Origin of the sequence: Streptomyces ferrugineus (assembly GCF_015160855.1) — a bacterium.
Taxonomy (GTDB): domain Bacteria; phylum Actinomycetota; class Actinomycetes; order Streptomycetales; family Streptomycetaceae; genus Streptomyces; species Streptomyces ferrugineus.
In genome coordinates, this window is the sequence record NZ_CP063373.1 from 3,755,517 (window position 1) to 3,812,818 (window position 57,302).

Below are 57,302 nucleotides of genomic sequence, written 5' to 3' on the forward strand. Positions count from 1 at the left end.
AATGCAGTGCCCCCGCGACCGGCTCCCGGGCCTCGTCATGGACGAACTCCCCGGCCTGCCCGGCATCGTACGGACGCTGACGCTCCCGGTGCTGCGGCACGTACGGACGATCCGCGAGTGGCACGCGGGCCTGCTCACCGAGGCCGAGATCACGGCCCTCGCCGACGGCACGCCCGCGACCGCCGCCCCCGGATCGGCGGACCTGCTGCCCCCGGTCGACGGCGCCGGCGAACTCTCCCGCGCCGACCGCCTGTTGGTGAACGCCCTCGCCGAGGACGGGCGGTGCACCTACGACGAACTGGCCCGGGTCTGCGGGGTCTCCGAGGCCACCGCCCGACGCCGGCTCGGCGCCCTGCGCCGCGGCGGCCGCGTCCGCATCCGCGCCGTCATCGAACCGGCGCTGCTCGGGCTGCCGGTGGAGGCGGTGCTGTGGGTGCGTGCGGTCCCGGCGGCGGTCGACACGGTGACGGCGGCGCTCGCCGGGTCCCCGCACGTGCGGTACGCCAGCTTCGTCACCGGCGAACGCCAGCTGCTGGCCCTGACCGCGTTCCCGGACGAGGCGGCGCTCCACGACTTCGTCACGCGCTCGGCGTGGCTGCGCGAGGCCGTGTCGGTGGACGTGTCGATGGTCCTCGGCTCACTGAAGCGCGGCGGGATGCTCTCTCGATACATCGGATGAGTTGGAACTCCTGATGCCGTAGAGGTCATTGACAGGTCCGTGAGCCCTGCTAGGTTCCGCGATACACCCGATGTATCGATGATCCGTCAGGTCTGGAGGACAAGGATGGCCTCACAGCCGGAGCAACGTTCGAAGGTGGCCCGCCGAGCCTTACTCGGCACCGCGCTCTGCGCAGGGCTGGTGGCCACACTGCTGACGACCGGGCCCGCTCGGGCCGACCACCGCGACGACGCCTGGACGGTGTCCGCCCCCGCGGCGCACGAACCGACGGCGCACATACGCCTGGACGACACCACCGGCACCGTCAGTCTCTCGGTGACCCGGCGCGGCCGTACGGTCATCGAGCCGTCGCCCGTCGGCATCGTCACCGAACAGGCCGACCTCTCCGAGGGGCTGCGCTTCCTGCACCGCAAGGACCGGCTCGTCGACGAGCGTTACCGGGCGAAGTCCGGCAAGCGACTGGACCGCCGGGTCCGCATGAACGAGACCCGGCTCTCCTTCGCCACCCCCACCGGCGCCCGGCTCGACCTCGTCGTCCGCGCCTCCGCCGACGGCGTCGCCTACCGGTACGTGCTGCCCGGAGGGTACGGCGCCGTCCTCGGCGAGACCTCCGCCTTCAACCTGCCGCCGGACGCGAGCGCGTGGCTCGGCGCCTACCGGGTCGACAACGAGGGCCAGTTCGCGCAGTACACCGCCGCCACGGCCCCGACCGGCGAGTACTCGGACCAGGCGCTGTTCGAGACCGACGGCGGCTACACCCTGCTCGCCGAGTCCGACCTCACCGGGGACTACTCCGGCGCCCGGCTCGCCCACGACCAGGGCACCGGCACCTACCGCATCGAGCTCGCCGACGACCGCGTGCAAGCCGACGGACCCCTCGCCACCCCCTGGCGCGCGATGGTCACCGGCGACCTCGCCACCGTCACCCGCTCCACCTTCACCGACGACCTCGCACCCGCCTCCAAGGTCCCCGACGGCTCCTGGATCAAGCCCGGCACCGTGCTGTGGACCTGGCTCGCGGGCGGCAGGGAGGCCGGCCAGAGCCTCGCGGCCCAGAAGGCCTACGTCGACTACGCCGCCGAGCGGAACTGGCCGTACGAGGCGGTCGACGCGGGCTGGTACTTCAAGGCCGGCGAGTGGGACACCACCGACCCCGACTGGCAGACCAACAGCTGGATGCCCGAACTCGTCGACTACGCACGCGCCAAGGGCGTCGGCATCATCGTCTGGATCCACCAGCGCGAACTCGACACGCCCGAGGAGCGCGCCCAGTGGCTGCCCACCCTGGAGCGCTGGGGCGTCAAGGGAGTCAAGATCGACTTCATGGACTCCGAGGCGCAGCCCATGCTCCGGTGGTACGATGCCGTCCTCGCCGAGACCGCCGCCCACCACCTCATGGTCGACTTCCACGGCTCGACCCTCCCCAAGGGCATCCAGCGCACCTGGCCCCACGTCATGACCCTGGAGGGCGTCGCGGGGGAGGAGAAGCGCACCAACACCGCCGCCCACCTGACCACCCTGCCCTTCACCCGCAACGTCATCGGCTCCATGGACTTCACGCCGGGCGCCTTCCAGCGCGTCGGCCTGCGCCCCAACTCCGACGCGGCCGAGGTCGGCCTCACCGTCGCCTACGAGTCGGGCCTCCAGATGTTCGCGGGCACCCCCGAGTCGTACGACCGACGGCCGCTCGCCCGCGCCTACTTCGACCAGGTACCGGCGGCCTGGGACGACACCCGGCTGCTCACCGGCCGACCCGGGCGGGAAGCGGTGCTCGCGCGGCGCGGCGGGGACCGCTGGTTCCTGGGCGGCGTCTACGCCGGTGCGGCGCGCACGGCCGAGGTGCCGCTGACCGTCGGCCCCGGGAGGTGGCTGGTCGAGACGGTCGAGGACGGCGCCGACGGACTCGTGCGGAACCGGCGGGTGCTGCGCGGCGGTGACACGTTCGCCGTGGAGGTCGTCGCCAACGGCGGCTTCGCCGGGATCGCCTGCCGCTGGCGCCCGGGAGTCACGACCTGCCACCGCTGAGCACGATCGTGTTCATGTAGATGAACATTGCTCACGTGGGTGTACAGCGCTGTGCCTGCCATGCGACGCTCGGCCAACTCCGTTCTTCTGTCGACCAGTTGGAGGGACCGGCATGAGTGTTTCCCGGCGAACTGTGCTGGCTACGGCGGCCGGGGCCGCGGCGATGGGTGCCACCGCGGCACCCGCCGCGGCCGCGGACGTGACCGCCGGCCGGCCACCGGTACCGACCCTGCGCACCTTCCGCGCGGCGGCCGACTACGCCGTCGACAAGCTCCGCGCGGTCGCACCGACCGTGACCGCCTTCCCCGTCGGCACGAAGTTCGAGAAGTGGGTCTACTCGCAGAACGGCGACTGGGTCGGCGGCTTCTGGCCGGGCACGCTGTGGATGGCCTGGCTCCACAGCGAGGACGACGCCTTCCGCACCTGGGCCCTGGCGTCCGCGGAGAAGCTGGCCCCCCGCCAGTACGACACCGGCACCCACGACCTGGGCTTCCTCTTCTATCCGTCCTGGGTCACCGCATGGCGCCTCACGGGCGACGCCAAGTGGCGGGCCGGTGCCCTCCGGGCCGCCGACTCGCTGATCCAGCGCTACAACCCGCGTGGGCGCTTCATCAGAGCCTGGGGCGCGCTGAACGACGAGCGCAACGCCGGCCGGGTCATCATCGACACGATGATGAACCTCGACCTGCTGGCCTTCGCGAGCGGCGCGACCGGCGACGAGAAGTACCTGGACATCGCCGTGGAACACACGAAGACCGCCCGGCGGGTCTTCCCGCGCCCCGACGGATCGACCCCGCACGTGTACGACTTCGATCCGGTCAGCGGCGCCGAGATCGGCCCGAACACCGTGCAGGGGTACAGCCCCACGTCCTGCTGGTCGCGCGGACAGGCGTGGGGGCTGTACGGATTCACCACGATGTACCGACGCACCGGCGACCGGGAGTTCCTGGCCACCGCCCGCAGGCTGGCCGACTTCGCGGTGGGGGCGCTGACCCCGGACCACGTCCCGGTATGGGACTACGGCGCCCCGCAGCAGCCGTACGACATCAAGGACGCGTCGGCCGGCGCGATCACGGCGTGCGGTCTGCTCGACCTGGCCGCGGCGACCGGCAGGCCGGCCTATCGCGAGGTGGCGTTGCGGCTGCTCACCGCGCTGGCCGAGACCTGCCTGACCCGGAACTCCACCCGCGCGGACGCGGTCGTGGCCCGCTGCACGCGCAACCGGCCGAGCGAGGACGGGGTCGAGATCTCCCTGCCGTATGCCGACTACTACCTGTTGGAGGGCATCCTGCGGGTGCTGCGGCCGAAGGACGTCGACCGGGCGATCGACCTGTCCACGGTCTGATCGCCCGGGGGAGAGGTCAGCCCGCGATCGAGTCGAGCCGCTCCGCAATCGGTGCAGGGTGAGGAGACAGGTATGGGGGCATGAGCGGTTCATGTGGCTGGCCATCGAGGAGGCGAGGAGGAACCCCAAGTGGCCGTTCGGTGCGGTGCTCGTGAGCACCGCACCGGGGAGGTCCTGGGGAGCGGGGTCAACACCGGTGCGGACAACCCCGTGTGGCACGGCGAGGTGGTCGCCATGAACGACTACGTACGGCGGCAGGGCAACCAGGGCTGGGCCGACACCACCCTCTACACCACGGGTGAGCCCTGCTCGATGTGCATGAGCGCGTTGGCATGGGCGAATGTACGGCGCGTCGTCTGGGCGAGCTCGATCGACGAGATCCGCCGCACCGGGGTCGTCCAGATCGACCTGTCCGCAGGCGAGGTGGCGTCCGCCGCACGGTCCTTCTACTCCCCGGAGCTGCTCCTCGCTGACGATGGTCAGCACCGGGCTGCCCGGCGGTGCGGACATGGTCACCACCAGCTGCGACTGTGCGTCGGTGAGCGGTTGTCCCGCCAGCTCGAAGAGGATCTCGCCCTGTGCCACGTAGCCGCGACCACGGCGCTGCGGCGCGCCGGGGTCGCGGGGCGTCAGGGGGAGGGCAGGGCGGCCTCCCTGGCTGTGACAGCCCACGGGGCGTCAGCAGGCGGAGTCACCGACTTCATGGGCTCGAAGGGGCGGGGTGGGCCAGTGCGTCCGCGGTCTGGGTGAGATGGCGGACCAGCACCTCGGCCGCGGTGTCGGCGTCGCGGGCGAGCGCCGCCTCCTCCAGCCGACGATGCTCCAAGGCCCCGTCCCGGCCGGGGTCGCGGTGCGCCGACCAGCGGCGGGCCAGTTCGCTCGCGGTCCACATCCGGTCGAACGTCTGGAGCAGGACGGGATTGCCGCAGCCCTCCAGCAGCGTGCGGTGGAACACCCGGTGGGCCTCGGACCACGCACCGCTGTAATACTCGCCTTCCTCCGGCACATACGCCGGGGTGCGGGCCAGGCGGTGGTGGGCGGCGCGCACCCGGGCCTCCCAGTCGACGTCCCCGCGCTCGATGGACATCCGCAGTACGACGGGTTCGACGGTCCGGCGGGCCTCCGCGATCTCCTGCCAACGGCGGTCGGAGACGGCCGGGACGGCGAAGCCGCGGTTGGGCAGCCGGTCGGCGAGACCCTCGCCGACCACCCGTACGAGCGCCTCGCGTACGACGGCCAGGCTCACGCCCTGTTCCTTGGCGAGGTCCTGCGGTTTGAGCGGGTCACCGGGGGCGTAGTCACCCCGCAGGATCGCGTCTCGCAGATGTGCGTAGACCTGCTCGGAGAGCATCTGCTTCCCGGCGGGGGCCGAACCATGAGCCGTTCGAGTCATGACCGCAGCATAGACGATCCCTCGAATAATCGATTATCTGTGATACTGTCGATTTACCGCAGCGCACAGCTCTGCCGAGAGGAAACGACGTGATGCACGCCAACGACCCCTTCGCCCGCCTCCCCCGAGCGGCCTCCTTCACCGTCACCAGCACCACCGTCACCGACGGGGCCGCCTGGCCGCCGGAGCAGCGCGCCTCCGGCGTGCCCGGCGGAAAGGACATCTCCCCGCAGCTGTCCTGGAGCGGCGCTCCGGACGGCACCGAGAGCTACGCCGTCACCGTCTACGACCCCGACGCGCCCACCGGCTCCGGGTTCTGGCACTGGGCGGTCGCCGACATCCCCGCCACCGTCACCGAACTGCCCGAGGGCGCCGGCGACGACAGCGGTACGGGCCTGCCCGAAGGCGCCTTCCAGCTGCCCAACGACGCCCGCCTGGCCCGCTACATCGGCGCCGCCCCACCGGCCGGGCACGGCCCGCACCGCTACTTCGTCGTGGTGCACGCCCTCGACGTCGCCTCCATAGGCGTCCCCGCCGACGCCACCCCCGCCGTCCTCGGCTTCACCATGGCCGGCCACACCCTCGGCCGCGCGGTGCTGACCGTCACGGCCGAGACCCCCGCCTGACGGTCCGGCGTGTCCCGACTCATCGACACCACCGAGATGTACCTCCGCACCCTCCTGGAACTCGAGGAGGAAGGCGTGGTCCCCCTGCGCGCCCGTATCGCCGAGCGCCTGCGGCACAGTGGCCCGACGGTCAGCCAGACCGTCGCCCGCATGGAGCGCGACGGCCTGCTGCGCGTCGCCGGCGACCGGCACCTCGAACTGAGCGACGAGGGCCGCCGACTGGCCACGCGTGTCATGCGCAAGCACCGGCTCGCGGAGTGTCTGCTGCTCGACGTGCTCGGGCTGGAGTGGGAGCAGATCCACGCCGAAGCCTGCCGCTGGGAACACGTGATGAGCGAGTCCGTCGAACGCCGTGTCCTGGAACTGCTGCGACACCCGACACACTCGCCGTACGGCAACCCGATCCCGGGCCTGGCGGAGCTCGGTGAGGAAGGTGAGAACACGGCCGCCGATCCGTTCCCCGACGGCACCACGATCAGCCTCAGTGACCTGGAGACCGGGCCGGACGGCGTGAGCGCGGTCGTACGCCGGATCAGGGAGCCGGTGCAGGCCGACGCCCGGCTGATGTACGCCGTGCGGTACGCCGGGGTGCGGCCCGGCGCGGTCGTGTGCGTGACGTCGTCGCCCGGCGGTGTGACGGTCGGCAGCGGCCGGGTGACCGCCGAACTCCCCGCGCCGACCGCCGCGCACGTCTTCGTGACCAAGCCCTGAGCCGGCGGGGCTCCTGCCCGTCGCCGTGCCCGGTGCGGGCCCGAGGTCGGCCCTCGACCGCGAACCGGTCGAGGGCCGTTCCCGTTTGCGGCAATCCGCGGAGGCGGTGCCTTCTCGGACCGGCCCGCTTTTCGGACCGTCCCGCCTTTTCTGACCGTCCCGCCCTTTCGGACCGTCCGCCGGGCTGCGGGGCCGGTCGGTTCACCGGGAGCGTACGACGGCCTCCAGGACTTCGTGGACGGTCTTCGCGGGGTGGCCGATGGCGGCTCCGAGCGCGGGGTCGGTGACGTTGAACTCGCCATTGCGCGATGCGGCGAACATCGTCAGGGCGAACTCCGCAGCCGGCCGCGGCATCCCACCGGCGACCGCTGCGGCTGTCCAGTCGTCGTCCATGACGACTCGGGTGATGGTCCGCCCGGTGATGCGGCTGAGGACTGAACCCCGAAGCCGCGCTTCGTCGCCGTATGGGCGCTGACGTTGTCGCCAGGGTGGGCTCGGCCTGCTGCCGAGCCCACCACGCCGGCTCCATACCGGGGCCGGGCCCGTGTCACGCCGTCAGCGCCGCATTGTCAGCAGCCCCGGACGGTAGGGCAGGAGGCCGTAGTCGACGCCGTCGGAGTTGGGGCTGCGCCCCTGGTAGAGCAACTGCAGATTGCAGGGATCGACGGTCATGGTCTGATCGGGGCCGGTGCGGAGCAGTTCGCCATGACTGATGTCGTTGGTCCAGGTGGCGCCACTGTTGGCCTTGCCGGCGAAGGGATTGCTCTCGGTCGTGGCCTGGGGCGTCCATGAGCCGTTCAGACTGGTGGCCGTGAACGAGCGGAAGTAGCGGTGGCCCTGGGCGCCGATCGCCTCGACGATCATGAGGTAGCGGTTCTGGCCCTGCAGCTTGTAGACCTGCGGGGCTTCGAACAGGTTGTTCCTCGTATCGCTCATGATCACTGTCGAGTTCGAGCCGAAGCTGCCCGGGAAGTTCCCGATCGGCATGCTGGCCCGGTAGATCTTGCCGTTGTCACCGGCGAAGAACAGGTACATGTTCGTCCCGTCACCGATGAGTGCCTGGTCGATGGGTCCTGTTCCGGAGTCGCCGATGCTTCCGGAGAAGAGCACCTGCTCCGATGACCAGCCGTTCGGGTTGGTGGGGTCGCTCGACGTCCGGTAGGAGAAGGCGGTCCTCCCCCACTGGTAGGCGAGCACCCAGATGTTCTTCGGCGCGAAGTAGAAGAGCGTGGGCGCGACGGTGGATGTCGACATCGTGTTCTGGCTGGCCGAGGCCATCTCCGACCAGTTGGTGAACAGGCCGAAGTTCATCGAACCCCAACGCGTCCCCGTGTCGTGCGTCGTCGCGTAGACGAGCTGCCTGCCGTTGTAGGGGGCGACGGTGAAGTCCTTGAGCGAGACCCACCCCGACTTGGGCTGCGCCAGCGCGCCCGTCGATGTCCAGCGGTACGTCGACGGAAGAGCGCACGGACCGGGGTTGTCGGCGCCGACCTTGACGAGCTGCCACTGCTGGTTGGCGCCGCCCCAGTCGTCGTACTGGACGACGTTCGCGTTGTCGGCGGTGGAGGCGCCTTGCACCTCGAGGGCCTTGTTGCTGTGGCGCGAGATGAGCCTCACGTAGCCGTCCGAGCTGTCGGCCAGCCGCCACTGCTGGTTGGTGGCGTTCAGGTCGGCCCACTGGACGATCGAGCCGCCGTTCGCGGTGGACCAGTTGTAGACATCCAGGACCTTGCCCGAGTGCCGGGACTTGATGCGGTAGTAGCCGCCCCCGGAGTCGACGAACTGCCACTGCTGCTGGGCCTGATCGTTCCTGGTCCACTGGGTGATGCGGGCGCCGTCGTTGGTCGCCAGGTTGTAGACGTCCAGGGCCTTGCCGCTGTTGCGGTTGACCAGCACGTACGAGGCGTTGGGGTCTACGGTCGCCGCGCCGGCGGGCTGCGCGCCGAGGAAGGTGGCCACGAGCAGCAAGGGCGCGAGAACAGCGAGTAAGCGTCTCACACGGACCGGGGGCGAATGGCGAAACCGCATCTGAGGGCCTCCTTAAGGGGGCGGGTGAGATGGCCCGAATGAGCCGCGCAGCGGACGGGCCGGGAGAGGCAATCTCGAAAGTTTCGAAGAATTCCCGGATGCTTCGACGCCACAAGCTAGGAATGCGGGGTCCTCCGGTCAAGGCCTGTCACTGATCTGTCTACAAACAGCGCCTCTCCTTCGGGCTGGGCGAGCAGTCGCGCCGACCGGAGCCCCTCCATGGTTCGCGGCTCGGCTCGCCAGTCCAAAGGGCCTCCTTGCAGGAGGGAAGCCGAGCAGGCGGTGTCCGCACGCTCGTCCCGGTCCGGTCTTCCGGTATCCGTCGGTGGCGGCGCCGGGGATCGACTTCCGGCTCGCCGGGCTTCCAGAATGTTTCGAGGGGAAAGCCGAAACTTTTTTTGCGGGCAGTATTGACGATGCATCGTCAACGCCTCAATCATCCCTGTCTGAGGAAACCGGCCTTGGTTCGAGATGTCGAACTGCACCGGCCCTGAGCAATCTGTTCTGCACGGCAGATCCATGCACAGCTGCACGGCAGATCGGCGCACCAGAGCACCCGCGCCACCCCGTTTCGTTCCGGTGAGGTTCGCACCGGCGCATCCTGGCTCTTCGTGCCGTTGGAGAGGCGTGCGACGCCGTGTGGCGGTCCCCCGGTTGAGCCGCGATGGAGTACCGCCATGTCCGCGTCGAAACACCGCCGCAGCCCTCCCGGCCCACCCCGTCCGTCTGCCGAGTGGGAGCGGACTCCGCATTCCTCTGCGCTTCAGTCCTTCCGTGATGTCCACCTTGGAGGCACAGTCATGGGCTCGTATGCCTTTCCCAGAGCCGTTCACCGCCGGAAGATCCGCGGCCTGCTGCTGGCGCTGATCGTCGGCGTCCTCGGTATGGTCCCCGCACTGGTCGCGCCGCCGACCGCACACGCCGCCGAGAGCACGCTCGGCGCCGCGGCGGCGCAGAGCGGCCGCTACTTCGGCACCGCCATCGCCTCGGGCAGGCTGGGTGACTCGGCGTACACGACGATCGCGAACCGTGAGTTCAACTCGGTGACGGCCGAGAACGAGATGAAGATCGACGCCACCGAACCGCAGCGTGGCCAGTTCAACTTCACCGCCGGTGACCGCGTCTACAACTGGGCGGTGCAGAACGGCAAGCAGGTGCGCGGCCACACCCTGGCCTGGCACTCCCAGCAGCCCGGCTGGATGCAGAGCCTCAGCGGCAGCAATCTGCGCCAGGCGATGATCGACCACATCAAGGGCGTGATGGCCCACTACAAGGGCAAGATCGTCCAGTGGGACGTCGTGAACGAGGCCTTCGCCGACGGCAGTTCGGGAGCCCGCCGCGACTCCAACCTGCAACGCACCGGCAACGACTGGATCGAGGTCGCCTTCCGCACCGCGCGCGCCGCCGATCCGGCGGCCAAGCTCTGCTACAACGACTACAACGTCGAAAACTGGACCTGGGCCAAGACCCAGGCCATGTACGCCATGGTCCGGGACTTCAAGCAGCGCGGCGTGCCGATCGACTGCGTCGGCTTCCAGTCGCACTTCAACAGCGGCAGCCCCTACAACCCCAACTTCCGCACCACCCTGCAGAACTTCGCCGCCCTCGGCGTCGACGTGGCCATCACCGAACTCGACATCCAGGGCGCCCCGGCCTCGACCTACGCCGCCGTGACCAACGACTGCCTGGCCGTCCCGCGCTGCCTCGGCATCACCGTCTGGGGTGTGCGTGACTCCGACTCCTGGCGACCGGAGCACACGCCGCTGCTGTTCAACGGTAACGGCAGCAAGAAGCCCGCCTACACCGCCGTCCTCAACGCACTCAACGGCGGCTCCACCACGCCCCCTTCGGATTCCACACCGATCAAGGGCGTCGGTTCGGGCCGCTGCCTGGACGTGCCCGGCGCCAGCACCACCGACGGTACCCAGCTCCAACTGTGGGACTGCAACAACCAGGCCAATCAGCAGTGGACCTACACCGCCGCAGGCGAGCTCAGGGTTTACGGCGACAAGTGCCTGGACGCCGCAGGAACCGCCAACGGCGCCAAGGTCCAGATCTACAGCTGCTGGGGTGGCGACAACCAGAAATGGCGCCTCAACTCCGACGGATCCGTCGTCGGCGTCCAGTCTGGCCGCTGCCTCGACGCCGTCGGCGCCGGAACCGCGAACGGCACCCTGATCCAGCTCTACTCCTGCTCGAACGGCAGCAACCAACGCTGGACCCGGACCTGACCTGCCACGGCGAAAGGGTGAACCGATGAAGACCTACGGTGCGGCTTCCCCCGCCCCTCCCTTACGACATCGCTGGTGGTCCCGGATCGCCGCCGTGGTGGCGGCGACCCTCGCGATCGGCATGCTCGCCGCGGTGAAACCGGTGCCCGCCGCGGCGGCGACGGTGGACACCAACGCCTGGTACGTCCTGGTCAACCGCAACAGCGGCAAGGTCCTTGACGTATCCGGCCCCTCCACCGCCGACGGCGCGCGGATAAACCAGTGGACGCGCCACGACGGAGCCAACCAGCAGTGGCAGTTCGTGGACTCCGGTGGCGGTTTCTACCGCCTCAAGGCCCGGCATTCGGACAAGGTTCTCGACGTGGCCGGCGCCTCGACCGCGGACGGTGCCGCGATCCAGCAGTGGGCCGACCACAACGGGGCCAACCAGCAGTTCCGCCTGGCCGACTCCGACGCGGGCCACGTCCGGCTGATCAACCGCGCCAGCGGCAAGGCGGTGGAGGTGCAGGGCGCCTCCACCGCCGACGGAGGCAACGTCGTCCAGTACACCGACTGGGGCGGCGCCAACCAGCAATGGCAGATGATCAAGCTGTCGTCCGGTGGCGGCGGCGGATGCGGCAGCGCCCCGACTCTGACGAGCGGTACGCACACGATTCAGAGCGGCGGCAAGAGCCGCAGCTTCATCCTCAGGGTTCCCGCCAACTACGACAACAGCCACCCCTACCGGCTGATCTTCGCGTTCCACTGGCGGGGCGGAACCGCCGGCGACGTCGCCTCGGGCGGCACGAGCGGGAACGCCTGGTCCTACTACGGCCAACAGGAGCAGTCGAACAACAGCGCGATCCTCGTCGCCCCCCAGGGCCTCGGCAACGGCTGGGCCAATTCGGGCGGTGAGGACGTCACCTTCGTCGACGACATGATCCGGCGCATCGAGGGCGGCCTCTGTGTCAACCCGGCACAGCGTTTCGCCACGGGATTCAGCTGGGGCGGCGGTATGAGCTACGCACTCGCATGCAGCCGGGCGAACGTCTTCAGGGCCGTCGCGGTCATCTCCGGTGCCCAGATCAGCGGGTGCAGCGGCGGCACCCAGCCCATCGCCTACTTCGGAATCCACGGCATCAGCGACAACGTCCTCAACATCGGGCAAGGACGGTCCCTGCGCGACAAGTTCGTCAGCAACAACGGCTGCACCGCACAGAGCCCGCGCGAGCCCGCGCCGGGCAGCCGAACGCACATCACCACCACCTACTCGGGCTGCCGTGCCGGCTACCCGGTCCAATGGGCCGCGTTCGACGGAGGCCACATACCCGGTCCCGTCGACGGCTCCTCCGGCGAAAGCGGCGTCACCACCTGGACCAAGGCAGAGATCTGGAGGTTCTTCGCACAGTTCCAGTGACACACCCGCACCACTGAGTGGAGCCAGGATGATCCTGGCTCCACTCCGTCGACGTCTGTCCCGGACCGAAGGACGAGGACGGATGCCTCGCCCGCCCTCGTTCAGCGAACCCGCGGCCGTGGCGACCTGCGAGGCCCGGCTTCAGGCTCTAGAAGAAGCCGAGCTTCTTCGGCGAGTACGACACCAGCAGGTTCTTCGTCTGCTGGTAGTGCTCCAGCATCATCTTGTGCGTCTCACGCCCGATGCCCGACCCCTTGTAGCCGCCGAACGCCGCATGCGCCGGATACGCGTGATAGCAGTTCGTCCACACCCGCCCCGCCTGGATGGCGCGACCCGCGCGGTACGCGGTGTTGATGTCCCGCGTCCACACGCCCGCACCGAGGCCGTACAGCGTGTCGTTCGCGATCTTGATGGCGTCGTCGAAGTCGTCGAAGGACGTCACCGAGACGACCGGCCCGAAGATCTCCTCCTGGAAGATCCGCATGCGGTTGTCGCCCTCGAAGACGGTCGGCTGGACGTAGTACCCGCCCTTCAGCTCGCCGTCGTGCTCGATACGCTCGCCACCCGTCAGGATCCGGGCGCCCTCCTGCCGGCCGATGTCCAGGTAGGAGAGGATCTTCTCCAGCTGGTCGTTGGACGCCTGCGCGCCGATCATCGTGTCCGTGTCGAGCGGGTGGCCGGTGCTGATCTGCTCGGTGCGGGCGATCGCCGCCTCGATGAACTCGGCGTAGTGGCCCCGCTGCACCAGCGCCCGGGACGGGCAGGTGCACACCTCGCCCTGGTTGAGCGCGAACATCGTGAAGCCCTCCAGGGCCTTGTCCCGGAAGTCGTCGTTCGCCGCCCACACGTCGTCGAAGAAGATGTTCGGCGACTTGCCGCCGAGCTCGAGGGTGACCGGGGTGATGTTCTCCGAGGCGTACTGCATGATCAGCCGGCCGGTCGTGGTCTCGCCGGTGAACGCCACTTTGGCCACCCTGGGGCTGGACGCCAGCGGCTTGCCCGCCTCCACGCCGAAGCCGTTGACGATGTTGACCACGCCGGGCGGGAGCAGATCGGCGACCAGGCTCAGCCAGTAGTGGATGGACGCCGGGGTCTGCTCGGCCGGCTTGAGCACGACGGCGTTGCCCGCGGCCAGCGCCGGCGCGAGCTTCCACGTCGCCATGAGGATCGGGAAGTTCCACGGGATGATCTGCGCGACCACGCCCAACGGCTCGTGGAAGTGGTATGCCACCGTGTCGTCGTCGACCTCGCCGAGCGAGCCCTCCTGCGACCTGATCACGCCCGCGAAGTAGCGGAAGTGGTCGATGGCCAGCGGAATGTCCGCCGCCAGCGTCTCCCGCACCGGCTTGCCGTTCTCCCAGCTCTCGGCGACGGCCAGCCTCTCCAGGTTCGCCTCCATACGGTCGGCGATCTTCCGCAGGATGTCGGAGCGTTCGGTCACCGACATCCGGCCCCACGCCGGGGCCGCCGCGTGCGCCGCGTCCAGCGCCCGCTCCACGTCCTCCGCCGTGCCCCGCGCGATCTCGGTGAACGGCTGCCCGTTCACCGGCGTCGGGTTCTCGAAGTACTGCCCCCGGATCGGCGGCACGTACTCCCCGCCGATGAAGTGGTCGTAGCGCGCCTGGTAGGAGACGATCGCACCCTCGGTGCCGGGCGCCGCGTAACGGGTCATACTGCTCTGCCTCCCGAAGAAGCGCTGCCCGCCGTTGGGCAGCTCTCGGCGCGAGGCTAGGAACCGCGAGGTTGCAAGTACGTTGCGCGGGGCCGGCGGGTGGCGCCGGTTGTTCGATCAGCGCGCCGGGCGGCGCTCCCGGGCGAGCGGCGCGGTGAGCTCGGACTCCAGCGCGGCCAGCCGCGACCGCACGCTCGCCGTCGGACGCACCGCGGCGAGCGCCCGCCATACGTCGAGATCGTCCTCGCCCCACGGCGCGTGCGCCCAGTCGGCCAGCAGGTCGGGATCACGACGGGCGATCAACGCCGTACGGAGCCCGTCGGCGAGCAGACGCCTGAGCCGTACGACCGCCGGGGCCTGGGATCCTGGCAGCAGCGGGCCCGCGTATGCCGTGGCCGCTGCCGTGACCGCACCCGTCTCCAGACGCCGCTCGACGACCGCCACGTCCGACTCGACCGGCACCGTGAGCCGGTAGGGCCGCGAGCCGAGCAGGCCGGGGCCCAGTATCCGGCGCAGGCGCGCCAGTTCGGCTCGCAGTGTCACGGGCGTCACCGACTCGTCCTCGTACAGTGCGCACAGCAGCTCGTCGCCGGTCAGTCCCTCCGGGTGGCGGGCGAGCAGCACCAGGATCTCGCTGTGCCGACGGCTGAGCCGGACCCGGCTGCCGCCGATGAGCAGCTGCGCCTCGTCGCGGCCCAGCGCGGACAGCTCGGGTGCGTCGGTGGCGGGCGTCCGCGGTCTGAGCAGCGCCAGGTGGGACTCCGCGGCACGCGCGACCGCCTGCACGAACCCCAGGCTGTGCGGATGCGCGAGCCCGTCACCACCGGTGATGTCCACCGCCCCGAGCACCCGCCCGGTCCGCGGATCGTGCACCGGCGCCGCCGCACAGGTCCAGGGCTGCACCCGGCGGATGAAGTGCTCGGCCGCGAACACCTGCACCGGCCGGTCCACGGTGACCGCCGTACCCGGCGCGTTCGTCCCGACCGAGGTCTCCGCCCACCGCGCACCCGGCACGAAGTTCATCAGCCCCGCCCTGCGCCGGGTCGTCGGATGACCCTCGACCCACAGCAGCCTGCCGTGCGCGTCGCACACCGCGAGCAGATGCTCGCCGTCCGAGGCGAACGTGCCCAGCAACTCCCGGAACAGCGGCATCACCCGCGCCAGCGGATGCTCCGCGCGATAGGCGCCGAGGTCACCGTCCACCAGCTCCACGCTCGCCGTCCCGTCCGGACCGACACCGGCCCGCGCGGAACGCCGCCACGAGTCGGCCACCACGGAACGCACCGGCGTCGGCACCGTGCCCACCTCGGTGAACGTCTCATGCGCACGACGCAGCACCCGTACGCGCTCGGCGGGGTCGGCCCCCGGTTCCAGAGCCACCCACGGATCGGTCAACTCGGCCTCCCCGGTAGCGATGCGGCTGGGGACATCGTCACTCCGGGTACGCGTGCGGACAACCTCTTCGACGGGGCGGACCCGAGCGGTGGACGCACCGGCACGGATGTGCGAGCCCTCAGCTTGGTGTTTAACCTCGGCCGTTCACCTGACCCGCTGATCTTGGTTCGTTCCAGGGACAACAGGGCGGCCGTTCTTCACGCTTCGAGGTGTCGAGCAACGTCGCGTGAAGGAACGGCCGCTGGTGAAGAGTCTCGCCGCTGAACAGTCCGCTGACGCCGCGGTGGGCGTCCTGTCCCACTTTCGTGTCGAGTTCTACGACTGCCTCTACACCCGGGCGGATGCGCTCTTCGAGCTCACCGACGCGGTGCTGTGCTCGGACGGCCCGGTGACGTCGCTGGTCGAGTTGACGCTCACCGCCGAGCACCGGCGCGGGCACGGAGCGATGTACGACGCGGTCAACCACGGCTGGCTGGAACCGCGCCGCCTGCGCAGGCTGCTGGCCGCCACGCCGCTGCCACGCGCCGCCGACGGGCGGATCGTGCTCGCGGTGGACGTGAGCAACTGGCTGCGACCCGACGCCCCCACCAGCCCGGAGTTGCTGTTCTGCCACGTCTACGGGCGGGGCCGCAGCGCGGATCAGTTCATCCCCGGCTGGCCCTACTCCTTCGTCGCCGCCCTGGAGACGGGACGCACGTCATGGACGGCCGTGCTGGACGCGATCCGGCTGGGGTCGTGCGACGATGCCACCGCGGTGACCGCCGCCCAGCTGCGCGAGGTGGTCACCCGGCTGGTGCACGCCGGGCAGTGGCAGCCGGGCGACGCAGACATCCTCGTCGTGATGGACACCGGCTACGACGTCACCCGCCTCGCCTACGTCCTGGCCGACCTGCCCGTCGAACTGGTCGGCCGCCTACGCTCGGACCGCGTCATGCTCCGGGACGCCGGCCCACGCCGCTCCTCCCCGCGTGGCGGGCAGCCCCGCAAGCACGGCGGCGTCCTCACCTTCTCCAAGCCGGAGACCTGGCACACCCCCGACCAAGCCACGACCTGCGACACCACCCGCTACGGCACGGCCGAAGCCCTCGCCTGGGACCGGATGCACCCCCGATTGCAGGCCCGCGGCCCCTGGCTCGACCACTGCGGCGAACTCCCTCTGATCCACGGCACGTTGATCCGGCTGAAGGTCGAGCACCTACCTGGTGACCGCGACCCCAAGCCGGTATGGATGTGGTCCTCGCGCACCGGCATGACCGGCCAGGACGTCGACCTGCGCTGGCAGGCGTTCCTCCGCAGATTCGATCTTGAACATACCTTCCGGCTGTTCAAGCAGACCCTGGGCTGGACCGTCCCCAAGGTCCGCGATCCGCACACGGCCGACCTGTGGACCTGGCTGATCATCGCCGCCCACACCCAACTCCGCCTCGCCCGGCCCCTCGCCGAGGACCTCCGCCGCCCCTGGGAACGGCCCTCCGAGCCGCGCCGGCTCACCCCCGCCCGAGTCCGCCGAGGGTTCCGCCACCTCCGCGTGAAGACCGCCCGTCCCGCCGACGTGCCCAGACCCTCCAAGCCCGGACCCGGACGCCCACCCGGCTCGAAGAACCGCAGGCCAGCCCCACGTCACGAGCCTGGGAAGACCGTGAAACGAATCGAAACCCTCACCGAACACGTCCGCCTGAAACAGCAGCGAGGTTAATGATCAAGCTCAGACGGCGTTGACCAGTCGTATGTAGCGCGTCCAGTCCCAGTGCGGGCCGGGATCGGTGTGGTCGGTGCCCGGCACCTCGTGGTGTCCGATGATGTGTGCCCGGTCCTTCGGTATGCCGTGCCTGGCGCAGATCGCCGCCGTGAGCCGGGCCGACGTCTCGTACATGACGTCGGTGAAGTAGCCGGGCCGGTCCACCCAGCCCTCGTGCTCGATGCCGATACTGCGCAGGTTGTGGTCCCAGTCCCCGGCGTGCCAGGCGATGTCCGCCTCGGGAACACACTGGGAGGTGTGTCCGTCCGCCGACCGGACGACGTAGTGCGCGGACACCTTCTTCCTGGGGTTCTCGAAGACGAACAGGGTGTTGAGGTAGGTGGTCTGTGTGACGTGGATGATCACTCGGTCCACGGCGTGGGACGCAGGGCGGTTCGCCTCCGTGTAGTTGGCGGGGTTCGCCGGCCGCCACTCGGCGAGTGGGTGGTCCGGACCCGGAATGTGGGCTCCGGCCCGCCGCTCGGGGAGCAGGGCGTACGGGACGGCGGCGAGAGCCGTGCCCTGGAGGATCCGCCGTCGGCTGAGATGGGGTCTTGCGCGTTCCAAAGGGAGGATCGCCTTTCGGTGTTGAGTCTGTGCCGAGGCCAGTCGTGGCCCTTGTGACCTTTGAGGCCCTTGAGGTCAGCGCAGCGTCGCCGCCGTCTCTCGCAGCCGCGCATGCACTCCGCGGTGCGTCTCGCGCACCGGCAGCCACTGTTTGCGGATCTTGGCCACGCACGTGTAGTTGGTGTCGCACACGTTGGCCAGCGGCGACTCCACGGCCTGGGTCGCGAACTGGTACGCGTCCAGCTCACTGAACCCGTAGTCGCGCACCAGCCACTGCACCAGGTCGAGCTGGGATATCCGGAACGCGTCCTCCAGCGGCCGCGCCGAGCCCGTCGAGACGATGTGCGTGTCCGACTCGATGCGCGGCCAGGGCGTGGCGAGCCCCTTGAGCAGCTCGACGATCACCACGGTGTTCATCGCACACTCGACGGCGACCCCGCACGTCTCTCCCTCACCTTGCCGGGCGTGCCCGTCGCCGAGGCTGAGCAGCGCGCCCTCGACGTTCACCCCGAGATAGCAGGTGACGCCGGCCCGCATCTCGGGTGTGTCCATGTTCCCGCCGTGCGCGTCGGGCACCAGGGCCGAACGCACCTCCAGATTGGCGGGAGCCACCCCGACAGTGCCGTGCATCGGGTCCATGGGCAACTCGGCCTCGATGTCACTGTCGTGGGCCCGGAACAGCGCCGTCCGCCGCGCCCGGTCGAGCTGCCAGATCCATACGGTCTCCGGCAGCGGCGGCTGCAGCGTGGCCGTGGTGTGCGTCGAGGTGAGCGCGCCGAACAGCGGGACCGTGGTCGACGCGGCCCAGTCCCGGGCCGGTTCGATCGACACGAAGTGCACGGCGACCGTGTCACCCGGCTCGGCGCCCTCGATGTGGAAGGGCCCCGTCTGAGGGTTGAGGTAGGGGAACTCGCACACCTCGGACACCAGGTCCTTCTCCGAGCGCACCCGCCCCGCGAAGCAGTCCTCCGTGTACAGGTCGAGGACCGTGCCGGGCGCGACGCGCGCCACGGGCGGTGCGCCGCCGAACGTCCAGGCGTACTCGCCGGGTTCGGGTCGCACGGTGAGGATGTGGGGGTCGCTCATCGCCGCACAGCTCCGTTCTGCGGAAGGTCGGTGGGGGAGGGCTCGTCGAAGCGGACGCGGGCGGTCTCGGCTATTCGCTCGGGGTGGCGCGGCCGCATCAGCACGACCGGCACCACGACCCCGGCCGCCATCCACACTCCGACCACTGATCCCGCGTACGACACGGGCGCGGTCAGCTCGGAGACGGAGTCGAAGACGGGCGGTCCCGCCGCCGTCAGCAGCGCGGGCACGAACGCGACGATGCCCAGGACCAACAGGAGCAGATGCCGCACCGGCTTGAGCGCGTCGCGCCGGCGGCGCGGGAAGCAGCCGGCACGGGCGAGGTCCACCACGATGTTTCCCCCCGACATGTGAATCCCCCTCAAGCGCGCCGACGCGCCCCGCGTCCCCGTGACACGACGGCTGCGCCTCGCGTGAATCACGGTACGGCGCTGGCGGGTTGGGCAGAAGAGTGCCCAGGGATTCCGTGGACAGCCGCGGGATTGTGGATAACTCGCTCACCCACACGGATGAACTCGGCCTGGAATCAGGCCCGTTCCGCCACCGCCGCCGGATCGTCCAGCACCGCTCGCACCACGGAGTGCGCGGCCCCCAGCAGCGGCCCCTCGGGGCCCAGCCGAGACACGGACACCGGACAGGCGGGTCCGGCGGTGCGCTGGTCCAGCTCGGCCTCCAGCGACGGCAGCAGCCACGGCGCGAGCCCGGCCAGCGCACCCCCCAGCACCACGCTCTCGGGGTCCAGCAGATTGACCGCGCCCGTCAGCGCGATGCCCAGTGCCGTTCCCGCGTCGCGCAGGGCACGCCGTACGTCCTCGTCGCCCTCGGCGGCCCGCCCGGCGAGCAGCCCGACACGATCCTCGCCGGGCTCCAGCCCGGCCGCCCGCAGCACCGCGTCCTCTCCGGCGTACTGCTCCAGACACCCGCGCCCCCCGCACGGGCACTGCGGACCGTCCGGCCGGACGGGCACGTGCCCCAACTCGCCCGCGAAACCGCGCGTTCCGCGCAGCAGCCCGCCGTCCACCACGACCGCCGCACCGATGCCGATCTCCGCCGACACATGCAGGAAGTCACGCGGAGTGCCGTCGCCGAGCCAGAGTTCGGCGAGCGCGCCGAAATCGGCCTCGTTGCCCACGGTCAGTGGGAGGTCCGCGGGGAGCAGTTCGCCCAGGTCCGCGTCGCGCCAGTCGAGGTTCGGGGCGCGTACGACCGTACGGGCGTCGCGCGCCACCAGGCCCGGCACCGCGATCGCGAGGCCCGCGGGCCACAGTCCCTCGCGCTCGGCCTCGGCGACGACCTGGCGCACCAGCTCGTGGAGTTCCTCGATCACCGGTTTGGGCGCCCGGCCCCGGTTCGCGCCGTGCCGGACGGCCCGGGACCGCACTTCGCCGCGCAGGTCGACCGCGCAGACGGCGAGATGGTCGACGCCGACCTCCGCGCCTATCCCGGCCGGGCCGTGCCCGCTGACGGCGAGCGCCGACCCGGGACGGCCCACCCGGCCGGGCCGCTCCGGACCCAGTTCCTCCAGCAGTCCCGAGCGGATCAGCTCGTCGACCAGGGTGGACACCGCCGCACGCGTCAGCCCGATACGGGAGGCGACGGCGGCACGGGAGAGCGGACCCTCGGCGCTCACGGTGTGCATCACCCGGGCGAGATTGCGGCGCCGCATGCCCTGCTGGGTGTTGGGCAGTGCGCGCCCGGCGCCGGTCGGGTGGGCCTCGTGCAGCGGTGCGGTCATGCCTGAAGTCAGTCCTCAGTGCGCCTCGGGGCCCCGCTCCAGCAGCGGGGCCGCGTCGGAGAGTACCCCGCTGATCCTGGCCAGCGTCTCCTCGTCCCGCTCCACGGCGTCGAGCACCGGCCCGCGCGTGGTGTTCCAGCGCCGGGCGACCGCGGCCGGGTCCTCGCCGGTCAGCAGGCCCGCCGCCTGGGCCGCGGCGCCGAGCGCGACCAGTTCCCTGGCCTCCGGGACCTGCACCGGACGCCCCGACAGCCGTCGTACGGTCTGCTGCCAGGCCGTGCCCCGGGCGCCGCCGCCGATCAGCAGCAGCGGGGCCGAGCGGTCCGCGTCGTCGTCCAGGACGAGGTCCAGGGCGCCGAGCAGGGCGTGGACGGCGCCGTCGTAGGCGGCCTGCAGGAGCTGACCGGCGGTCGTGTCGTGGCGCAGGCCGTGCAGGAGCCCGGAGGCGTTCGGCAGGTTCGGCGTGCGTTCGCCGTCCAGGTACGGCAGCAGCGTGAGGCCCGTGGTGGGTTCCACGGCCTCGCGGTCGAGGCCCAGCAGGCTCGCGAGGCGGTCGACGGCGAGTGTGCAGTTCAGGGTGCAGGCCAGCGGCAGCCAGTCGCCATGCGCGTCGGCGAACCCGGCGACCGTGCCGGTCGGGTCGGCGGGGCGCCGCGTCGACACGGCGTACACCGTGCCCGACGTGCCGAGGCTCAGCACGGGCGCGCCGGGGCGCAGGCCGAGGCCCAGTGCGGCGGCGGCGTTGTCGCCGGTGCCGGGCGCGACGAGGGTGCCCTTGGAGAACGGCAGGTCGTGGCTGTCGCGCACGGTGCCCGCCACTTCACCGGGCCGGACCACACGGGGCAGCATCGCCGGGTCGAGCCCCACGCGCGCGAGGATCTCCTCGTCGTACGACTCCGTCCCCGACGCCCACCAGCCCGTGCCGGAGGCGTCGCCGCGGTCGGTGGTGCCCTGCCCGGTGAGGCGTTCGGTGAGGTAGTCGTGGGGGAGGCGCACGGCCTTGGTGGTCCGGACGGACTCCGGTTCGTTCTCGGCGAGCCAGGCCCACTTCGTGACCGTGAAGGAGGCGGCCGGTACCGAGCCCGTCCGCTCGGCCCAGAACTTCGCGCCGCCCAGTTCCTCGGTCAGCCGGCGGGCCTGCGGCGCCGAGCGCACGTCGTTCCACAGCAGTGCCGGCCGCACCGGTTCACCCCGGTCGTCCAGCGTGACCAGGCCGTGCTGCTGTCCGCCGATCGACACCGCGGCGGCCTCGTGCGCGGCGTCGCCGCACTGGCTCAGTGCCTCGCACAGGGCGTCCCACCACTGGCGTGGGTCGCTCTCGCGGCCGGCCCCGGAGGACACGGTGTGCGCCGCCTGGCCGCTCGCGACGACCTGCCCGGTCGACGCGTCGACGACCAACGCCTTCGTGGACTGGGTGGACGTGTCCACGCCCACGACGAGCGGACCCTCGGCTGCTGACATCGGGCTCTCCCTCATTTGCGGCTCTTGCGGCTCTTGCGGCTCTGCGCGACGAAGACATCAGGGTGACAAGGACATCGGGAACTAAGGACTTCGGGTGACAAAGACATCTTGTCTCTTCCCAGAGGTGCGAGCGCATACTAATTTGTAAACCGCCATGACGAAATAGTCGTACGCAGCAAGGAGCCGCGGCATGAGCTACCAGCCCACCCCCGATGACAGGTTCACCTTCGGCCTGTGGACCGTCGGCTGGCAGGGACGGGACCCGTTCGGCGACGCCACCCGCCGGGCCCTCGACCCGGTCGAGACGGTGCAGCGCCTGGCCGAGCTCGGCGCCCACGGCGTCACCTTCCACGACGACGACCTGATCCCCTTCGGGTCCTCCGACACCGAGCGCGAGGCGCACATCAAGCGCTTCCGCGAGGCTCTCGACGCGACCGGCATGACCGTGCCGATGGCCACCACCAACCTCTTCACGCACCCCGTCTTCAAGGACGGCGCCTTCACCGCCAACGACCGCGACGTGCGCCGCTACGCCCTGCGCAAGACGATCCGCAACATCGATCTCGCGGTCGAGCTGGGCGCCAGGACGTACGTCGCCTGGGGCGGCCGTGAGGGTGCCGAGTCCGGCGCCGCCAAGGACGTGCGTGCCGCCCTGGACCGCATGAAGGAGGCCTTCGACCTCCTGGGCGAGTACGTCATCTCCCAGGGCTACGACCTGCGCTTCGCGATCGAGCCCAAGCCGAACGAGCCGCGCGGCGACATCCTGCTGCCCACCGTGGGGCACGCGCTGGCGTTCATCGAGCGCCTGGAGCGCCCCGAGCTGTACGGCGTCAACCCCGAGGTCGGCCACGAGCAGATGGCCGGTCTGAACTTCCCGCACGGCATCGCGCAGGCGCTGTGGGCGGGCAAGCTCTTCCACATCGACCTCAACGGCCAGTCCGGCATCAAGTACGACCAGGACCTGCGCTTCGGCGCCGGCGACCTGCGTGCCGCCTTCTGGCTGGTCGACCTCCTGGAGAGCGCCGGCTACAGCGGCCCGCGCCACTTCGACTTCAAGCCGCCGCGGACCGAGGACCTCGACGGCGTGTGGGCGTCGGCCGCGGGCTGCATGCGCAACTACCTCATCCTGAAGGAGCGTTCGGCCGCCTTCCGCGCGGACCCCGAGGTCCAGGAGGCACTGCGCGCCTCCCGCCTGGACGAGCTGGCGCAGTCGACGGCGGCGGACGGCCTCAAGGCGCTGCTCGCGGACCGCACCGCCTTCGAGGAGTTCGACGTCGAGGCGGCCGCCGCGCGCGGGATGGCCTTCGAGCGCCTCGACCAGCTGGCGATGGACCACCTGCTGGGCGCCCGGGGCTGAGGCCCCGCGCGTGTGCCGGACCGTGTGTCACCGCTGGTCGAGAGGCCTGGTCGCGCACGGCCCGGCCTGGTGATCGATCTGTGCACGGAATGTTCCGGAATCGTGCGATCCCTGGCATGGACCGGTATTAAGTCCCGAGTGAGGGTCGCGTCCCGGCCCGTCCATGGCGAGTCTTGACGGTATGGCCATGCCGCCCGTACCGCCTCAGCCGCCAGGACCGCCGGGTGACACGCCGCCTCCGGGCGGTGGCTTCGGACCGCCTCCCGAAGGCTACGGTCCCCCGCCGGGAAGCAGCGGCCCGCCCACATACGGTGGCGGGCCGCCGCAGGAGCCGTTCGGCGGCGGAGGCGGACCGGGGCGGCGGCGGAATCCACTGGTCGTCCTGCTCGCCGTGATCGTGGCCGTCGGAGCCGTCGTGGCTGTGGTGCTGATGGCCTCGGGGAGCGGCGATGACTCACCGGAGCCGGCGCGGAGCACGAGCAGCTCGCCCGAGCCCTCCTTGAGCATCCCCACCGAACTCCCCAGCAGGCTGCCGAGCGAACTGCCCACATCGCTGCCGTCCGGGTTCCCGACCGAGCTGCCCAGTGAGCTGCCCAGCGGCCTGGAGTCGCTGCTCCCGTCCCTGGCGGACCAGTTGCCGTAGAACAGGCGTCAGATGCCGCGCGGCAGCCGCACGTAGATCACCGACGTCTCGACACCGCTGTCGACCAGCCGACCCCGGGCGTCGAACGCGTCCGCGCCGTCCGTCATCCCGAAGTCGTTGTCGTTGATGAGAGCCAGCGTGTCGTGGTCCACGCGCGCGATGCCCTCGATCTTCCCGGGCACCCCGGCGACCGTGCCCAGATCGACGACGAGCCGCTTGGGCAGCACCGGCACTCCCGAGGCCGCCGGGTCGTCGAGCTGTTCCAGCGACGGGGACGTCGCGTCGTCGTCCCAGCGGCTGCCCAGGATGTTCGCCGACCGGTCCAGCCGCACCAGCTGCAGCCGTGCGGCCTTGTCGGTGCGCTCCTCGACCAGCAGCCGGTTCCCGCCCACGGCCACGACCGACGAGATCTTCAGCTCGGAGGTGTCGCCCTCGCTCGGGTCCACCACGTTCACCGGGTCGAAGCGGTACGCGTACTCCGCGGTGATCGCCTTCTTCTTCGGCGAGAAGCGCAGCAGCCGCGTGGTGCGCGACGCCTCCCCGGCATCCGCGTCGGGCAGCGACAGCGGGCTCTGCACGGCCATCACCAGGTCGCCGCCGGGCAACTGGGCCAGCCCCTCGAAACCGCGGTTGGTCTTCCGGTGCAACAGGACCGAGGGCAGCGCCTCCACCACGCGGTAGTCCGTACCGGTCAGGCCGAGCCCCTCGGGCACATAGCGCGTGAGGACCTTCCCGCGCGCGGAGGCGTGCACCAGGGAGGGCCCGTACTCGTCGACCAGCCAGAAACTCCCGTCGGCGGCCCGCACGATGCCCTCGGTGTCCAGCCCGTTCGGGTCGTACGTCAAAGGAGTCCGCGCGTCATAGGTGTACGGCGCCTCGTCGCGCCCCTCCTGGTTCGGCAGCCCGGTGACGGCCTTCCCGGAGGCGGTGGTGATCGGGATCGCGTCCAGCACCTTCACGGCGCTGCCCGTCACCCGGATCTTCACGATCGCCGGATCGAAGCCCGGCACGGGGAACGTGCGGCGCTTCTTGCCGTCCACCTTGATCTGGCCGTTGGGGCCGCGGTCGGTGACCGTCCAGAACTCGCCCCTGCGGCCCGCCGGGTAGAGGTCGCTGCCTATGCCGCCCAGGTCCACGCCCCGGTCGTCGGCGACGCTGCCGGGCAGCAGCGCGTTGCTGAAGGCGGCGAGCGGGATGTCGTCGAGGGTGGCCGTACGCACGACGTGCGCCTCGTCGGCATGCCCGCCCCCGGCGCCGGCGGCGGGCCCGGCGGCCGCGAGCGCCGCGATCACGGCGAGGGGTACGCCCCCGGCGACGAGGCGGTGGGTGCGGCGCCGGCCTGTGGCGTGCGGGGACATTCGGGCCTCCTGAGGACCAAGTTCACTGACAGCGGCCAGATTTGGAGCCCGCACGGAACGTCCGACGACGCAGGGGTGAACGCCGGACGACGAGCGCTCGGCGAGCCGACGACACCATCAGCCGATCCGGTTACTCCCGCACGGTGCTTCGAGGAGCGCTGCCAGTCGCCGTCCCCGGGCCCCTACCGCTCCTCCTCCTCGGTCGCCGACCGCGCCGAGGCCAGCGCCGTCGCCGGATCCCGCGCGGGACCTCCCGCCGGCACCCAGCGGCCCCGCTCCTCGCGATACGGCCACCAGCGCCCGTCGCGCCCCAGGCGCAGTTGGCCCGGCGCGCCGACGACCGTCCACCGATTGCCCCGCGCCCGCAGCGTCGGCCGTTTGTCCTCGTCCCAGGCGGACTCCAGGGCGGCACGCGCGCGTGCGAGCGCTTCGCCCTCGACGGTCCACTCCTCGTCGAGCACGGCCAGCGCGGCGACGCCCCCCAGGTGCCAAGCGCGTACGGCCGTCTCCAGCCCTTCGTGGCCGCGGCCCGAACCGTCGGCCAGTCGCTCGGCCACGTCGGCGGGTGGGGAGCCGGCCGCGAGGCGCACCATGTCCTGGCTCGGCGTCAACCCGGCTTCGGCGACCTGCTGTTCCGGGCCCGCCCGCAGCGCGTCCGAGAGCAGGCGGTGTGCTTCCGCGGCGGTCCGGGCGGCCAGGAACTCCAGCGCGGCGGGTTCGACGCCGGGCGCGGGCGGCGTCTCGGTGTCCAGGGACGGCGGTACCCCCGGCTCGGCGGGCACCTCGGGCAGTGCGGGCAGCGGCGGCAGGATGTCGCCGGTCGCATACGCCTCGGCGGCATCCACGCCCTCGGGCTCGGCCGGTTCGCACGGCGCGGGTCGGTCGGAGGTGGGTGCGGCGCTGCGGGCCTGGAGGTCGTTCAGGAGGCCGCGTTCACCGCGCCCGCGCATCAGCAGCAGAACGAACGGGTCCTGGTCCAGCAGCCGTGCCACCTGGTAGCAGAGGGCCGCCGTGTGCCCGCAGTGGTCCCAGGCGTCGCAGCCGCACTCCGGTTCCAGATCGCCCATGCCCGGCAGCAGTTCGATGCCCCTGGCGGCCGCGTCCTCCACCAGGTGCGGCGGCATCTCGCGGTCCAGCAACGCGGCGACGTGCCCGGCGTGCTCCACGGCCATGTCCAGGAAGCGGTCCCACTGGTCCTCGGTCAGCTCCTCCAGCAGCACATCGGCCCGGTGCGCCGTACGGTCGCGGCCCTGCACCACGGCGGTGATGCGCCCAGGGCGCACCGACACGGCACCGACCGCTCCCGCGCGCGCGAGCCTGCGGCCGACCTTGAGCTGCTCCGAGTCCAGCGCCGTCTCCTCCAGCGCCTTCAGCCAGGCCTGGCCCCACCACGTCTGTGCGAATCCTCGCCCGCGCGCGGGCGGCAGCGCGGCGAACGTGCGCTCCTGGTCACCGTCGTAGCGCGTCATCGCGTTCCCCCTCGCAGTTCCACCAGATCGGCCAGCTCCGCGTCCGTCAGCTCCGTGAGGGCCGCCTCGCCCGCGCCGAGCACCGCGTCGGCGAGTTCCCGCTTGCGGCCGAGCATGTCGGCGATACGGTCCTCGATCGTGCCCTCGGCGATCAGCCGGTGCACCTGCACGGGCCGGGTCTGACCGATGCGGTACGCGCGGTCGGTGGCCTGGGCCTCGACGGCGGGGTTCCACCAGCGGTCGTAGTGCACGACGTGCTCCGCGCGGGTGAGGTTCAGGCCGGTGCCGGCGGCCTTCAACGACAGCAGGAAGACGGGCACTTCACCGTCCTGGAAGCGCCCGACCAGGGCGTCGCGCTCGGCGATGGGCGTGCCGCCGTGCAGAAACTGCGAGGGCACTCCGCGAGCCGCCAGGTGCTCCTCGATGAGGCGTCCCATCTGCACGTACTGCGTGAAGACCAGAACGCTCGCTCCCTCGGAGAGGATGGTGTCGAGCAGTTCGTCCAGCAGTTCCAGCTTCCCCGAGCGTCCGGCGATCCTCGGTCGCTCCTCCTTGAGGAACTGCGCGGGGTGGTTGCAGATCTGCTTCAGGCCCGTCAGGAGCTTCACGATCAGGCCGCGGCGCGCCATGCTGTCTGCTTCGGAGATCTCCGCCAGCGTCTCGCGGACCACGGCCTCGTACAGGCCCGTCTGTTCCGCGGTGAGGGACACGGCCCGGTCGGTCTCCGTCTTCGGCGGGAGCTCCGGCGCGATCCCCGGATCGGACTTGCGCCGGCGCAGCAGGAACGGGCGTACCAGCCGGGCGAGCCGCTCCGCTGCCGCCGGGTCCTGGCCGCCCTCGACGGCCTGGGCATAACGCGCGCGGAAGGTGCCCAGGCGGCCCAGCAGGCCCGGGGTCGTCCAGTCGAGGATCGCCCACAGTTCCGACAGGTTGTTCTCGACCGGGGTGCCCGTGAGCGCCACACGCGCGCGTGCGCCGATGGACCGCAGCGCCCGCGCGGTCGCGGAGTACGGGTTCTTCACATGCTGGGCCTCGTCCGCCACCACCATGCCCCACGGCACGTCGGCGAGCCGGCGCGCGTCCAGGCGCATCGTGCCGTACGTGGTGAGCACGAACTCGCCGTCCGCCACGGAGCCGAGGTCGCGCCGCGACCCGTGGAAGCGGCGCACGCGCGTGCCGGGCGCGAACTTCTCGATCTCGCGCTGCCAGTTGCCCATCAGGGACGTCGGACAGACCACCAGCGTCGGACCGGCGGACGAGGCGTCGGCCTGCCGGTGAAGGTGCAGCGCGATCAGCGTGATCGTCTTGCCGAGGCCCATGTCGTCGGCCAGACAGCAGCCCAGGCCCAGGGACGTCATGCGCGCCAGCCAACTCAGGCCACGCCGCTGGTAGTCCCGCAGCGTGGCCGCGAGGGCGGCCGGCTGGCCGACCGGCTCCTGTCCCTCGGGGTCCGCCAGGCGCTCGCGCAGCGCCGCCAGCCAGCCCGTGGGCCGGACCTCGACCCGGCGGCCGTCCACTTCGGTGGAGCCCGTCAGCGCGGCGCCGAGCGCGTCGATGGGCGTGACCTTGTGGTCCTGCTGCGCGCGGGCGCGGCGCATCTCCTGGGGGTCGACGAGGACCCACTGGCCACGCAGCCGCACCACGGGGCGGTTCGCCTCCGCCAGACGGTCCAGCTCCTCGCGCGTGAGCCGCTGGTCGCCCAGCGCGAACCACCAGTTGAAGGCGAGCAGCGCGTCGGCGGAGAGGAACGACGGCGTGTCCGACGAGACCTTGCCGCGCGCGGGCTCGTCGTCCGGCGGACCGATGACCGCGCGGGCCGTCAGTTCGCGGGCGAGCTCCTTGGGCCAGTGCACGTCGACGCCGGCTGCGGCGAGGTGCCGGGCGCCCTCTCCCAGGAGGTCGGTCACCTCCTCGTCGGCGAGGTCCACGGAGTCCGGAACGGCCGCCGACAGCAGCGGTGCGAGCGCAGCCCAGGCCCGGGTCGCGCGGCGCAGCGCCAGCAGGGCGTCCATCCGCGCGCGGGGGCCGAAGGCATCGGATCCCGCCCACACGTCGGCGGCATCGGCGACCAGCGCCGGATCACTCACGCTGTGCACCTGGAGCACCGCGCGGAACGACGGCGCCGCATCGTCGTCCTGCGTCGCCTCCGCGAGGCCGCTGACCTCGAGGCGCAGGGAGAGCCGCACGCCCGCGTCGTGGCCGGCGGCGACATCGGCGGCCCACGGGCGCAGGGCGGGTACGTGCTGCGGCTCCTGTGCCGCGTAGAGCGGCCCGCCCGTCACCAGCGCCGCCGCGGGGGAGCGGGGAAGGGCGTCGGCGACGGCATCCAGGAAGGCCCGCAGCAGTCCCTCCTGGTCCGCCAGCCTCGGCGGTGCCACGCCGCTCAGTGGCACGGCGTGCGCTTCGGGCGGCATCGCGGCGGCCAGGGCGCGGACGCGTTCGACGTCCTCAGGTCGCAGGGGGCCGACGCGCCAGGAGTCGTGGTCGCCCGTGGAGAGGCCGGGCAACAGCAGTCCTCGGGCCACGCATTGCAGGGCCAGCACGGCGGCCGTGCCCCAGAAGACGCCCGCCCGGGGTGCCCGCGCGGACGTACGCGCACGCGTGAGCACGGGCAGGGCGGCCCGCACCGGCAGCAGAACGGCCGGCACGCTCGCCGACTGGAGACCTTCGTCGCCGGGCAGGACGAGCTCGAGTTCCTCGACGGACCCGGACGCGACGAGTGGCACGGCGCCGCCGTCGGCTCGCCAGAAGGCGATCCGGCCGGTGCGCGCCGGATCACCGGGTACGAAGACGGCGCTGCAGCCGGCCAGTTCGGAGATCTCGGACGGTGTTGCCTCGGAAAGCCTCGGCACGACGCTGCAACACTCCTCAAATTTGACTACTCGGTTTCGAGTGGTCGAGGGTACAACACTCGGTGGACCATCCTGCATGGCGGAGCTGTGATCTGGGTCACTTTGGATCGGTATGGGTATCTCCCCTGTGCGGAGCCCGGTGCGTCGACCGATCGCCGATCGGGCGTCGGCGGTCCACGGGGCTCCGCGACCAGTAGGGGCCGCACCTCAGGGTCGTCTCAGGGTCGCGGCTCGGAACTGCCGGGAGCGCGGACCCGTTTTCAGGACAGAGAGCGGCAGTGGCCGCGAAGGAGGCGACGGACATGTCGAAGAACGCGAAGATCGCCGCGGGAGGTGTGGCGGCCGGTCTCATCTTGCTGATCTGGCTGCCGTGGTGGGCCGCGCTCCTGATAGTCCTGGGAGTCCCGGCCGCCGCATACCTCACGCTCGACCCGTCACAGCGGCGCAGGCTGCGTCGTGCCACGCGCAAGGAGCTCGGCCGCTGATCATCACCCTGCCGCGGGTGCGGCAGGGGTGGACAGCGAGCAGGAGTTGAGCACGTCACCGCTCGCGGGCCGGCCGACGGTGTGGTCCGCGGGCGGTCGGGTGCCCTGCTCCACCCATGAGACCAGCGCGTCGAACGCCGACCGGTAGCAGGGCAGGATCGGCCGGAGCCGGTCCGGATGGGTGTCGTACAGCCCGTCGACATGAGTGCCGCCGGCGATCGTGAAGTAGCGGTGCAGAGGGCCCCGTCCCCTCGCGTGGATCATGCGCGCGTACACATCCGAGTCGGCCGCCTTCGGCAGCAGCGCGTCCAGATCACCGTGCAGTGTGATCAGTGGTTTGCCGATGCGGCCGGTCAGGGCGACACGGGCCACGGCGTGACGGACGGACGCGGGACGCGACGCGTAGTCGTACGTGGCATCGGACGCGCACGGCGCCAGGATCTGCTCCGGCGTGGTTCCGGCGGAGGGGCCGGGGCAGCCGGGGTCGTACGCCGGGTCGAACTCGGCGCGGTAGATCTTCTGGGTCACTCCCCAGTAGGCCTGCTCGTGATACGGCCACAGAAACTCGGAGCCGCGCGCGAAGCCGACCGCGTACAGGTCCTCGTCCCGGGCGGAGCCGAGCATGCGTGCCACTGCCGTGGGCAAGGAGGTGAGGAGGTTCGGGCCGTCCGTGGTCCACAAGGCGCCTTCCCAGTCGACGCCGCCGTCGTACAGCTCGGGATGGTTCTCGAGGTGCCAGCGCGTCAGATACCCGCCGTTGGAGATGCCGGTCATGTAGGTACGACGGGGAGTGTGGCCGTAGCGCAGGGCCGCCGCCCTACGGGCGGCCCGCGTGAGCTGAGTGGTCCGTGCGTTCCATTCGGCGACCGCGTCGCCGGGTCGTCTGCCGTCGCGGTAGAAGTCGGCGCCGCTGTTGCCCTTGTCGGTCGCCGCGTAGGCGTAGCCCAGCGCTAGCACCTGGTCGGAGATCGCCTTGTCCGTCGCGTACTGCTTGCGTGTGCCCGGCGCTCCGGTGACGACCAGTCCGCCGTTCCAGCGGTCCGGCAGCCGGATCACGAACTGCGCGTCGTGACGCCAGCCGTGTGTGGCGTTGAACCGGGAGGAGTCAGGGAAGTAGCCGTCGATCTGAATACCGGGGACCCCGGCCGGTGTCCGGGTGCCTCGTGCGGTCAGCCCGGCCTGGTCGGCCATGTCGGTGTGGGGTGTTCCGGCGAGTCCTGTCGTGGTCAGGTCCGCCAGGCAGGCGCTCTGCTGGATGGCCGCGCCCGGTACCCGTACATGATTTTGGCGCGCGCAGTGCCGCTCGTCGACTGCCGTGGCCATTGCGGCAGCAGGGCCGCCGAGGGTGGCTGCCAGCAGGGTCGCGGCGAGGAACGGAACGGTTCGGGACAGGCGCATGAGGGCCTCCGGGCACAGGGGAGACGGGGCATGAGGGAACGCAAACGCGAAGGCTGCCTCATGGTGCGGGCCCGGTTTGGCGCCATCCATGGGTTGGGCCCACATGGAACGCCGCCGTGAGATGGGGTCTCGGGACAGGCGTGCTGGAGGAGGCCGGGAGTGTCTTCACGGTGAGCGCGGCCTCAGAGCCTTACTGGAGGTGTGCGGGACGCGGCGAGGTGCGCGCCCGTACGCACCCGGCAGCGCAGCCACGCCGGGTGCCGACCCGTCTCCTGCGGGCGCGCCGCGCGGAAGCCCCGCGCCCCGAGCGCGGGCTCAGATCGGGCGTACGGCCATCTTGTCGAGCGCTTCGAGCAGGCCGGGCAGCTCCGGTCCGCGGCCCACCGGCAGGACCTCGCCGGGTTCGTCGTCAAGGAGCACGAACGCGATGTCGTCGGTCCTGGCGACGAGCGACCAGCCGGGGCCGTCCGCACGAAGGGTCCGGGCGTCGCCCGGGGCGAAGGAGGACCGGACGCGGCCGAGCGGCGGCGGGGAGTCGACGTACGCGCGTGCCTCGGCGAGGACCCGCAGGATGCCGCTGTGGCTGCCCCGGGGCTCGGCCTCCTCACTGGAGTCGGCGTTCCCGGCCTTCCGGCCCTCGCTCTCCCCGCCGTCACCGGCCTCGTTCTCGGCGCCCTCCGTGTCCTCGGCGGCATCCGACCCACCGCCCGGTCTCAGGGACGTGGCGTCGTTGATCTGCTCACGCCAGATCGCCCATTGCAGCGCGATCTCGTCGGCCCCCAGGCGCCGTTGGGCCGGGCCCCACACGCTCGTGTCGGGCGGGGCCAGCGGCGGGCCGTCGGCGGCCTCGGGGGCGGGGTCGTGCGGCGGGGGCACATTGGGGGCGGAGACGGCGACCGCCAGGGGCCAGCCGGGCAGCGCGGCCACGACCGTACGTTCGTCGGGTGACAGGTCGTACTCCATGCCGCAGTCCCAGGACGCGATGGCGACGGCGACCAGGGAGACGTCGTCGATGACGACCGTCCATCGGGCGCCGTCGCCGTCCTGGCCGAGCACCAGGCCGTACCCGTCCGCCAGTGGCGCGAGGCCCAGCGTCGCGCAGGCCTCCGGATAGTCGTCGCCCAGCACGCTCGGGAACTGCGCCGGCGTCAGCAGCACCGCCGTGAGCACGTAGAGCGCATCGTCCGCGGCGGCGACGGCCTCCTCGTCCGTCCCGGCCATCCCAGCCTCCCCATCGGTTCGTCCATCGGCGCGCACCCTAGTGCGACCGGAAGCCGCTTGTCACGACTCCCAGACACACCCGAGCTGCAGTTTTCCGGCCGGACGGGGCGAATCGACCGTGATTTTGCCAACCCTGTCAGGACGCCGGCAGTCCGAGGAGGGACCGAGCCACGGTCTGCGGTGATTCGCCCCGCTCCCGGGCGAGCGCGATGACGGCGCGGCACGCCAGCTCGTTCACCCCGAACGACAGGGCTTCCGGGGAGACCCAGCCGGCGGCCTCGTCGAGCTGCTCCTGGTCGTCCTCCGCGCAGGCCGACACATACACGGCGGCGGCCTCGAACAGATTGTGCGTGCGCCCGTCCTCACCGGCCTCCGGCCGCGTGCGAAAGGCCTGCAGGAATCTCGCACACGACTTGCGCACCCTGCCCCACATGCTGATCACCATCCCCCTCTGCGGTGCTACTGGTTGATCGTTCATGTCCTGCTCACAACGTAGAGTTGGAGCCCTGGCGACAGAAGGGGGACGACGCGGTGAAGGCCTCTCGACGGCTTGAACGACTCCCCGTGGGCGGCCGCTTTGACGCCTCCTGAGCGCCCCCTGCGCCCCCGCCGCGCGCGGTCAGCCGCCGAGTGATGCGATGCTCGACAACCCCGACGCCTTCACCACGATCGTCGCCGGACAGGGGTGAGCCGTCAGGACTCCCGTACGGCCAGCGCCAGGAAGCGGTCGTCCTCGTCGACGTACGACGTCATGCGCCAGCCGGAACCGGCCAGCAGCGGCCGGAGGTTGGGCTCGGCCCGTAGATCGTCGGGTGTGATCCGGCGGCCCTGGCGCGCCGCGAGTGCCGCTCTGCCGATCGGGTGGAACAGCGCCAGCGTGCCGCCGGGACGCACCACGCGGGCCAACTCCCGCAGGTTCGCGGCCGGATGGGGCAGGTGCGCGACGAGGCCGGCCGCGAACACGGCGTCCAGCGACTCCGACCGCAACGGCAGCGCGGCCACGTCGGCGAGCAGCAACCGCCCGTCCGCGTCCCGCCCGGCCCGTACGGCGGCCTCCAGCATGGCCGGGGTCAGATCGGCCCCCAGGACCACTCCCGAGGGCCCCACGGCGGCACGCAGCGGCGGCAGGGCGCGCCCCGTGCCGCAGCCCGCGTCCAGCACACGAGCCCCCTCCCGCAGTCCGAGCTCGCCGACCGCGGCCGCGAAGGCGGGCCCGTCGTCGGGAAACCTGCTGTCCCAGTCGGCGGCGCGGGCGGTGAAGAAGTCCTGCACATGTGTGTGGTCGTCGCTCATGCTCCGCATGATCCCTCACCGGCAAGGATGACGCCGCTGTGCACACGTTCGAGCGTGACGTGGTCGTTCCGGTGCATCACCACGTCATATTGCAACAGCTTTCGAAATGCGCCCCCATCACGCGCCCCTGCCCCGGCTAGCGTCCCGGGGCCATGGGACACCTGGACCACGCCGCCCTCGGCTGGCTGACCCCCGTGCTGTCGTACGCGATGGCCTGCACCGGCGCCGCGCTCGGCCTGCGCTGCACCGTGCGCGCCCTCGGCGCCACCGGCCGGTCGCGCCGCAACTGGCTCATCACCGCCGCCTCGGCGATCGGCACCGGCATCTGGACCATGCACTTCGTGGCCATGCTGGGCTTCAGCGTCGGCGGCACCGACATCCGCTACGACGTGCCGCTCACCATCCTGAGCCTCCTCGTCGCCATGACCGTCGTGTGCGCCGGCGTCTTCGCCGTCGGATACGGCCGCGACCGGACCCGCGCGCTCTTCCTCGGCGGGCTCACCACCGGGCTCGGCGTCGCGAGCATGCACTACTTGGGCATGGCCGCCGTACGACTCCACGGCGACGTCAGCTACGACCCCCTGCTCGTCGGACTCTCCGTGGTGATCGCCGTCGTCGCGGCGACGGCGGCCCTGTGGGCTGCGCTCAACATCAAGTCGCCCGTAGCCGTCACCATCGCCTCGCTGATCATGGGCGCGGCGGTCAGCAGCATGCACTACACCGGCATGTTCGCGGTCGGCGTGCGCGTCACGCCCTCCGGCGAGGTCCTGCCCGGTGCCACGGCGATGCAGTTCATCTTCCCCCTCGCCGTCGGCCTCGGGTCCTACCTCTTCCTGACCTCCGCCTTCGTCGCGCTGTCACCCACGACAGGCGAGCGCGAGGCGTCCGCTTCGGCCCAGCGGTCGGTCGAGAGCGTCGTCGGCTAGCGGTGGGACCGGACCGTACAGGCCCGGCAGCACACCTCGAACCACTTCCGAGCGAGGAGGCCATGCGCACACCCCGTAGGACCACCGCAGCCGGCGCCCGGACGCCGTCATCGCCGCCGGTGCGCGGCCGTCGCGCCCACGCCGGACCACCGGCCGACGAAGGTCCGGACGAGCCCCTGGTCGGGGTGCCGGACGATCCACCCGCGCGCGTGGAGCGCTGGCGCATACGGCCGCGCACCGTCCGCGCCAAGATCATCTGCCTGCTGATGGTGCCCGTCGTCTCACTGCTGGCCCTGTGGGCCTACGCGACGGTCACCACCGCACAGGACGTCTCCAGGCTGCGCCAGTTGCAGCACGTCGACTCGGAGATCAGGGCGCCCGTCGCCGACGCCGTGACCGCCCTCCAGGCCGAACGCACGGCCGCCGTGCGCTACGCGACCGACCCGTCCGCCGGACGGAGCGACGACTTGGAGAAGCGCGCGGAGGACACGGACAAGGCCGTGGCACGGCTGCGCCTCGGCGACCGCAACACGGTCGCCGACGGAGGGCAGCTCCCCGCCGGAGTGGCCGGGCGACTCGAGGCCTTCGTCGACGGCGCAGAGCGGCTGGCCGCCGTACGCGGTGCCGTCCTCGACCGGCGCTCGGGCTGGGACGAGGCGTACGGGCAGTACACGAGGACCATCGCGACCGCCTTCTCCGTGGGTGGCGCGCTCACCGGCATCCAGGACGCCGAACTGGGCTCCGACGCGCGCGTACTGCTCGAATTCGCCCGCGCGGGCGAGGCGTTGGCCCAGGAGGACGTGGTGCTGGACAGCGCACGCCTGACCGGACGCCTCGACGGAGAGCGGCTGCGGCTGTTCACCGGCGCCGTCGACACCCGCCGTACGCTCACCGAGTCCGCCGTGGCCGACCTGCGCGGCCCCGAACGCACGGCCTGGCGGCGCCTCGCCGACGGCGGCGACTACGCGTCCGTCACGGCCGTGGAGGACAAGGTCCTCGCCACCACACCGGGCCCAGGCGCGATCGACGCGGCGCCGGAAGACACCTGGAGCAGGGCACACGCACGCGTGCAGGGCGGGATGCGGGCCATCGAGCAGGACGCCGGGCGCGATGTCGCGGATCGCGCCGACCCCTTCGCCCGCGGTCTGCTCACCCCGGCCGGCGCCGCCGTTCTGCTCGGCCTCGTCGCCGTCGCCGCCTCGCTCGTGATCTCCGTGCGCATCGGCCGCGGCCTCGTCGTGGAGCTGGTGAGCCTGCGCAACAGCGCCCTCGAGATCGCCCGGCGCAAACTCCCCGAGGCCATGCGCAAGCTGCGCGCCGGTGAGGAGATCGACATCCGGGCCGAGGCACCGCCGGGACCGCCCGCCGAGGACGAGACCGGCCAGGTCGGCGAGGCGCTGGGAACCGTCCATCGCGCCGCCCTCAGGGCCGCCGTGGAGCGCGCCGAGCTCGCCAGCGGCATCTCCGGTGTCTTCGTCAACCTCGCCCGCCGCAGCCAGGTGCTCGTGCACCGCCAACTGAGCCTGCTGGACAGCATGGAACGGCGCTCCGACGACCCGAACGAACTGAGCGACCTGTTCCGGCTCGACCACCTGACCACCCGTATGCGACGCCACGCCGAGAGCCTGATCATCCTCTCCGGGGCGGCACCCGGGCGGGCCTGGCGGATGCCGGTCTCCCTGACCGACGTGGTTCGCGCCGCCGTATCGGAAGTGGAGGACTACGCGCGCGTGGAGGTACGCCAGCTCCCCGACGCCTCCGTCATGGGCGCGGCCGTCGCCGACATCACGCACCTTCTCGCCGAGATCGTCGAGAACGCCGCCCAGTTCTCGCCTCCGCACACGCGCGTGCGCATCACCGGTGAGCCGGTCGGCAACGGCTACGCCGTCGAGGTCGAGGACCGCGGCCTCGGCATGGGCAAGGAGGCACTGACGGAGGCCAACCGGCGCATCGAACAGTCCGAGGCACTCGACCTGTTCGACAGCGACCGTCTCGGCCTCTTCGTGGTCAGCAGGCTCGCGTCCCGGCACGGCATCAAGGTCCACCTGCGCACCTCGCCCTACGGCGGCACCACCGCGGTCGTCCTGCTGCCCACCGCCCTGCTGCACAGCGCCTCGGCGGAACGTTCCCCCGGCACGCAGGCGGACGCCCGACGGCCCTCGGAACGCGACCACGCGCGCGTGCCCGCCATCGACCGGCACCAAGAGCCCGTCCAAGCGGTCGCCGACCGACCCGCACTGGTGGCTCCGGCACCGGCCGAGACCCCGACCGCGAACCACACCCCACCCTCCGGAGTCACCACCTTGCGACTGCACCGCCCACCGGACGACTCCGCGGCCTCCGACGACCTCCCGCGCCGCGTACGGCAGGCGAGCCTCGCCCCCCAACTGCGCGAAGGGCGCCTCGACGAAGAAGCGGACACGACCGCCTCCCACGACGACGACCAGCGCACCCCCGAACTCGTCAGGGACCGCATGGCGGCCTATCGCGACGGCTGGGCGCGGGGCGGCGGCAGGCAGCCCGGCCGCGGCGCCGGCCCCGAACCCACACCGCGCGGCGACAGCAGCGAAGGAGACCTCGCATGATCCAGGACCCGAGCATGAGAGCCGCCGCGGGGGTCCCCCCGCTCGAGCAAGGCCGAGAGTGGGGGAGGTCCGGCGAACTGGACTGGCTGCTGGACGACTTGGTGCTGCGCGTACGAGAGGTGCGGCACGCCGTGGTGCTGTCCAACGACGGACTCGCCGTGGGCGCGTCCACCGACCTCCGCCGGGAGGACGCCGAGCACCTCGCCGCGGTCGCCTCCGGCTTCCACAGCCTGGCCAAGGGCGCGGGTCGGCACTTCGGCGCCGGCGGGGTCCGCCAGACCATGGTCGAGATGGACGACGCCTTCCTGTTCGTCGCGGCCGCCGGCGACGGCTCCTGCCTCGCCGTCCTCAGCGCCGTGACCGCCGACATCGGGCTGGTGGCGTACGAGATGGCACGGCTGGTCAAACGCGTCGGCGAGCACCTCTACACGCCCCCGCGCGCCGCCGCGCGGCCACCCGCCTCGCGATGAGCCGGAAGGGCGGTCCGCGCACATGACCGACGACACGACCGGCACCCCGCACGAGCCGGGCAGCCAGTGGTACGACAGCGAAGCCGGGCCTCTGGTCCGCCCGTACGCCATGACGGGCGGACGCACCCAACCCGGACCCAGCGGCGTGCACTTCGACCTGATCGCCCTTGTCACACTGGCCACCACGGCGCGCGGCAGCGACGACGACACCGCGCTCGGGCCGGAACACCGCGCACTGATCGAACTGTGCCGACCGGAGACACAGTCGGTCGCCGAACTCGCCGCAGGCGCCGATCTGCCCGTGGGGGTCGTCAGGGTGCTCCTCGGCGACCTCCTGGAACTGGGGCGCGTCACCGTCAGCCGCCCCGTACCGCCCGCGCAGCTTCCCGACGAGCGGATCCTGCGCGAGGTGATCGAGGGATTGCGAGCGCTGTAGATGAGACACCGAACAGGAACGAGGCGGTCGCATCGAGCCAAAAGCGGTCCAACCCCACGAAGGGCGGCCGCAGTTGTCATGATGCTGACCTCGCACAGCGACCTCGAACGATGCCGGTACTCCCGAGAGAAGTGATCGATGGTCTCCGAGCACACCGACGCCCCCGACGGCGAGACGGCCGCCCTGGCGTTGAAAATTCTGGTCGCCGGCGGATTCGGCGTGGGCAAGACCACCCTGGTGGGCGCGGTCAGCGAGATCAGGCCGCTGCGCACCGAGGAACTGCTCAGCGAGGCCGGTCAGCTGGTGGACGACATCGACGGTGTGGACCAGAAGGTCACCACGACCGTCGCCATGGACTTCGGGCGCATCACCATCCGGTCCGGCCTGTCCCTGTACCTCTTCGGCACCCCGGGCCAGGACCGCTTCTGGTTCCTGTGGGACGAGCTGTCACAGGGCGCCCTGGGCGCCGTGGTCCTCGCGGACACCCGGCGCCTGGAGGACTGCTTCCCAGCCGTGGACTACTTCGAGCACCGGCACATCCCGTTCGTCGTGGCCGTCAACTGCTTCGCGGGCGCCCGGGCCTACGGCGCCCAAGACGTCTCACGCGCCCTCGACCTGGACCAGGGGACACCGGTCGTGCTCTGCGACGCCAGGGACCGCGACTCGGGCAAGGAGGTGCTGATCCGGCTCGTCGAGTACGCCGGGCGGATGCACACCGCCCGGCTGCTCAACTCCGTCGGCTGACCGGTGCCTGCCGTGCCGACCGTCCGTTCGTGCCCTCGTCAGTCGGCCACGTCCCGCTCCGCGAGTACCTTGTCGATCGTGACGCGGACGAGGAGTTCGCCCGGGACACCGTTGCGGGCCTCGAACTCCTGCGCGCGCTCCTCACCCATGTACCGTGCCCCGATACGGCCTGCCCAGTGCCTCAGCTCCTCGAGATCGTCCGAGACCCGGGCGCGGCCCTGGACGACCACGAAGGCGTACGGCGGCCGGTCGTCGTCCACGCACAGCGCCACGCGGCCGTCACGGACCAGATTGCGGCCCTTCACACTCGAACCGCCGGTGTTGAACACCACCTCGTCGCCGTCGAGCACGAACCAGATCGGGGTCACATGCGGACTTCCGTCGGCTCGCACGGTCGACAGCTTTGCGGTGCGCGTGCCGTGCGAGACGAACGCCCGCCATTCCTCATCGGTCATCTTCTTCGCCATGCCCACCATCCTCCTTGCCCGAGGGCCGGATCGTCGGGAAGGGTTGGCGAAGAGATCCTCCGGTGCAGGGGGAGACATCTACACGGGGAGACCGGAACATGGCGCAGAACCAGGGGCTTGACTGGCTACTGGACGATCTGACGGAGCGCGTCGATCATGTGCGACACGCGCTGGTGCTGTCCAACGACGGTCTGGTGACCGGCGCGAGTACGGGACTGCGGCGCGAGGACGCCGAGCACCTCGCCGCCGTCTCGTCCGGACTGCACAGCCTGGCCAAGGGCTCGGGACGGCACTTCGGCGCGGGCAGAGTACGCCAGACGATGATCGAGTTCGACGACGCCGTGCTGTTCGTCACCGCGGCGGGCACCGGAAGCTGTCTGTGCGTGCTCAGCGGCGCGGACGCCGACATCGGCCAGATCGCCTACGAGATGACGCTGCTCGTCAACCGGGTCGGCGAGCACCTCGACGTGGACGCCCGACAGCCCGAACGGAAACCGCTCACAGACGTCTGACCTGCTGATTCGTCGCCCCCCGCAGAGTTATCCACAGGCCCGCCACGAGATCCGGCAGACCGGCTACGGTTTTTGTCACGGCGAACGCACGGAGCGTGAGCCACTGACTCCACGGGGGAGACCGACCATGTCCGGCGACATCATCACGACCACGCACCACCTTGCCTGCACGCCGAGCCGCGCGGCCCGGGAACTGGGTTTGAAGCGAGGGGAATTGGACCTCGCCGTCCACCTCGGAATCATCCGGACCGTGCCCGACGAGGGCGGCGGAGGCCGACGCGTCCCACGGTCCGAGATCGAGCGGGTGAGTTCGGGCGACGGCTTTCCCGAATCGCTGCGGGACCGTGTGAAGGTCGTGGGCACGAGCGAGGGCGCGGACGTCATGGACGTGCCCGCCGGCAGGTTCACACGGCTCGCCCGGCTGGGCCTGGTGGTGCCGGTGACGTTCTATCTGAACCGCTATCGAGCCGTAGTCTGGCTGTATCTGGCCGAGGAGTTGAAGCGGTTCGCCGCCGACGAGCACAACGCCCCACCGCTGAACGACCGCCGGATGCCCGAAGGGCTGCGCGGCATGCTCGACACGGGCATGGACCTGCGCCCACGCAACTGGCGCGGACGCCACCGGGGATTCCTGCTGCGCCTGGCCGACGACCCGTGGGAGTGCGCCGGTGCGCTGGCCGCCTTTCTCGATCCCGTCCAGATCGCGGAGCTCGTCCCCGATCCGTATGAGCGCTCCCATCTGAACCGCTTCCGGCCGGGCCCACCCACGTCCGGCGCACCGGGCTCGCCCTTCGCGCTGATCGCCGAGCGGATCATGACGGCGGACGACCCGGACGAGATCAGCCTGCTGCGGGCCGACCTGACGGCGGTTCTGCAGGACGCGCGCAGGATGCGGCCCGCGCCGCGGCCCACGGCCCAGCGGGTCCCGGCGCCGGAGCATCCGGGGCTCCCCGGCTCGCTGCGGCCCGAGGAGCCGGAACGGCCGCGCGGCTGGCTGCGGCGGCTGCGGCGCGGGACTCCGCGGGCTACAGCGCCCTGAACAGTCCCTCCTGGACGACGGACACCAGCAGGCGTCCCTCCAGGTCGTAGATCCGCCCACGGGCGAGGCCCCGCCCGCCGGTCGCGATCGGCGACTCCTGGTCGTACAGGAACCACTCGTCCGCGCGGAAAGGCCGGTGGAACCACATCGCGTGGTCCAGCGACGCGATGTCGAAACTCCGCGGGCCCCACAGCGGTTCGACGGGGATGCGGACCGCGTCCAGGAGGGTCATGTCGCTGGCGTAGGTCAGCGCGCAGGTGTGCACGACCGGATCGTCGCCCAGCGGCCCGACCGCGCGCATCCACACCGCGCTGCGCGGCTCGGCGTCCTCGACGTCCTCCTCGGTCCAGCGCAGCCGGTCGACATAGCGGATGTCGAAGGGCTGCCGCCGGGCCATCCGCTCCAACTGCTCCGGCAGCGTGCCCAGATGCTCCCGGATCTCGTCGGTGACCGTCGGCAGCGACTCCGGGTCCGGGACCTTGCGGGCCGGCGGCAGCTGGTGGTCGAAGCTCCCCTGTTCAGGCTTGTGGAAGGAGGCGGTGAGATTGAAGATCGTGCGGCCCTGCTGCACGGCGGTGACCCGGCGGGTCGTGAACGACCTGCCGTCCCGCACCCGTTCGACCTGGTACACGATCGGCACGCCCGGCCGCCCCGGGCGCAGGAAGTACGCGTGCAGCGAGTGCACGGGCCGGTCGCCGTCCGTGGTGCGCGCGGCGGCGACCAGCGCCTGGCCCGCCACCTGGCCGCCGAAGACCCGTTGCAGGGACTCCTGCGGGCTGCGGCCACGGAATATGTTGACCTCGATCTGCTCCAGGTCGAGCAGGTCGACGAGTCTCTCGGCCGGATTGGTCGTCATGGGTGGGATTCTCCTGTGCTCACAACTGGCCTACGTCGGTGACGCGGACCACGGCGCGGCCCTCCGTGTCGGAGGCGTCGAGGTCGATCTCCGCGCTGATGCCCCAGTCGTGGTCGCCGCCCGGGTCGTCGAAGATCTGGCGGACCCGCCACAGGCGGTTCGCCGGCTCCTCCTCGATCACCAGGAGCTTGGGTCCACGGGCGTCCGGTCCGGTGCCGAGATCCTCGTACTCGTCCCAGTACTTGTCCATTGCCTCGCCCCAGGCGTCGGCGTCCCAGCCGGCGTCGGCGTCCAACTCGCCCAGCTCCTCGACCTGGTCGAGCGCGGCGAGCTCGACGCGGCGGAACATGGCGTTGCGGACGAGGACGCGGAAGGCGCGCGCGTTGGAGGTGACCGGCTTGACCTCGTCGGCCTTCTCCTGGGCCTCCTCGGCGGTCATCTCCTCCGGGTTGGCGAGCTGCTCCCACTCGTCGAGCAGGCTGGAGTCGACCTGACGCACCATCTCGCCGAGCCACTCGATCAGGTCCTGCAGATCCTCGGACTTGAGGTCGTCCGGGATGTTGTGGTCGAGGGTCTTGAAGGCGCTCGCGAGGTAGCGCAGCACGATGCCCTCGGTGCGGGCCAGCTCGTAAAAGGACACCAACTCCGTGAAGGACAGCGCCCGTTCGTACATGTCCCGGATGACGGACTTCGGCGACAGCGGATGGTCACCGACCCACGGGTGGCTCTTGCGGTACGTGTTGTACGCGTGGAAGAGCAGTTCCTCCAGGGGCTTGGGGTAGGTGATGTCCTGGAGGCGCTCCATGCGCTCCTCGTACTCGACACCGTCGGCCTTCATCGCGGCGACGGCCTCGCCCTTCGCCTTGTTCAGCTGGGCGACGAGGATCTGCCGCGGGTCGTCCAGGGTGGACTCGACGACGGACACCATGTCCAGGGCGTAGGACGGCGACTCCGGGTCCAGCAGCTCGAACGCGGCCAGCGCGAAGGTGGACAGCGGCTGGTTGAGCGCGAAGTCCTGCTGGAGGTCGACCGTGAGGCGGACGATACGACCCGTGGCGTCCGGCTCGTCGAGCCTCTCGACGATGCCGCCGTCCAGCAGCGACCGGTAGATCGCGATCGCACGCCGGATGTGCCGCAGCTGCTGCTTGCGCGGCTCGTGGTTGTCCTCCAGCAGATGCCGCATCGCCTCGAAGGCGTTGCCCGGCCGGGCGATCACCGACAGCAGCATGGTGTGCGTCACCCGGAAACGGGACGTCAGCGGCTCCGGTTCGGAGGCGATGAGCTTCTCGAAGGTGTTCTCCGTCCAGGCGACGAAGCCCTCGGGTGCCTTTTTGCGGACGACCTTGCGGCGCTTCTTCGGGTCGTCACCCGCCTTCGCGAGCGCCTTCTCGTTCTCGATGACGTGCTCGGGCGCCTGGGCCACGACGAAGCCCGCCGTGTCGAAGCCCGCCCGCCCGGCACGCCCGGCGATCTGGTGGAACTCACGGGCGCGCAGCGTGCGGACTCGGCTGCCGTCGTACTTGGTCAGGGCCGTGAACAGCACCGTGCGGATGGGGACGTTGACCCCCACGCCGAGCGTGTCCGTGCCGCAGATGACCTTCAGCAGACCCGCCTGCGCCAGCTTCTCCACCAGCCGCCGGTACTTCGGCAGCATCCCGGCGTGGTGCACACCGATGCCGTGCCGCACGTAACGGGACAGGTTGCGGCCGAACTTGGTGGTGAAGCGGAAGTTGCCGATCAGCTCGGCGATCTGGTCCTTCTCCTCGCGCGAGCACATGTTGATGCTCATCAGCGCCTGCGCCCGCTCCACGGCCTGCGCCTGCGTGAAGTGCACGATGTAGACCGGCGCCTGCTTGGTCTCCAGCAGCTCGGTCAGGGTCTCGGTGAGCGGGGTGAGCTTGTACTCGTAGGACAGCGGCACGGGACGGGTGGCCGAGCGCACCACCGACGTCGGGCGGCCGGTGCGGCGGGTGAGGTCCTTCTCGAACATCGAGACGTCGCCGAGGGTGGCCGACATCAGGATGAACTGCGCCTGCGGCAGCTCCAGGATCGGGATCTGCCAGGCCCAGCCCCGGTCCGCCTCTGCGTAGAAGTGGAACTCGTCCATGACGACCTGACCCACATCCGCGTCCTTGCCGTCGCGCAGCGCGATCGACGCCAGCACCTCCGCGGTGCAGCAGATGACCGGGGCGTCGGCGTTGACGGACGCGTCGCCGGTGAGCATGCCGACGTTCTCGGTGCCGAAGATCTTGCACAGTTCGAAGAACTTCTCCGAGACCAGTGCCTTGATCGGAGCGGTGTAGAAGGTGACCTCGTCCCGGGCCAGCGCGGCGAAGTGGGCGCCCGCGGCGATCATGCTCTTGCCGGAGCCGGTGGGCGTCGACACGATCACGTTCGCGCCGGAGACCACCTCGATCAGCGCCTCCTCCTGGTGGGGGTAGAGGGTGAGCCCGCGCTCCTCGGCCCACGACTCGAAGGCTTCGTAGAGGGCGTCGGGGTCGGCGGTCGGCGGCAGCTGATCGATGAGGGTCACCCACCCATCTTGCCTGTCCTCCTCCCGCATCGGGGAATCGGCTGCGGATGCGAAGATCGCGAACGCTACGCTGTGTCGCCGACGACAAGTCAGCGATCCCGGTCAACTGGACAGCGGCACACGAGGAATGGGGCGGGCAACGGCGATGATGGGACCAGCACACTCTCTGTCGGGCGCAGCCGCCTGGCTCGGCGTCGGAGCGGCGGCGGCCGCCGCCGGGCACGGAATGCCCTGGCCGGTCCTCCTCGTCGGCGCGCTGATCTGCGCCGGGGCGGCCCTCGCCCCGGACCTCGACCACAAGGCGGCCACGATCTCCCGGGCCTTCGGACCGCTGTCGCGCTGGCTGTGCGAGATCGTCGACAAGCTGTCGTACGCCGTCTACAAGGCGACGAAGAAGCAGGGCGATCCGCGTCGCTCCGGTGGGCACCGCACGCTCACGCACACCTGGCTGTGGGCTGTGCTGATCGGCGGGGGCACCTCGGTGCTGGCGATCACCGGCGGCCGTTGGGCGGTCCTGGCGATCCTCTTCGTTCACATGGTGCTGGCCATCGAGGGCCTGCTGTGGCGGGCGGCCCGGGGCTCCAGCAGCGACGTCCTGGTCTGGCTGCTGGCGGCGACCAGCGCGTGGATCCTCGCGGGTGTGCTGGACAAGCCGGGCAACGGTGCGGACTGGCTGTTCACGGCCCCGGGCCAGGAGTACCTGTGGCTGGGCCTGCCGATCGTGCTGGGTGCGCTGGTGCACGACATCGGGGACGCCCTGACCGTCTCCGGCTGCCCGATCCTGTGGCCGATCCCGGTGGGACGCAAGCGCTGGTACCCGGTGGGCCCGCCCAAGGCCATGCGGTTCCGGGCGGGCAGCTGGGTCGAGCTCAAGGTGCTGATGCCGGTGTTCATGGTGCTCGGCGGGGTGGGCTGCGCGGCGGCGCTCAACGTGATCTGAGCGGTGAGGAGTCTGCAGGGCACGGCACCGGCGGGCCCCCTGCGGGACCGAGCGGCCGCACGCCACGGACCTCCGGCGTACTCACTCGCGTCCTCGCCGGATCAGCTTCCTTCTCCGGATCCGGCGCCGTACCGCCGTTCGAAGGCGGCGACGCGGCCCTCGGAGTCCACCGTTCGCGCCTTGCCGGTGTAGAAGGGATGGCTCTCCGAGGAGATCTCGACGTCCACGACCGGGTAGGTCTCGCCGTCGTCCCACTCGATGGTCTGGTCGCTGGCCGCCGTGGACCGCGTCAGGAAGGCGTAGCCTGCGGCGCGGTCACGGAAGACGACCGGGTGGTAGTCGGGGTGCTTGTCCTGCTGCATGCGAACTCCTCGAGTGGCGGCATCGGCGTGGCCGACGGCCTGGGGCCGAATGGTGGCGCCGACAGCGTGGGGACCGCCGTCGCGGGGGCGTCGGCCGCGTGGGGCGCGGGACGGAGACTGCCGGCGTCGGTCGCACGGGGGCCACGGGCGTCAACCGTAGAGGGCGTCCTCGTCCACGATGTGCATCGCGGCCTCCTCGGCGGACGCCGCCGCGCCGTCGATGCCCACATCCGTCGCGACGAGCGCGCTCTCCTCGTCCTCGTGGGCGCCTTCGTCGGGGGCCACGAGACGACCGGAGCGCATGGCGCCGACCTCGTTGTCGAGGAGTTCGCCGTCGGTGCCGTCGGCGTCTCCGAGGCCGTCGCTGTCGGGCGCGGCGAGGTCCGGAAGCTCCTCGGCGAGTCGCTGGTCGAGAGTCTCGCCCTGGTGGCGCTCGGCCGCCGTGACACCGGTGTGCTCGACCGCCCAGGGGCGCTCCGGAGGGGACCAGCCCCGGTCAAGGGGGTCGTCGACGCCGTCGTTCTCGAGGGTGTCCTCCGCGTCCAGCAGCCCCGTGTCCTCACGTTGGTCGGATGCGTCGGGCTGGTAGACGTCGTCACCCCATCCGTCGGCGCTGTTCACGGGTACCTCCAGGTGGTGCGGACGGGCCCGAACCCACCGCGCTCGGCGGCGGGCCGTCGCGGCGCGGGGCACAGGCCGCACCCGGCGCGAACCGCGAGGTTCCCGGGTGCTCCCCGAACCGGTGCCGCTATCCAGCCTTCCACCCCTTTTCGCCCCGGCGCAACGCCACGGGGCGAAGGCGGGGGCTTCGGACCTCCCGAGCCGGGATCCACGCGCTCGCGTCGGCCGGGCCGGCCGGGCCCACTCCGGCCCGCCGACCGCCCCGACCGCTCCCGGCCGGCCCCGGACCCCGGCCACGCGGCGAGCCGCGTTCCCGGTCGCCGCCCTCCGAGTCCCGGCGCCCCACAGACCCACACTCCGGGCCTCTGCCGACCGGGGCACCCGCCCGAGACCACCCACACCACCGGCCCAGGCCAACCGTGCGTCGCCCCCGGGCCGTGCGCCGCCCCCGGGCCGTGCGCCGCCCCCAGGCCGAGCGCCCAGTCCCATACGACGCCGACCTCCAACCCGGCCGACCACGCCCCTCGCCCAACGGGCCGACCGCCGAGGCTCCGGCCACCCAGGCCACACCCTCACCCGACCAGGGCCAGGCCCGTCGATTCACCAAGCCAGCCCGTGCCCGGCGCCAGTCCCGGTGATCCACTGAGGCCGACCTGGCCTGGTGATCCCGTGAGCCCGACCAGTCCCGGTGATCCACTGAGCCCGACCTGGCCTGGTGATCCCGTAAGCCCGACCAGTCCCGGTGATCCACTGAGCCCGACCTGGCCCGGTGCTCCCGTGAGCCCGACCACTCCCGCCGACCCACGAAGCCCGACCAGGCGGCCCGAGGCCAAGCCCTGCCCCTCACTGAGCCGAGCCAACCCCGGAGTCGAGCCCCGCCCTTCGCCGAGCCAAGCTGGCCCTGGAGTCGAGCCCCGCCTCTCGCCGAGCCGAGCCGGCCCTAGTCGAGCCCGCCCTTCGTCGAGCCGAGCCGGCCCTGGAGTCGAGCCCGTCCCTCACCAAGCCGAGCCAACCCCGGAGTCAAGCCCCGCCACCTCACCGAGCCGAGCCAAACCCGGCGTCACACCGGTCCCTCACCGAGCCGCGTCAACCCCGGAGCCAAGCTCCGCCCTCTCACCGAGCCGAGCCAAACCCCGGCGTCACGCCGGTCCCTCACCGAGCCCGATCACCCCCACCCCTCGCGCCAACCCCCACTCACCCATGCCAGGACCGCCACAACGCCGCATAAGCTCCATCCGCCCTGACCAGCTCCTCATGGCTGCCCAGTTCGCTGATCCGGCCGTTCTCCACGACCGCGATGACGTCCGCGTCGTGGGCGGTGTGGAGGCGGTGGGCGATGGCCACGACGGTGCGGCCGTCGAGGACGCGGGCCAGGGAGCGTTCCAGGTGGCGCGCGGCGCGCGGGTCGAGGAGGGACGTCGCCTCGTCCAGGACCAGCGTGTGCGGGTCGGCCAGCACCAGGCGGGCCAGGGCGATCTGCTGGGCCTGGGCCGGGGTGAGCGCGAAGCCGCCCGAGCCGACCTCGGTGTCGAGGCCGTCGTCGAGCGCCCGGGCCCAGTCGTCCGCGTCGACCGCGCCCAGCGCCGCCCACAGCTCGGCGTCGGTCGCGTCCGTGCGGGCCAGCAGCAGGTTGTCGCGCAGGGAGCCCACGAAGACGTGGTGCTCCTGGTTGACCAGGGCCACATGGGAGCGGACCCGCTCGGCGGTCATCCGGGACAGTTCGGCGCCGCCGAGGGTGATCCGGCCGTCCCGGGGCGCGTAGATGCCGGCCAGCAGCCTGCCCAGGGTCGACTTTCCGGCGCCCGAGGGGCCGACCAGGGCCAGTCGGGTGCCGGGCGCGACCTCCAGGGAGATCTTGCGCAGCACGTCCACGCCCTCCAGGTAGCCGAAGTGCACCTTGTCGGCGTGCACGTCACGGCCGTCGGGCGCGAGCCGGGCGTCGCCGGCGTCCGGCTCGATGTCCCGGACGCCGACGAGCCGGGCCAGCGACACCTGGGCCACCTGGAGCTCGTCGTACCAGCGCAGGATCAGCCCGACCGGGTCGACCAGCATCTGCGCGATCAGCGCGCCGGTGGTCAGCTGACCGACGCCGATCCAGCCCTGCAGAACGAACACACCGCCGACCATGAGGACCGAGCCGAGGATCATCACATGGGTGACGTTGATGAACGGGAAGAGCACCGACCGCAGCCAGAGCGTGTAGCGCTCCCAGGCCGTCCACTCCTTGATCCGCCGGTCCGACAGTTCGACACGGCGCTCACCGAGGCGGTGGGCCTCGACGGTGTGCCCGGCGTCCACGGTCTCGGCGAGAGCGGCGGCCACGGCGGCGTACCCGGCGGCCTCCGAGCGGTACGCGGACGGCGCCCGCTTGAAGTACCAGCGGCAGCCGATCACCAGCAGCGGCACGGTGATCAGCACGGCGGCGGCCAGCGGCGGCGCGGTGACGACCAGCCCGCCGAGCAGCAGGATCACCCACACCACGCCGATCGCGAGCTGGGGCACCGCCTCGCGCATGGCGTTGGCCAGCCGGTCGATGTCCGTCGTGATCCGGGACAGCAGATCGCCGGTCCCGGCCCGTTCCAGCACACCGGGCGGCAGCCCGACCGACCGGACGAGGAAGTCCTCGCGCAGATCGGCCAGCATCCGTTCGCCGAGCATCGCCCCGCGCAGCCGCACCTGCCGTACGAACACGGCCTGGACGGCGAGCGCGACGGCGAAGAGTCCGACCGTGAGTTCCAGATGGAGGTCGCGTTCGGCGACGCCGTCGGACACGCGTTCCACCAGTCCGCCCAGCAGCCACGGGCCCGCCATCGAGGCCACCACAGCGACCGTGTTGACGGTGATGAGGAGCAGGAAGGCGCGGCGGTGCCGGCGGAACAGCTCGACCACGTAGGCGCGCACGGTCGCGGGGGCGCCGACCGGCAGGGTGTTCGCCGTCGTCGGTGCCGCCGGGTCGTACTCCGGTGGCGCAAGGCCGATCATGCCGACTCCTCGATCTCTTCCAGTTCCTTCAGTACGTCCTTGAGGGACGACCCCGCGCCGTGTCTGTCCTTGAGTGCCGACCCCGCGCCGTGTCCGTCCTCGAAAGCGGGCCGCGCGCCATGGCCGTCCTCGCCGCCGGGCCCCGCATCCAGAGCGATGCTCCGGGCCGCCGTCTCCTCGTCGGTCTCGCGGGTCACCACGGCCCGGTACCGCGGCTCGGCGTGCACCAGCTCGCGGTGCACGCCCACCGCCGCGACCTCGCCCTCGTGGACGAGGACCACCCGGTCGGCGCGGTCCAGGAGCAGGGGAGACGAGGTGAACACCACGGTCGTGCGCCCCGACCGCAGGTGTCGCACGCCCTGCGCGATGCGCGCCTCCGTGTGCGAGTCGACGGCCGAGGTCGGCTCGTCCAGGACGAGCACCTCGGGGTCCGTGATCAGCGACCGGGCGAGCGCGAGGCGCTGGCGCTGGCCGCCGGACAGGGACCGGCCGCGCTCGGTGATCCGGGCGTCCATCGGGTCCTCGGCGCCGAGCGAGCCCTGGACCAGCGCCGCCAGGACGTCCTCGCACTGCGCGGCCGCCAGCGCCTCCCGCGCGTCCACGTCGCCCGACCTGGGCACGTCGAACAGGTCGCGCAGCGTGCCGGAGAGCAGCACCGGGTCCTTGTCCTGCACCAGCACGGCCGTACGGGCGCGGTCGAGGGGCAGCTCGTCCAGGGGGACGCCGCCGAGGAGCACCGAGGTGCCCTCCTCGGAGGGGTGTCCGCCGAGCCGTTCGGCCAGGCGGCCCGCCGCGTCCGGGTCGCCGCACACCACCGCGGTGAGCCGGCCGGTGGGGGCGAGCAGGCCGGTGGCCGGGTCGTACAGATCCCCGGACGGCAGCTCGGCCCCGTCGAGCGACCCGCCCGTGTCGGTGGCCCGCTCCAGGGACAGCACACGCGCGGCGCGCCGCGCCGAGGGCCGGGAGAAGGAGTAGGCCATGGCGATCTCTTCGAAGTGCCGCAGCGGGTAGGTGAGAATCATGATCGAGCTGTAGACGGCGACCAGTTCGCCGACGCCGACCCGGCCCTCGCGGGCCAGGTGGACGCCGTACCAGACCACCGCGATCAGCAGCAGCCCCGGCATCAGGACCTGGATGGCGGAGATCAGGGACCACATCCGGGCGCTGCGCACGGCCGCGTGGCGGACCTCCTGGGAGGCGCTGCGGTAGCGGTCTAGGAAGAGTTCCTCGCCGCCGATGCCGCGCAGCACGCGCAGGCCGGCGACCGTGTCGGAGGCCAGCTCGGTGGCGCGGCCCGCCTTCTCGCGCTGGAAGTCGGCGCGCCGGGTCGCGCGCGGCAGCAGCGGCAGCACGGCGACCGCCAGTACCGGAAGGCCCACGGCGACGACCACTCCGAGTGCCGGCTGGTAGACGACCAGGCCGACGCAGACCGCCACGACGGTGAGGGCCGCCGCGGTGAAGCGCGACCAGGCCTCGACGAACCAGCCGATCTTCTCGACGTCACCGGTGGAGACGGCCACGACCTCACCGGCCGCGACCCGGCGGGTCAGCGCCGAGCCCAGTTGGGCGGTCTTGCGGGCCAGCACCTGCTGGACGCGGGCGGCGGCCGTGATCCAGTTGGTGACGGCGGCGCGGTGCAGGAAGGTGTCGCCGATGGCGTTTCCGGCGGAGCACAGCAGGAGCAGTCCGCCCGCGAGGGCGAGTCGGGTGCCGGAGCGGTCGACGACGGCCTGCACGGCGACGCCGACACAGAACGGCAGCGCGGAGACGGACAGGAAGTGCACCAGGCCCCAGGCCAGGGCCTTGAGCTGGCCGCCCAGTTGGTTCCTGAAGAGCCACCACAGGAATCGGGGACCTGAGCGTGCGTCCGGCACACCCGGGTCGGGATACGGAAGGTCTCGAATCTGCATGACGTCCCAGTGGCTCGTGTAAGTGGGGGGAGGGATCGGGGGTTGGCCGACGGTCGATGCGCGGAGCGCGGGCAGCGCTCGGCGGCAGCAAACCGTGACAGGTTCGCGTCGCAGCGTGGCCGGGCGCAAACGGTTTTCCGGGGCGAGGCACAGTTTTGGCCCCTGCCCGGACGCATGGTGACCACCGGTCAGGCCCGGCCTTCGAGCACGGTGCGAGCATGGAACGATGCGGATCGGTGGAGCTTGGCGTGCGTTGGCCGTGACGGCGGCCCTTGGTTCCCTGCTGACGACCCTGAGCGCGTGCGGCGGCGCGCAGCGCGGAGCGGGCGACTCGGGCGTGGGCAAGCCCGCCCCCACGCGCTCGGCCGCCCCCACGCGCTCGGCCGCCCCCGTCGATCGGACCCGCATCCCGGACGTCGGCGAGAGGTGGCAGCGACGCATCCCCGCCGACTCCCGCCAGGTAGTGGCGGTCTACGGCGCCGGAAAGGACTCCCCGGACTCCACCGTCGTGCTCTACACCAGGCACGGCTCCACCTGGGACCCCGCGCGCAGCTGGCCCGCGCACAACGGCAGGAAGGGCTGGACCACCGACCACCGCGAGGGCGACAACCGCAGCCCCGTCGGCGTGTTCACGCTCAGCGACGCGGGCGGCGTACTGAAGGACCCCGGTACCAGGCTGCCGTACACGAGGTCGGCCGCCTTCGCCGCGCCGCGCTGGTGGGCGAAGTCGTACTGGCACGACTTCGACTACGTCATCGCCATCGACTACAACCGCGTCAAGGGCACCCCGCCCAACGACCCCACCCGCCCCCGGGGCGAGCACGAGGGCGGCGGTATCTGGCTGCACATGGACCACGGCAGCGGCACGTCGGCCTGTGTGAGCGTGTCCGAATCGGCCATGGAGTACCTGCTGCGCACGCTCGACCCGGGTCGGCACCCCGTGGTGGTGATGGGGGACAGGGCCGACCTGAAAGGCTCGCACTGACGGGGGCGTCATTGCGGCGGACGCCCGACTCCCCGTAGAACACCGCCCATGAAGAGACGGATCGTCATGTCCATGTTCGCCGGAGCGACCCTCCTGGCGACCTCACTCCTCGGGGCTTCCCCCGCCCAATCGGCCGGTGTGCCAGTCCAATCGCCCGGTGCGCCCGCGCAGTTGGCCGACGAAGGCGTCCGATCGGCCGAAGTCCCCGCCGAGTTCGGCACCGACTGGCACGACCCCATCACCGCCGCCCCACCCCTGACCAAGCCCTCCGGCAAGTCCTGCCAAGTCACCGTCGCCGAGGCCCAGTTCCGCGACTTCACCCCGTACCGGGGCACCTACACACCGCCCGAAGGCTGCGGCGACCGCTGGAGCAAGGTCGTGCTGCGGATGGACGGCAAGGTCAAGGGGCGCCAGTACGACCGGCTCGGCTATCTGCACATCGGCGGGGTCGAGGTCTTCCGTACATCGACTCCGGAGCCGTCCCCCGACGGCATCGAGTGGTCGGTGGAGAAGGACGTCACGCGCTACGGCGACACCCTCCGCCGCGACCAGGACGTCGAGATGCTCATCGGGAACGTCGTCAACGACACCTACACCGGCATCATCGACGTCAAGGTCACGCTGACGTTCTACGCGGGCCGACCCGCCACCACCCCCGACCGCGTCCTCACCCTCCAGGACGGCACGCTCACCACCCCGCGCAACAGCGAACGCATCGTCGCCGAGGTGTACGCCACCGGCTCCGGCGGCGGCTGCGAGGAGTTCTGGTACCTGTCCGCGCCCGACCCGGCGCCCTACTCCTGCAAGGCCGCCGACGGCCCCTACCGCGAGGTGCAGATCAAGGTGGACGGCCGACTGGCCGGAATCGCCGCACCGTTCCCGCACGTGTGGACCGGCGGCTGGTCCAACCCCTTCCTCTGGTACGTCACTCCGGGGCCGCGCGCCTTCGACGTCAAGCCGATCGAGTACGACCTGACGCCGTTCGCCGGCCTCCTCAACGACGGCCGCCCGCACCGCGTCGAGGTCTCCGTCGTCGGCGTCCCCGAGGGGCAGAGCGGCTGGAGCGCGCCCGTGAACGTCCTCGTCTGGCAGGACGCGAAGAGCGCGCACGTCACCGGCGGGCTCACCGAGCACCGGGTCGGCGACCTCGCCAACGCCTCGACCTACACGCCCGGTTCGGAGCATCGCGTGGACACCGAGGGAGGTCACCGGCTGACCGTCGCCGGGTACGTCGACACCTCGCACGGCCGGGTGACGACCACCGTGCGCCGGTCCCTCGCGAACGGCTCCGCGCACCGCTGGACCGACGGCGAGAACCTGGACGCCCTCGACGCCCGGTGGACGGACGACCAGTCGGTGACCGTCGACGGACGTGGACCGGCCCGGACGACGCGCACGCAGCGGACGTACACGATGGACGGCTCCATCGCCATCGGGGCGGGCGACCGGCTGCGCACGGTGCTGACCCTCGGTGACCGTGCCTCGGTCGTCACGACCGAGGGCGGGCGGCGGACCGCGTGGTCGTGGCTCGACGACACCGTCGAGGGCGATGCCGCCTGGACGTTGAACGTCCCGCGCGACCAGCGGCACGCGGTCGGCACGACGAGCGAGCGCTACCGGTCGTACGGCTCGGGCGGTTGCTATGACCGCTCCCTGACCAGCGTCCAAGGGGTGCTCACCGAGGACCGCGACCGCTGCTGAGACGTCATGTGTGCGATGCGTCACGCGGGGCGTGATTTACACGGATGCAACACGGAGGCCTTGTGCGGGACCAACATCACCCGCAGAGTGATCGACACGGAATGCGCTTTCCGTATCGCAGAAGTCCCCCGTCGCTCCCATGGCTTCTGTGTGCCGCCGTCCCCAAGGAGTGCCCCGTGCCGCCGTCCGTACCGTCCCTGCCGCGACGCGTCGCACGCATGCTGCGTACCTCTCTGTTCACACAGGTCGCCTGCGCGATCGTGCTCGGAATCGTCGTCGGGAAGCTGTGGCCCGACTTCGCCGCGGATCTGCAGCCGCTCGGCGACGGTTTCATCCGGCTCATCAAGACGATCATCTCGCCGCTCGTGTTCTGCGTGGTCGTCGTCGGCATCGCCAAGGCCGGTGACCTGAAGGCGTTCGGACGGATCGGGCTGAAGGCCCTGATCTGGTTCGAGGTCGCCAGCACGCTCGCGCTGGTCATCGGGCTCCTCGCCGCCAACGTGGTGCAGCCGGGGTCCGGGATGAACGTCGCCCCGTCCTCGCTCGACGCCTCCGCGGTCGACGAGAAGACGGGCGGCGGGCATCTGCCCTCGACGACCCAGTTCGTGCTCGACACCATTCCCACCTCCTTCATAGGCTCCTTCGCCGAGAACTCCCTGTTGCAGGTGCTCGTGCTGGCCTGTCTGGTGGGTGCCGCGCTGCTGCATCTCGGGCACACGAAGGTGCCGCAGGTGCTGCCCGCCATCGAGCAGGCGCAGGAGGTCATCTTCGCGATCGTCGGCTTCGTCATGCGGCTGGCGCCGCTCGCGGTGTTCGGCGCGATGGCCGTCCTGATCGGCAACTACGGCCTCGGTGTGATCGAGACGTACGGCAAGCTGATCATCCTGTGCTACGCCGCCGCCGCGCTGTTCATCGCGCTGCTGGCGATCGCCCTGCGGGTCGTCACCGGGCTCAGCCTGTGGAAGTTCCTGCGGTACATCCGCGAGGAGATGCTGCTGGCGCTCGGCACCGCGTCCACCGAGTCGGTCCTGCCCCGGGTGATGCAGAAGCTGCGCAAGGCCGGCGCCCGTGACGACGCCGTGGGTCTGGTGCTGCCGACGGGCTACTCCTTCAACCTCGACGGCGCCTCGCTCTACCTGTCCATCGGCACGCTGTTCATCGCCCAGGCCGTGGGCGTGGACCTCAGCCTCGGCCAGCAGATCACCGTGATCCTGGTGCTGATGCTGACCAGCAAAGGCATGGCGGGCATCCCCGGCTCGGCGTTCCTCGCCCTGTCCGCGACCGCGTCCTCGCTGGGCGCCATTCCGGCCGGAGCCGTCGCCCTGCTGCTCGGCGTGGACCGCATCATGGACTCGATGCGCGTCGTCACCAACCTGCTCGGCAACTGCGTCGCCGTCTTCGCGGTCTCCCGCTGGGAGGGCGCGCTGGACAGGGAACGGGCGAAGAAGGTCCTGGACGGCGAGATCGTGGTCGACCTGGAGGAGGACGAGGAGGATGAGGCGCCGGGGACGCCGGACCTCGAGAAGGAGCCCGAGAACAAGGCCGAGAGCAAGCCCGAGAACAAGCCCGAGAACAAGGCCGAGAACAAGGCCGAGAACAAGGCCGAGAACAAGGCCGAGAACAAGGCCGAGAACAAGGCCGAGAACAAGCCCGATACGCCCGACGTCGCGGAGCCCGTCACCGCGTCGACCGGTACGGCCAAGGAGACGGCCGCCGAGGCCGGTTGACCTTCATTCGGCGACACAGACCGCGGCCACCGCTCCAGCACCCCGGAGCGGTGGCCGCGGCCTATCCCGTTCAGCACCCCCGCGCGGCGGCCGCGGCCTTTCCCGTTCAGCACCCCCGCGCGGCGGCCCCGTCGATCAGTGTGTCCAGCAGTTCGCCCAGCACCGCCCGCTGATCGTCCGTCAGCGGCGCCAGGATCTCCGCCGCGGCCGACCGTCGCGCACCGTGCAGTTCCCGCAGGGCCCCCCGGCCGTCGCCGGTGATCTCGATCCGGATCACCCGCCGGTTCGTCGGATCGGGCACCCGCCGCACCTTCCCGCTCGCCTCCAGCCCGTCGACCAGCGTCGTCACCGCGCGCGGGACCACCTCCAGGCGCTCGGCGAGATCGGCCATCCGGGGCGGTGAGTCATAGTGCGCGAGCGTGCGCAGCAGGCGGGACTGGGCCGGGGTGATGCCCAGGCCGCACTCCTGGAGGTGACGTTTCTGGATCCGGTGCACCCGGCGGGTGAAGCGCAGCAGCTGCTCGGCGAGCGGGCCGTCGGGATCGGAGGTGGTCATGCGGGAACAATATCAGGATCAGATTCATTGTGAGCATAGGTAACAATGAGCTAAGCTCCGTCAGTCCGTATCAGCACACCTCCGTAGGAGCCCATGCATCCCGACCACGAACCCGCCTGGACACCATCCGCCGCGCAGCAGGGACAGCCGCGGCAGGTGCGTCGCATCCTCGGACTCTTCCGTCCCTACCGCGGACGCCTGGCCGTCGTCGGCCTCCTCGTCGGCGCCTCGTCGCTGGTCGGCGTCGCCACGCCGTTCCTGCTCAAGGCGATCCTCGACGTCGCGATCCCCGAGGGCCGCACCGGCCTGCTCAGCCTGCTCGCGCTCGGCATGATCCTCAGCGCTGTCCTGACCAGTGTCTTCGGCGTGCTCCAGACCCTGATCTCCACGACGGTCGGCCAGCGCGTCATGCACGACCTGCGCACCGCGGTCTACGGCCGCCTCCAGCGCATGTCGCTCGCCTTCTTCACCCGCACCCGCACCGGCGAGGTCCAGTCCCGCATCGCCAACGACATCGGCGGCATGCAGGCCACCGTCACCTCCACCGCGACCTCCCTGGTCTCCAACGCCACCAGCGTGGTCGCCACCATCGTCGCGATGATCGCGCTCGACTGGCGCCTGACCGTCGTCTCGCTGCTCCTGCTGCCGGTCTTCGTCTGGATCAGCCGCCGTGTCGGCCGGGAACGCAAGAAGATCACCACCGAGCGCCAGAAGCAGATGGCCGCGATGGCCGCCACCGTCACCGAGTCCCTCTCGGTCAGCGGCATCCTGCTCGGCCGCACGATG

General features: G+C 71.3%; 49 protein-coding genes (2 of these 49 cut by a window edge). 24 read left to right on the forward strand and 25 right to left on the reverse strand.

Going from position 1 to position 57,302, the window contains the following annotated elements; genetic code table 11:
- From IM697_RS17165 to IM697_RS44630, 4 genes are all read left to right on the forward strand, one after another.
- On the forward strand, positions 1-679 hold the 3' portion of the coding sequence (locus tag IM697_RS17165) for an Lrp/AsnC family transcriptional regulator (protein WP_194048559.1). The gene continues 320 nt to the left of window position 1, outside the view; the window shows 679 of its 999 coding nt (coding positions 321-999); its start codon lies beyond the left edge, outside the window; the stop codon is at positions 677-679.
- 135 nt (positions 680-814) lie between these two features.
- Positions 815-2,704: a glycoside hydrolase family 97 protein gene (locus tag IM697_RS17170; RefSeq protein ID WP_228044713.1), complete on the forward strand. Its 1,890-nt coding sequence runs from the start codon at positions 815-817 to the stop codon at positions 2,702-2,704.
- Positions 2,705-2,816: 112 nt separating this feature from the next.
- Positions 2,817-4,049: a glycoside hydrolase family 88 protein gene (locus IM697_RS17175; RefSeq protein WP_194048561.1), complete on the forward strand. Its 1,233-nt coding sequence runs from the start codon at positions 2,817-2,819 to the stop codon at positions 4,047-4,049.
- 129 nt (positions 4,050-4,178) lie between these two features.
- On the forward strand, positions 4,179-4,799 hold the full coding sequence (locus IM697_RS44630) for a nucleoside deaminase (protein WP_228044716.1): 621 nt from the start codon (positions 4,179-4,181) through the stop codon (positions 4,797-4,799).
- On the opposite strand, the gene IM697_RS17185 is transcribed toward IM697_RS44630, so the two are convergent.
- Positions 4,750-5,442, reverse strand: coding sequence for a GntR family transcriptional regulator (locus tag IM697_RS17185; protein ID WP_194048562.1), 693 nt, complete (start codon positions 5,440-5,442; stop codon positions 4,750-4,752). The genes IM697_RS44630 and IM697_RS17185 overlap by 50 nt on opposite strands.
- 92 nt (positions 5,443-5,534) lie before the next feature.
- Between IM697_RS17185 and IM697_RS17190 the strand changes: the two genes are divergently transcribed.
- Both IM697_RS17190 and IM697_RS17195 read left to right on the forward strand, forming a co-directional pair.
- Entirely contained in the window at positions 5,535-6,068 is a 534-nt protein-coding gene (locus IM697_RS17190; RefSeq protein ID WP_194048563.1) for a YbhB/YbcL family Raf kinase inhibitor-like protein, read from the forward strand.
- Between the two features lie 9 nt (positions 6,069-6,077).
- A complete protein-coding gene (locus IM697_RS17195) occupies positions 6,078-6,779 on the forward strand; it encodes an iron-dependent transcriptional repressor DtxR (protein ID WP_194048564.1) in 702 nt (233 codons plus the stop codon).
- 201 nt (positions 6,780-6,980) lie between these two features.
- Here the strand turns inward: IM697_RS17195 and IM697_RS17200 are convergent, their stop codons facing one another.
- Together IM697_RS17200 and IM697_RS17205 are read right to left on the reverse strand one after the other, a co-directional pair.
- The gene (locus IM697_RS17200; protein ID WP_194048565.1) at positions 6,981-7,172 is read right to left on the reverse strand and encodes a hypothetical protein; all 192 of its coding nucleotides are present in this window, start codon (positions 7,170-7,172) and stop codon (positions 6,981-6,983) included.
- Positions 7,173-7,334: 162 nt separating this feature from the next.
- Positions 7,335-8,807: a non-reducing end alpha-L-arabinofuranosidase family hydrolase gene (locus IM697_RS17205; protein WP_194048566.1), complete on the reverse strand. Its 1,473-nt coding sequence runs from the start codon at positions 8,805-8,807 to the stop codon at positions 7,335-7,337.
- Between the two features lie 800 nt (positions 8,808-9,607).
- Here IM697_RS17205 and IM697_RS17210 point away from each other — a divergent pair.
- Positions 9,608-11,038: an endo-1,4-beta-xylanase gene (locus tag IM697_RS17210; protein WP_194048567.1), complete on the forward strand. Its 1,431-nt coding sequence runs from the start codon at positions 9,608-9,610 to the stop codon at positions 11,036-11,038.
- A gap of 94 nt (positions 11,039-11,132) precedes the next feature.
- Positions 11,133-12,434, forward strand: a complete 1,302-nt coding sequence (locus tag IM697_RS17215) for an RICIN domain-containing protein (RefSeq protein WP_194049747.1) — start codon at positions 11,133-11,135, stop codon at positions 12,432-12,434.
- A 148-nt stretch (positions 12,435-12,582) separates the two neighbouring features.
- Here the strand turns inward: IM697_RS17215 and exaC are convergent, their stop codons facing one another.
- Positions 12,583-14,106 carry an acetaldehyde dehydrogenase ExaC gene (gene exaC, locus IM697_RS17220; protein ID WP_194048568.1) on the reverse strand — a complete coding sequence of 508 codons (1,524 nt, stop codon included), beginning with the start codon at positions 14,104-14,106 and terminating at the stop codon, positions 12,583-12,585.
- Between the two features lie 117 nt (positions 14,107-14,223).
- Positions 14,224-15,501, reverse strand: coding sequence for a GAF domain-containing protein (locus IM697_RS17225; protein ID WP_194048569.1), 1,278 nt, complete (start codon positions 15,499-15,501; stop codon positions 14,224-14,226).
- 283 nt (positions 15,502-15,784) lie between these two features.
- Here IM697_RS17225 and IM697_RS17230 point away from each other — a divergent pair, with 283 nt between their 5' ends.
- Complete coding sequence (locus tag IM697_RS17230; RefSeq protein ID WP_322734573.1) at positions 15,785-17,197, forward strand: NF041680 family putative transposase; 1,413 nt, start codon at positions 15,785-15,787, stop codon at positions 17,195-17,197.
- 9 nt (positions 17,198-17,206) lie between these two features.
- Here the strand turns inward: IM697_RS17230 and IM697_RS17235 are convergent, their stop codons facing one another.
- The 5 genes from IM697_RS17235 to xylB form a co-directional block, all read right to left on the reverse strand.
- On the reverse strand, positions 17,207-17,806 hold the full coding sequence (locus IM697_RS17235) for an N-acetylmuramoyl-L-alanine amidase (protein ID WP_194048570.1): 600 nt from the start codon (positions 17,804-17,806) through the stop codon (positions 17,207-17,209).
- Between the two features lie 75 nt (positions 17,807-17,881).
- Positions 17,882-18,892 (reverse strand): acetamidase/formamidase family protein, encoded by a 1,011-nt coding sequence (locus tag IM697_RS17240; RefSeq protein ID WP_194048571.1) that lies wholly within the window; start codon positions 18,890-18,892, stop codon positions 17,882-17,884.
- Complete coding sequence (locus IM697_RS17245) at positions 18,889-19,242, reverse strand: hypothetical protein (protein ID WP_228044717.1); 354 nt, start codon at positions 19,240-19,242, stop codon at positions 18,889-18,891. The genes IM697_RS17240 and IM697_RS17245 overlap by 4 nt, the downstream gene beginning before the upstream one ends.
- Before the next feature lie 176 nt (positions 19,243-19,418).
- Positions 19,419-20,627 (reverse strand): ROK family transcriptional regulator, encoded by a 1,209-nt coding sequence (locus IM697_RS17250; RefSeq protein ID WP_194048572.1) that lies wholly within the window; start codon positions 20,625-20,627, stop codon positions 19,419-19,421.
- 15 nt (positions 20,628-20,642) lie between these two features.
- Positions 20,643-22,088: a xylulokinase gene (gene xylB / locus IM697_RS17255; protein WP_194048573.1), complete on the reverse strand. Its 1,446-nt coding sequence runs from the start codon at positions 22,086-22,088 to the stop codon at positions 20,643-20,645.
- Between the two features lie 190 nt (positions 22,089-22,278).
- Between xylB and xylA the strand changes: the two genes are divergently transcribed.
- Entirely contained in the window at positions 22,279-23,445 is a 1,167-nt protein-coding gene (gene xylA / locus IM697_RS17260) for a xylose isomerase (protein ID WP_194048574.1), read from the forward strand.
- Positions 23,446-23,836: 391 nt separating this feature from the next.
- On the forward strand, positions 23,837-24,088 hold the full coding sequence (locus tag IM697_RS17265; protein ID WP_194048575.1) for a hypothetical protein: 252 nt from the start codon (positions 23,837-23,839) through the stop codon (positions 24,086-24,088).
- An 8-nt stretch (positions 24,089-24,096) separates the two neighbouring features.
- Here the strand turns inward: IM697_RS17265 and IM697_RS17270 are convergent, their stop codons facing one another.
- The 3 genes from IM697_RS17270 to IM697_RS17280 form a co-directional block, all read right to left on the reverse strand.
- Positions 24,097-25,446, reverse strand: coding sequence for an esterase-like activity of phytase family protein (locus IM697_RS17270; RefSeq protein WP_194048576.1), 1,350 nt, complete (start codon positions 25,444-25,446; stop codon positions 24,097-24,099).
- A 182-nt stretch (positions 25,447-25,628) separates the two neighbouring features.
- Positions 25,629-26,915, reverse strand: coding sequence for an SWIM zinc finger family protein (locus IM697_RS17275; protein WP_194048577.1), 1,287 nt, complete (start codon positions 26,913-26,915; stop codon positions 25,629-25,631).
- Positions 26,912-29,767, reverse strand: coding sequence for a DEAD/DEAH box helicase (locus IM697_RS17280; RefSeq protein WP_194048578.1), 2,856 nt, complete (start codon positions 29,765-29,767; stop codon positions 26,912-26,914). Before IM697_RS17280 ends, IM697_RS17275 begins: the two co-directional genes overlap by 4 nt.
- A 302-nt stretch (positions 29,768-30,069) precedes the next feature.
- On the opposite strand from IM697_RS17280, the gene IM697_RS17285 reads away from it, so the two are divergent.
- On the forward strand, positions 30,070-30,252 hold the full coding sequence (locus tag IM697_RS17285; protein WP_062704261.1) for a hypothetical protein: 183 nt from the start codon (positions 30,070-30,072) through the stop codon (positions 30,250-30,252).
- Positions 30,253-30,255: 3 nt separating this feature from the next.
- Here the strand turns inward: IM697_RS17285 and IM697_RS17290 are convergent, their stop codons facing one another.
- From IM697_RS17290 to IM697_RS17305, 4 genes are all read right to left on the reverse strand, one after another.
- Positions 30,256-31,650, reverse strand: coding sequence for a tannase/feruloyl esterase family alpha/beta hydrolase (locus IM697_RS17290; RefSeq protein WP_194048579.1), 1,395 nt, complete (start codon positions 31,648-31,650; stop codon positions 30,256-30,258).
- 315 nt (positions 31,651-31,965) lie between these two features.
- Complete coding sequence (locus IM697_RS17295; RefSeq protein ID WP_194048580.1) at positions 31,966-32,871, reverse strand: hypothetical protein; 906 nt, start codon at positions 32,869-32,871, stop codon at positions 31,966-31,968.
- Positions 32,872-33,007: 136 nt separating this feature from the next.
- The gene (locus tag IM697_RS17300; protein WP_194049748.1) at positions 33,008-33,304 is read right to left on the reverse strand and encodes a hypothetical protein; all 297 of its coding nucleotides are present in this window, start codon (positions 33,302-33,304) and stop codon (positions 33,008-33,010) included.
- Positions 33,305-33,564: 260 nt separating this feature from the next.
- Positions 33,565-34,164, reverse strand: coding sequence for a class I SAM-dependent methyltransferase (locus tag IM697_RS17305; RefSeq protein WP_194048581.1), 600 nt, complete (start codon positions 34,162-34,164; stop codon positions 33,565-33,567).
- Positions 34,165-34,316: 152 nt separating this feature from the next.
- Between IM697_RS17305 and IM697_RS17310 the strand changes: the two genes are divergently transcribed.
- From IM697_RS17310 to IM697_RS17330, 5 genes are all read left to right on the forward strand, one after another.
- Positions 34,317-35,090: an MHYT domain-containing protein gene (locus IM697_RS17310; protein ID WP_194048582.1), complete on the forward strand. Its 774-nt coding sequence runs from the start codon at positions 34,317-34,319 to the stop codon at positions 35,088-35,090.
- Between the two features lie 62 nt (positions 35,091-35,152).
- Positions 35,153-37,675 (forward strand): sensor histidine kinase, encoded by a 2,523-nt coding sequence (locus IM697_RS17315; RefSeq protein ID WP_194048583.1) that lies wholly within the window; start codon positions 35,153-35,155, stop codon positions 37,673-37,675.
- Positions 37,672-38,145, forward strand: coding sequence for a roadblock/LC7 domain-containing protein (locus IM697_RS17320; protein ID WP_194048584.1), 474 nt, complete (start codon positions 37,672-37,674; stop codon positions 38,143-38,145). The genes IM697_RS17315 and IM697_RS17320 overlap by 4 nt, the downstream gene beginning before the upstream one ends.
- 22 nt (positions 38,146-38,167) lie before the next feature.
- The gene (locus IM697_RS17325) at positions 38,168-38,581 is read left to right on the forward strand and encodes a DUF742 domain-containing protein (RefSeq protein ID WP_194048585.1); all 414 of its coding nucleotides are present in this window, start codon (positions 38,168-38,170) and stop codon (positions 38,579-38,581) included.
- Positions 38,582-38,719: 138 nt separating this feature from the next.
- Positions 38,720-39,325 (forward strand): GTP-binding protein, encoded by a 606-nt coding sequence (locus tag IM697_RS17330; RefSeq protein ID WP_194048586.1) that lies wholly within the window; start codon positions 38,720-38,722, stop codon positions 39,323-39,325.
- A 38-nt stretch (positions 39,326-39,363) separates the two neighbouring features.
- Here IM697_RS17330 and IM697_RS17335 read toward each other — a convergent pair whose 3' ends face one another.
- Positions 39,364-39,792 carry a PPOX class F420-dependent oxidoreductase gene (locus tag IM697_RS17335; protein WP_194048587.1) on the reverse strand — a complete coding sequence of 143 codons (429 nt, stop codon included), beginning with the start codon at positions 39,790-39,792 and terminating at the stop codon, positions 39,364-39,366.
- Positions 39,793-39,890: 98 nt separating this feature from the next.
- Between IM697_RS17335 and IM697_RS17340 the strand changes: the two genes are divergently transcribed.
- On the forward strand, positions 39,891-40,304 hold the full coding sequence (locus IM697_RS17340) for a roadblock/LC7 domain-containing protein (RefSeq protein ID WP_194048588.1): 414 nt from the start codon (positions 39,891-39,893) through the stop codon (positions 40,302-40,304).
- A gap of 127 nt (positions 40,305-40,431) precedes the next feature.
- Positions 40,432-41,343, forward strand: a complete 912-nt coding sequence (locus tag IM697_RS17345) for a DUF6397 family protein (protein ID WP_194048589.1) — start codon at positions 40,432-40,434, stop codon at positions 41,341-41,343.
- On the opposite strand, the gene IM697_RS17350 is transcribed toward IM697_RS17345, so the two are convergent.
- Positions 41,330-42,199: an acyl-CoA thioesterase gene (locus IM697_RS17350; RefSeq protein ID WP_194048590.1), complete on the reverse strand. Its 870-nt coding sequence runs from the start codon at positions 42,197-42,199 to the stop codon at positions 41,330-41,332. The genes IM697_RS17345 and IM697_RS17350 overlap by 14 nt on opposite strands.
- A 19-nt stretch (positions 42,200-42,218) precedes the next feature.
- Positions 42,219-44,732 carry a DEAD/DEAH box helicase gene (locus tag IM697_RS17355; protein ID WP_194048591.1) on the reverse strand — a complete coding sequence of 838 codons (2,514 nt, stop codon included), beginning with the start codon at positions 44,730-44,732 and terminating at the stop codon, positions 42,219-42,221.
- A 145-nt stretch (positions 44,733-44,877) separates the two neighbouring features.
- Between IM697_RS17355 and IM697_RS17360 the strand changes: the two genes are divergently transcribed.
- Positions 44,878-45,672 (forward strand): metal-dependent hydrolase, encoded by a 795-nt coding sequence (locus tag IM697_RS17360; RefSeq protein WP_194048592.1) that lies wholly within the window; start codon positions 44,878-44,880, stop codon positions 45,670-45,672.
- A 101-nt stretch (positions 45,673-45,773) separates the two neighbouring features.
- On the opposite strand, the gene IM697_RS17365 is transcribed toward IM697_RS17360, so the two are convergent.
- From IM697_RS17365 to IM697_RS17385, 4 genes are all read right to left on the reverse strand, one after another.
- A complete protein-coding gene (locus IM697_RS17365; RefSeq protein WP_194048593.1) occupies positions 45,774-46,034 on the reverse strand; it encodes a type B 50S ribosomal protein L31 in 261 nt (86 codons plus the stop codon).
- A gap of 150 nt (positions 46,035-46,184) precedes the next feature.
- Positions 46,185-46,655 carry a DUF5709 domain-containing protein gene (locus tag IM697_RS17370; RefSeq protein ID WP_194048594.1) on the reverse strand — a complete coding sequence of 157 codons (471 nt, stop codon included), beginning with the start codon at positions 46,653-46,655 and terminating at the stop codon, positions 46,185-46,187.
- Positions 46,656-47,849: 1,194 nt separating this feature from the next.
- Positions 47,850-49,637 carry an ABC transporter ATP-binding protein gene (locus tag IM697_RS17380; RefSeq protein WP_194048596.1) on the reverse strand — a complete coding sequence of 596 codons (1,788 nt, stop codon included), beginning with the start codon at positions 49,635-49,637 and terminating at the stop codon, positions 47,850-47,852.
- Positions 49,634-51,547: an ABC transporter transmembrane domain-containing protein gene (locus IM697_RS17385; RefSeq protein ID WP_194048597.1), complete on the reverse strand. Its 1,914-nt coding sequence runs from the start codon at positions 51,545-51,547 to the stop codon at positions 49,634-49,636. The genes IM697_RS17380 and IM697_RS17385 overlap by 4 nt, the downstream gene beginning before the upstream one ends.
- Positions 51,548-51,773: 226 nt before the next feature.
- On the opposite strand from IM697_RS17385, the gene IM697_RS17390 reads away from it, so the two are divergent.
- The 3 genes from IM697_RS17390 (at position 51,774) to IM697_RS17400 (ending at position 55,960) form a co-directional block, all read left to right on the forward strand.
- Positions 51,774-52,532, forward strand: coding sequence for a L,D-transpeptidase family protein (locus IM697_RS17390; protein ID WP_194048598.1), 759 nt, complete (start codon positions 51,774-51,776; stop codon positions 52,530-52,532).
- 48 nt (positions 52,533-52,580) lie between these two features.
- On the forward strand, positions 52,581-54,233 hold the full coding sequence (locus IM697_RS17395; protein WP_194048599.1) for a peptide-N4-asparagine amidase: 1,653 nt from the start codon (positions 52,581-52,583) through the stop codon (positions 54,231-54,233).
- Positions 54,234-54,409: 176 nt separating this feature from the next.
- A complete protein-coding gene (locus tag IM697_RS17400; RefSeq protein WP_194048600.1) occupies positions 54,410-55,960 on the forward strand; it encodes a cation:dicarboxylate symporter family transporter in 1,551 nt (516 codons plus the stop codon).
- A gap of 106 nt (positions 55,961-56,066) precedes the next feature.
- Here the strand turns inward: IM697_RS17400 and IM697_RS17405 are convergent, their stop codons facing one another.
- The gene (locus tag IM697_RS17405) at positions 56,067-56,516 is read right to left on the reverse strand and encodes a MarR family winged helix-turn-helix transcriptional regulator (protein ID WP_194048601.1); all 450 of its coding nucleotides are present in this window, start codon (positions 56,514-56,516) and stop codon (positions 56,067-56,069) included.
- Positions 56,517-56,609: 93 nt separating this feature from the next.
- On the opposite strand from IM697_RS17405, the gene IM697_RS17410 reads away from it, so the two are divergent.
- Positions 56,610-57,302: the 5' end (the start) of an ABC transporter ATP-binding protein gene (locus tag IM697_RS17410; RefSeq protein ID WP_194048602.1), read on the forward strand. 1,110 nt of this gene lie beyond the right edge of the window; the window shows 693 of its 1,803 coding nt (coding positions 1-693); the start codon lies at positions 56,610-56,612; its stop codon lies beyond the right edge, outside the window.

What these genes read in the sequence shown, in the direction of transcription:
- IM697_RS17175 (WP_194048561.1), top strand. Translation starts at nt 2,817, where the DNA reads ATGAGTGTTTCCCGGCGAACTGTGCTGGCTACGGCGGCCGGGGCCGCG.
- IM697_RS17185 (WP_194048562.1), bottom strand. Translation starts at nt 5,442, where the DNA reads ATGACTCGAACGGCTCATGGTTCGGCCCCCGCCGGGAAGCAGATGCTC.
- IM697_RS17190 (WP_194048563.1), top strand. Translation starts at nt 5,535, where the DNA reads ATGCACGCCAACGACCCCTTCGCCCGCCTCCCCCGAGCGGCCTCCTTC.
- IM697_RS17200 (WP_194048565.1), bottom strand. Translation starts at nt 7,172, where the DNA reads ATGGACGACGACTGGACAGCCGCAGCGGTCGCCGGTGGGATGCCGCGG.
- IM697_RS17205 (WP_194048566.1), bottom strand. Translation starts at nt 8,807, where the DNA reads ATGCGGTTTCGCCATTCGCCCCCGGTCCGTGTGAGACGCTTACTCGCT.
- IM697_RS17210 (WP_194048567.1), top strand. Translation starts at nt 9,608, where the DNA reads ATGGGCTCGTATGCCTTTCCCAGAGCCGTTCACCGCCGGAAGATCCGC.
- exaC (WP_194048568.1), bottom strand. Translation starts at nt 14,106, where the DNA reads ATGACCCGTTACGCGGCGCCCGGCACCGAGGGTGCGATCGTCTCCTAC.
- IM697_RS17240 (WP_194048571.1), bottom strand. Translation starts at nt 18,892, where the DNA reads ATGAGCGACCCCCACATCCTCACCGTGCGACCCGAACCCGGCGAGTAC.
- IM697_RS17245 (WP_228044717.1), bottom strand. Translation starts at nt 19,242, where the DNA reads ATGTCGGGGGGAAACATCGTGGTGGACCTCGCCCGTGCCGGCTGCTTC.
- IM697_RS17250 (WP_194048572.1), bottom strand. Translation starts at nt 20,627, where the DNA reads ATGACCGCACCGCTGCACGAGGCCCACCCGACCGGCGCCGGGCGCGCA.
- xylB (WP_194048573.1), bottom strand. Translation starts at nt 22,088, where the DNA reads ATGTCAGCAGCCGAGGGTCCGCTCGTCGTGGGCGTGGACACGTCCACC.
- xylA (WP_194048574.1), top strand. Translation starts at nt 22,279, where the DNA reads ATGAGCTACCAGCCCACCCCCGATGACAGGTTCACCTTCGGCCTGTGG.
- IM697_RS17270 (WP_194048576.1), bottom strand. Translation starts at nt 25,446, where the DNA reads ATGTCCCCGCACGCCACAGGCCGGCGCCGCACCCACCGCCTCGTCGCC.
- IM697_RS17275 (WP_194048577.1), bottom strand. Translation starts at nt 26,915, where the DNA reads ATGACGCGCTACGACGGTGACCAGGAGCGCACGTTCGCCGCGCTGCCG.
- IM697_RS17285 (WP_062704261.1), top strand. Translation starts at nt 30,070, where the DNA reads ATGTCGAAGAACGCGAAGATCGCCGCGGGAGGTGTGGCGGCCGGTCTC.
- IM697_RS17290 (WP_194048579.1), bottom strand. Translation starts at nt 31,650, where the DNA reads ATGCGCCTGTCCCGAACCGTTCCGTTCCTCGCCGCGACCCTGCTGGCA.
- IM697_RS17295 (WP_194048580.1), bottom strand. Translation starts at nt 32,871, where the DNA reads ATGGCCGGGACGGACGAGGAGGCCGTCGCCGCCGCGGACGATGCGCTC.
- IM697_RS17300 (WP_194049748.1), bottom strand. Translation starts at nt 33,304, where the DNA reads ATGTGGGGCAGGGTGCGCAAGTCGTGTGCGAGATTCCTGCAGGCCTTT.
- IM697_RS17305 (WP_194048581.1), bottom strand. Translation starts at nt 34,164, where the DNA reads ATGAGCGACGACCACACACATGTGCAGGACTTCTTCACCGCCCGCGCC.
- IM697_RS17310 (WP_194048582.1), top strand. Translation starts at nt 34,317, where the DNA reads ATGGGACACCTGGACCACGCCGCCCTCGGCTGGCTGACCCCCGTGCTG.
- IM697_RS17315 (WP_194048583.1), top strand. Translation starts at nt 35,153, where the DNA reads ATGCGCACACCCCGTAGGACCACCGCAGCCGGCGCCCGGACGCCGTCA.
- IM697_RS17320 (WP_194048584.1), top strand. Translation starts at nt 37,672, where the DNA reads ATGATCCAGGACCCGAGCATGAGAGCCGCCGCGGGGGTCCCCCCGCTC.
- IM697_RS17325 (WP_194048585.1), top strand. Translation starts at nt 38,168, where the DNA reads ATGACCGACGACACGACCGGCACCCCGCACGAGCCGGGCAGCCAGTGG.
- IM697_RS17330 (WP_194048586.1), top strand. Translation starts at nt 38,720, where the DNA reads ATGGTCTCCGAGCACACCGACGCCCCCGACGGCGAGACGGCCGCCCTG.
- IM697_RS17335 (WP_194048587.1), bottom strand. Translation starts at nt 39,792, where the DNA reads ATGGCGAAGAAGATGACCGATGAGGAATGGCGGGCGTTCGTCTCGCAC.
- IM697_RS17340 (WP_194048588.1), top strand. Translation starts at nt 39,891, where the DNA reads ATGGCGCAGAACCAGGGGCTTGACTGGCTACTGGACGATCTGACGGAG.
- IM697_RS17345 (WP_194048589.1), top strand. Translation starts at nt 40,432, where the DNA reads ATGTCCGGCGACATCATCACGACCACGCACCACCTTGCCTGCACGCCG.
- IM697_RS17350 (WP_194048590.1), bottom strand. Translation starts at nt 42,199, where the DNA reads ATGACGACCAATCCGGCCGAGAGACTCGTCGACCTGCTCGACCTGGAG.
- IM697_RS17360 (WP_194048592.1), top strand. Translation starts at nt 44,878, where the DNA reads ATGATGGGACCAGCACACTCTCTGTCGGGCGCAGCCGCCTGGCTCGGC.
- IM697_RS17365 (WP_194048593.1), bottom strand. Translation starts at nt 46,034, where the DNA reads ATGCAGCAGGACAAGCACCCCGACTACCACCCGGTCGTCTTCCGTGAC.
- IM697_RS17380 (WP_194048596.1), bottom strand. Translation starts at nt 49,637, where the DNA reads ATGATCGGCCTTGCGCCACCGGAGTACGACCCGGCGGCACCGACGACG.
- IM697_RS17385 (WP_194048597.1), bottom strand. Translation starts at nt 51,547, where the DNA reads ATGCAGATTCGAGACCTTCCGTATCCCGACCCGGGTGTGCCGGACGCA.
- IM697_RS17390 (WP_194048598.1), top strand. Translation starts at nt 51,774, where the DNA reads ATGCGGATCGGTGGAGCTTGGCGTGCGTTGGCCGTGACGGCGGCCCTT.
- IM697_RS17395 (WP_194048599.1), top strand. Translation starts at nt 52,581, where the DNA reads ATGAAGAGACGGATCGTCATGTCCATGTTCGCCGGAGCGACCCTCCTG.
- IM697_RS17405 (WP_194048601.1), bottom strand. Translation starts at nt 56,516, where the DNA reads ATGACCACCTCCGATCCCGACGGCCCGCTCGCCGAGCAGCTGCTGCGC.